Genomic DNA, 56,980 nt, shown 5'->3' on the forward strand with positions numbered 1-56,980 from the left:
ACGTGCTCGCCCTGCTGGCCCTCGAGGGCGCCATCGTGACGCTGCTGGGCGTGGTGCTCGGCATCGCGCTCGCGGTGCTCGGCATTGCCGGGTTGTCGCCCTGGCTGCAATCGCACTTCGGACTCGCGCTCTCGCTGTCCGGACCTACACTGAACGAATGGCTGTTGCTCGCGAGCCTGGTGGCGGCCGGATGGCTGGCCAGCCTGCTGCCGGGCATCCGGGCCTACCGGCTCTCGCTGGCCGATGGCCTCTCACCGAGGATATGAACATGACGCTGCGCCCTCTTCTTCTCACGCTGCTCGCCTTGGCGATGGCCGGCGGCGCACTCGCTGCCGGTCCCGCGCCGCAAGCCACCTCGCCGACCCAGCCGCTCGGCGGCAAGGCCGCCGAGGCCAAGGCCGTGCCGGGGCAGCCGCGCCTCATCAGCTGGGAAGAACTGGTGCCCAAGGACTGGGATCCGATGAAGGAGCTCAAGGGCATCGACCTGAGCAAGCTCGACGACAGCGACCCGCGCGCCAACGAGTTGCTCATGAAGCTGCAGGAAGTCTCCAACAACGCGCCGACCAACCCGGCGCTCAACGGGGTCGAGGTGAAGATCCCGGGCTTTATCGTGCCGCTCGAGGAGAACAAGGGGGAAGTCACCGAGTTCCTGCTGGTGCCCTACTTCGGCGCCTGCATCCACACGCCGCCGCCGCCGGCCAACCAGATCCTGCACGTGCGCCCGAAGCAGGGCGCCAAGTTCCGCGCCATGGACACGGTGTGGGTCACGGGCAAGCTCCAGACCGTGCGCAACGACTCGATGATGGGCGTGAGCGGCTACCAGGTCACGGCCGACAGCGTCACCAAGTACAGCGGCAGTCCGAAGCCGTAGGCGGTCTTCAGCGGCTGAAGAGCCGGTAGATCCGGTCGTAGAAGTCGGCCGGGAACCGCCAGTAGCGCGCGCCGCCGGGCGTCAGCTGCTCGTCGAGCCCGCGCCGCGGCGGCGGTGCGTTGAGCAGGAACTGCGCCAGCATGTCGCCGCTGACCCACGGATCGTCGTACCAGAACGCGTGAGAGCTCTCAGGCAAATTGGGGATGTCCTTCGGGTCCACCCGGATCAGGTCGAAGCGCAGCTTGCGCGACGCCTCCACCAGGAAGCGGGTCTGCTCCTCGTCCAGCTCGGTCACGTCGGGGCGGCCCGCGCGCGAGGCCCGGCCGACGATGGCCGCGAAGCGAAGCACCGAGTCGTTGAGGTTGGCCGCGATGCTCACGCGCTCGATGATGTCGATGTACCCGCCCAGTTCGTTCACGAAGCGACGGGTGTCGATGTCGGGCGCGGCGAAATAGATCTGCCCCAGCCGAAGCCGCTGCTGCAGTTGGGCCCGCGTCTCGCCGGGCCGCGGCGTGCCCAGGCGAACCAGCGCCGGGCTCAGGACCTGCGCCCCGGCGCTGTAGGCCAGCACGTCGATCTTCGAAGCCGTGGTGTTCTCGGCCAGCAGCTCGACCATCCGCGAGAAGGGCTCGACCGTGCTGGCCGCGTTGTTGACGTCAGTCAGGTAGCGCAGGATCGAACCCGCCGACGGCCACATGAAGACCAGCACCACCATGCGCCGCCCCGTGAAGTGGCGGAACTGCGCCGCCTGGGCCGCCGCGCGCGGCACCGTGTTGTTGGAGCCATGCACGTAGATCAGCAGTTCGCTGTTGGGGCTCGCGGCCAGGGCCTTGTTCACGAGCGCGAAGAAGGCCTGCGCCTCGGGTGAGTTCTTCACCTCTTCATCGGACTTGAGCACCGCCAACTGTTCGAGCCGCTCGAGCTGGACGATCGGCCGCTCGTCGGGATCGGCGCTGGTGGAGAGCCGGTGCAGGGTCTCCCAGTCGAGCGTCTCGTCGCCGACCCGGACGTGCGCCACGCCCATGCGCAGATCGTCGGTGGGCACGATGGTGTGCACGGGATCCGGATGCTCGATCAGCGCCAGCCGGTTGGTGGCGTACAGCACCGGGACCTCGGTGGTCTGCAGCTTCTCGCCGATCTTCTCGAAAGGATCGATGTCGCCGTTGCTGAAGCTCACGGGGGTGGGCATCAGGCGCACGGGGGCATAGCAGCCGGCCAGCAGGGCCGCCGTCAGCAGCGTGAAGAAGACCGAAGTGGCCCTGGTGATTCCGAATTCAAGGTTGCGCATGCGCCGGAAGTATAGGGAGCCGCCCACAGACCGCCCGGACGTGCCACCATGGCGTCCTCAAAAAGGAGACCGCCATGTCGGACCACGTCTACAAGCTTCTCGAACTCACCGGCTCCTCGCCGACCAGCAGCGACGACGCCGTGCGCCGCGCCATCGCCAAGGCCAGCGAATCGGTGCGCAACATCCAGTGGTTCCAGGTGACCGAGACCCGCGGCCACGTGGTCGACGGCAAGGTCGGCCACTGGCAGGTGACTCTGAAGATCGGTTTCACCCTGGAGAGCTGACCCAAGGCCGGCGCAGCCAGGCCCGTTGGTGAAACACCGCGGAACCGGCTTCGCCGGGCCGCAGGTGTTGCCCCCGGTAGGGGGTGGGCGCCCCGACACGCAGTGCGGGGCAACCTGGGGGCGAGCGTCAGTCCGGTGCCTGGATCACCCGATCGAACTCCTCGTCGGCCGGCACGTTGTCGGCGTCGAGTTCGCTGGCGTCGGTGAGGTCGATGCCGGTCTCTTCGGAGAGCTCGTCCGTGGCCTCGGCCTCGGACGAACCGAATTCCTCTTCCTCCTCGGGCAAGGCGTCATCGGACTCGTCGATCTCGGGTTCGTCTGCGGCTTCTCCGGAACGCAGAGGGGGGTCGGCGCTGCTCATGATCGGGCTCCTTGGCTGATGCTTCGCATGATGCACCCCCTTGGGCGGCCCTGCCGAATCAGCCTTGTCGGTGCAGGGGCAAAGCGCTCCCCCGGAAAGCCCCGGGTCTCCGTTCAGTGCTTGTGGTCCGAGGTCTCGTGCGCGTGGTCGGGGTCGGACCCGTCGTGCGCATGGTCGTGATCGGCATGCGCGAGCCGGCTCACCAAGGTGACCAGCAGGATCCCTGCCACCAGCCAGGCGATCTGCAGGGCCGTCTGGCGCGCGGGCAGCCGCTTCTGCAGTTGCGGAATCAGGTCGGCCAGGGCGACGTAGACGAAGCTGCTGGACGCCAGCACCAGGAAGTAGGGCAGCCAGCCATGGAGCTGGTCGACCAGCCACCAGCCGACCAGTCCGCCGAGCGCGGTCATGGTGCCGGCCAGCGACACCTTGACCAGGGCCGCGCGATGGTTGGGCGAACTCTGGCGCAGCACCACCAGGTCGCCGATGTGGTGGGGCACCTCGTGCGCCAGCACCGCGATCGCAGCCACCATCCCCAGGCGCAGGTCGGCGGTGAAGGCCGAGGCGATCAGGATGCCGTCGCCGAAGCAATGCACACTGTCGCCGGTGAGCACCGCCCAGCCGCCACCCCGTGACGAATGCGCATGCTCATGCTCATGCGCATGGCCGTGCGGATGCGCGTGGCCGTGCTCGTGCTCGTGCTCGTGCTCGTGCTCGTGTCCCTGATGATGCTCATGCCCGTGATGCCACAGCTCGGCCTTGTCGAGCAGGAAGAAGAAGACCAGCCCGAACAGCAGCACCCCGAACAGCACCCCCGGCTCGATGCGGCTCTCGAAGGCTTCGGGCAGCAGGTGCATGAAGGCGGTCGCCAGCAAGGCGCCGGCCGCCAGGCTCAGCAGATGCTGCGGGTTGACGCCGCCGGCGCCGCTGCGCACGCCCACGCGCAGCAGCAACGCGGCGATCCAGACACTTCCGATGCCCGCGACCAGGGTCGCGGCGATGATGGCTAACAAATTCATGACGGCTTCGCGCTTTGGAGGCAAAAACAAAAGCCGCCCATCGGACGGCTTTCGGCGGAACGCGGCTGACGGACGCGGCTAGGCCACGCCGTTGGCTTTGAACCAGGCCAGGGCGCGATTCCAGCCGTCCTCGGCGGCTCCCTTGACGTAGCTGGGCCGGTAGTCGGCATGAAAGGCATGGCCCGCTTCGGGGTACACGACGAACTGCGATGCCCGGGCCGCCGGGGTTCCGGTGGTCAGGGCAGCCTTCATCTTATCAACCGTGTCAAGGGGGATGCCCTGGTCCTTCCCGCCATAGAGGCCCAGCACCGGCGCCTGCAGCCCGGCAGCGACATCGACCGGATGCTTCGGCGTCCGCTCGCTCGCTTGTCCGACCAGGCGCCCGTACCAGGCCACGCCGGCCTTGACCTTGCCGGTCGCCGCATAGAGCCAGACGATGCGTCCGCCCCAGCAGAAGCCCGTGATGGCGGCATCGCTCACGTCGCCGCCATGGGCGGCCGCGTACTTGAGCGCGCCGTCGAGGTCGGCCAAGACCTGGGCGTCGGGCACCTTGCTGACGATGTCCGCCTGCAGCTTCGGAATGTCGGTGTAGCCCTTGGGGTCGCCCTGCCGCGCATAGAGTTCAGGCGCGATCGCCAGGTAGCCGGCCTGGGCGAAGCGGCGGCAGGTGTCGGCGACGTACTCGGTCACGCCGAAGATCTCCTGCACCACCAGCACCACGGACAGGCCGGTCTTGCCCGCCGGAGCCGCTGCGTAGGCCGGCACCTCGAAGCCGTTGACCGTGTACGTCACGGGCCCGGCGACGAGGCCGTCGGCCGAGGTCTTGACCACGGTCTGCGCCGCGATCGGCAGCGTCGCGGCGGCATAGCCGACGCCGATCGCGGCCTTGAGCGCGGTGCGCCGCGTGGCGCCGTGCGCGGTGCTGTCGCCGGGGCGCAGCGAATCGAATTCGGCTTGCTGATCGGATCCGGTCTGGTGATGGGGCATGCGGCGGACTCCTGTTGAATCGTCGGAGGAAAGGGGCTGCGCACGAGGCGCAGGCCGCACTGTATGCGAATCGGGGCCGGTCCGCCCACCGGCCGGCCCCGCGCGCGCAGCCGGCGGGCGCGGGCCCGCTTGCCCTGCCCCTCAGGTCGCGGGCTTGTCGCTCGGCGACTGGATGTTCTCGCGCAGCTGCGGGCTCATCGGCAGATTGAGCGGCACGCCCCGGGGCGGGATCGGCTGCATGAACCACTTGGTGTACATCTTCTCGAACTCGCCGCTCTTCATGAGGCCGATGAAGGTGTCGTCCACCAGCTTCTTGAAGGCCGGGTCGTCCTTGGCCAGCATGCAGCCGTAGGGCTCGACCTGCAGCGCGTCGCCGACCACCTCGAAGTCGCCCGGGTTCTTGGCGTTGGCGATCAGGCCGAACAGCAGGATGTCGTCCATCGCGAACGCCGCGGCGCGGTCGCCTTCGACCAGCAGGAAGGCGTCGGCGTGGTCCTTGCCGAGCACGATGTCCATGTCGAGGTTCTTCTCGGCGTTGTACTTGCGCATGACCAGGGCGTTGGTGGTGCCAGTGGTGCTGGCCACGGTCTTCTTCGCGAGGTCGGCGTAGTTCTTGATCTTCGAGGACTTCTTCACCAGCAGCCGGGTGCCGGTGTAGAAATGGTTGATCGCGAAGCTGACGTCCTTGGCGCGCGCCGTGTTGTTGGTGGTCGATCCGCACTCGAGATCGATGGTGCCGTTGGTGATCAGCGGAATGCGGTTCTGCGAGGTCACGGGCATCAGCGCAACCTCCAGGTTGGGCTTGTTGAGCTTCTTCTTGACCGCCTCGACCACCGCGTTGGACAGCTCGACCGAGAAGCCGATCGGCTTGTTCGGGCCGTCGAGGTAGCTGAAGGGCACGGAGGATTCGCGGTAGGCCAGCGTGATCTTGCCGGTCTCTGCGATCTTGGCCAGGGTGTCGGCGGCCTGGACGCCCGTGGCGGCCACGGCGAGGAGAACGGCAGCCATCGTTGCGGAGAGTTTCATGCGAGCCCTTTCGGCTGGTGGGAGGTGACGCAGTGTAGGAATCATTCACGCGCCGGTCACAATTCCTTTTGCACCGCCGCCCATGACCAAAAGTTATGGGCTGGCCATGCCATGTGCTTTGGCTATGGGCCGTCGTTCTTTTGGCATTTCCCGGCGCGGCGGCACCGGCCTAGAGTCGACCGATCCGAAACAGCGAGAGGAAGAGCGTCATGCACGTCTGCGTGCTGGGGGCCGGCATCGTGGGCCTGGCCACCGCCTGGCAACTGAACCGCCAGGGTCACCAGGTCAGCGTGATCGACCGCGCGGCGCCGGGCGGCGGCGCGAGCGGCGGCAATGGCGCGCAGCTGAGCTATTCGTATGTGCAGCCGCTGGCCGACCCGTCGATCTGGAAGCAGTTGCCCAAGCTGCTGCTCTCGCCCTCCTCCCCGCTCAAGCTGCGCCCGCAACTGGACCCGCTGCAGTGGCGCTGGGCCCTGGCCTTCCTGGCGGCCTGCAACGCCCGCACCTCGCGCGAGAGCACGGCCCGCCTGCTGGCGCTCGCGGCGCAGAGCCGCGCGGCCTTCGAGGCCATGCGCGCCGACGTCGCGCCGGATTGCGACTTCTCCGCCAGCGGCAAGCTGGTGCTCTACGCCGGCGCGGCGTCGCTGGCGGGCGCCCAACGGCAGCTCGAACTGCAGCGCGCGATGGGCAGCGAGCAGCGCCTGGTCACGGCCGACGAGTGCGTGGCCATCGAGCCGGCGCTGGCCAGCTACCGGGCGCAGATCGCCGGCGCCATCCACACGCCCAGCGAATGCGCGGCCGACTGCCTCAAGGTCTGCACGGAACTCGTTCGAGCGCTCGGTGAACGCGGCGTGCGCTTCATGTTCGACACCGAGATCCACGGATTCGACCTGCGCGGCGGCCGTGTGGCCGCAGTGCAGACCGCCGGAGGCGACATCGAGGCCGATGCCTTCGTGATGGCGCTCGGGACCGCCTCGCATCGGCTCGGGCGCCAACTCGGCGCCTATCTGCCGGTCTATCCACTGAAGGGCTACAGCATCACGGTCGACGTCGATCCGGCGCCGGGCGCGGCACCGCAGGTGAGCGTGACCGACAGCGCCCGCAAGGTGGTGTTCGCGCGCATCGGATCGCGCCTGCGGGTGGCCGGCATGGCCGAGCTGGTCGGGCATGACGCGAGCATTCCGGCGGCCCGTATCGAGACCCTGTCCGAGGCCACGCGCGCCGTGTTTCCGCAGGCCGGCCGGATGGAGGCGCTGCACCCCTGGACCGGCATGCGCCCGGCCACCCCCACCGGCGTGCCGATCGTCGGCCGGCTGGAGGGGGCGCCGTCCAACATGGTCTTCAACACCGGGCATGGGGCGCTGGGGTTCACGCTGGCGTTCGGGTCGGCGGAGCGGGTCGCGGAGGCGCTGGGGACGCTGGAGAGATAGGGTTTTCGGTCGTGCGACGGCGCGGGCGCTATGCCCCGGGCCGGCCGACGTCACGGGCCTTTGAACCCCCTGAGCCCGGCATGCGGTGCGGGACCGGCGATCCCCTCTGCGCCGCTGAGGAGCGCAGCTTCAGGCGGAAGAAGGGCCGCGCGTGTTTGAGCGAAGCGAGTTTGCGCGGACCCCGCCTGAAGCGAGCACCGCAAGGCAGCCCGAAGGGCCGGCGCAGTGGGGTCGACGGGCCCGCACCGCATGCCGGGCGTGCTTCCAAGGCACACGACACCCAACCGCATTCCGCACCAGCTAATTCATCCCCTCGATCGCCTCCCGCATGAACCGCGTGATGCTTCGCACCGCGACCGAATCCGGCCGCCCGGCGAAGCGCAGCGCGCGGATCGGCACTGGGATGTGCGGCTCCAGCGTCAGCACGTCGACCTTGTCCCGATCGGCCGAGCTCGCGGTGCAGCCGTCGACCAGCGCCACACCCAGCCCGTGATGTGCCATCGCCAGCGCCGCGTGGTAAGTCTGCACCGTCACCACCGCCTGGAAGCCCACACCGGCCTGCCGGCAGGCCTGGCTCAAGCTGGTGCCCACAGGGTCGCGGCTGTCGAGGCCGACCACCGGCAGCTTCGCGAGATCGTGCAGCGCCACCGAGCCGTTGCGCAGCAGCGGCTGCGGCAGCATGCCCTTGGGCGCGATGCAGACCATGCGGCTGTCGGCCAGGTCCTCCTGCGTCAGCGAGGGGTGAACCGCCGGGCTGAACGCGAAGCCCACATCGGCTTCCTGCAGCAACAGCGCCGACATGATCTGCGGCGAATGCAGCGACTCGACCGTCACCGCGATCGCCGGATGCTGCTCGCGAAATCGCTTGAGCGCGCGCGGCAGCACCTCGTAGCTCAGCGCCAGCACGCTCAGGATGCGCAGCTCGCCCGCCTCGCTGGCGGTGCGCAGGTTGGCGGCGAGCCGCTGCACCTCGTCGAGTTGCGCGAACAGCCGCTCGATGTGCGGATACAGCGTCAACGCCTCGGTGGTCGGCGCGAGCCGGCCCTTGGCGCGCTGGAACAGCGGGAAGCCGAGCTGGATCTCGGCATGCTGCAGGGTCCTGCTGACCGCCGGCTGCGTGATGTTGATCAGCCGCGCCGCGGCGCTCACGCTGCCGGTGAGCATGATCGCGTTGAAAACCTCGATGTGGCGCAGCCGCATGGGATCAGGCCTTGCGCCGGGCCACCCCAAGGAAGGCCTGCACCCCCTCGGAGGGCGGCGACCATACGAGGTGCGCAGCGTGGAGGCTTTTCACATCAGGGCGCCGCGCGTCCGACCTTGCCGCGCGAGATGTCCATGATCAACTGCGCCGAGAGGTACAGCCGCGGCTCGATCGAATCGATCAGCACGTACTCGGCATCGGCCGAATGGGCGCCGAATCCCTGCAGGCCGAAGCGCTCGACCACCGCCGCCTTGGTCTTCAATGCCGCGAAGGCGGCATCGGTGCCGCCGCCGGCGACCTTGTCGTCCGCGCCAAGCTCACGGCCCAGTTCCTTGTAGATCTGCTGCGCATGCAGCGCCAGCGCGCGCGAAGCGTCGGTGGCCTCGAGCGGCGGACGGCGGCGCTCGAACTTCATCTCGACCTTGGCCTGCGGCACCAGCTGCTTCTTGACGCGCTCCTGGATCTGCTGCTCGATACGGTCGTAGTCGCTGACCTTCAGCACCCGCACGTCGGCGCCGGCCGTGGCGCTGGCCGGGATCACGTTGCGGTTGCTGCCCGAGCGCGAGATGGTCCAGTTCATCTTGAGCCCGGTCGCCGGGTCGGACAGGTCGCGCATCTGCAGGATCTGGTGCGACAGCTCGTACAGCGCGTTCACGCCCTGCTCCGGCGACGAACCCGCATGCGAGGCCTTGCCCGTCACGTTGAGCGTGACCGAGGCGATGCCCGCGGTGGCCAGCGAGAGCTTGTCGCCGCTCACCGACGAGCCTTCGTACGACATCACCACGTCGTGCTCGCCGCCCAGCCGCGTGATCAGATTCCGGGCGCCGGGCGAGCTGATTTCTTCGTCGCCGTTGATCAGCACCGTGAGCGTGCCGTACTCCTTGAAGTCCATCGCCTTCAGCAGCGCCAGCGTGTGGGCGATCACCGCGATGCCCTGCTTGTCGTCGGCGATCCCCAGGCCGTAGGCCTTGTCGCCCTCGACGCGGAAGGGCTGCTTGTTCAGCATGCCGATCTGGTAGACCGTGTCCATGTGGGCGATCAGCATGATCTTCTTGCTGCCGGTGCCCTTGAAGGTGGCGCGCACGACCTTGCCGATCTTCTCGGGCGTGTCTTCCATGCGGTAGGCCTCGGCCGAGGGATCGATCAGCTCGACCTGGCCGCCGAGCGCGCGGAACTTGTCGGCGATCAGGTTGGCGATCTTGTCGAGGCCCTCGAGGTCGCGGCTGCCGGACTCGATCGAGACCAGCTGGTTCAGGGTCTCGAGCAAGGCGGGCTTCTCCTTGGCGGCCAGCGCGACGATGCGCTCGTCGGGGGCGGCGAAGGCGCTGCCCATCCAGGCAGCGCAGGCGGCGCAGAGAGCGAAGGTGGCGATTTTGGAGCGATTCATTCGATGCATGTCTTCCTTGGATGTGTTCAATGGGCTTTGTCCCAGTTGGGACCAAAGCCGATTTCCGCGAGCAGCGGAACCTTCAGGTCTGCCACGCCCGCCATGAGCCGCGGGATCTCGGTGCGGACCCACTCGACTTCCTCTTCGGGCACTTCGAACACCAGTTCGTCGTGCACCTGCATGATCATCTGGGTGCCGCGCTGCTCGGCGTCCAGCACCTGCTGCACCTTGACCATGCTGAGCTTGATCAGGTCGGCCGCGGTGCCCTGCATCGGCGCGTTGATCGCGGCCCGCTCGGCGCCGCCGCGGCGCGGACCATTGGGCGAGTTGATTTCGGGCAGGTAGAGCCGGCGGCCGAACACGGTCTCCACATAGCCCTTCTCCTTGGCCAGCGCCTTGGTCTCGTCCATGTAGACCTTCACGCCCGGGTAGCGCGCGAAATAGCGCTCGATGTAGGAAGCCGCGGCCTTGGTCTCGATGCCGAGGTTGCGTGCCAGGCCGAAGCTGCTCATGCCGTAGATCAATCCGAAGTTGATCACCTTCGCATAGCGGCGCTGCTCGCTCGACACCTGGTCGACCGGCACGCCGAAGACCTCGCCCGCGGTCGCGCGGTGCACGTCGATGCCCTCGGTGAAGGCCCGCAGCAGCGATTCGTCGCCGCTGATGTGGGCCATGATGCGCAGCTCGATCTGCGAGTAGTCCGAGCTTGCGATCACGCGGCCCGCAGGCGCCACGAAAGCCTCGCGCACGCGCCGGCCTTCGGGCGTGCGGATCGGGATGTTCTGCAGGTTCGGGTCGTTGCTCGACAGCCGCCCGGTCACCGCCACGGCCTGCGCATAGTGCGTGTGCACGCGGCCGCTGCGCGGGTTCGCGAGCAGGCCCAGCTTGTCGGTGTAGGTGCCCTTGAGCTTGGAGAGGCCGCGGTGTTCGAGGATCTTGGCCGGCAGCGGGAAATCCTCGGCCAGCTTCTCGAGCACCTCCTCGTCGGTGCTCGGCGCGCCGCTCGGCGTCTTCTTGATGACCGGCAGGCCGAGCTTGGTGAAGAACACCTCGCCGATCTGCTTCGGCGAGCCGAGGTTGAAAGGCTGGCCCGCGAGCTCGTAGGCCTCCTGCTCCAGCGCCATGATGCGCTTGCCGAGTTCGTTGCTCTGCGACGCCAGCGTGGGCGCGTCGATCAGCACGCCGTTGCGCTCGATCCGGTAGAGCGTCTCGCTGGAGGCGATCTCCAGCTCGTAGATGAAGCGCAGCTTCTCGTCGGCCTCGAGCTTCGGCCAGAGCACGCGATGCACGTCGAGCGTCTGGTCGGAGTCCTCGCAGGAATACTCGGCCGCCTTGTCGATCGCCACCTGGCTGAAGGAGATCTGGTGCGCGCCCTTGCCGCACAGGTCCTCGTAGTCGATGCCGCTGCGCCCCAGGTGCCGCTCGGCGAGACTCGCCAGGCCGTGGGGCTTGTGCACCTCGAGCACATAGCTCTGCAGCATGGTGTCGTGCGCATAGCCCCGCACCTCGATGCCGTGGTTGGCGAACACATGGCGGTCGTACTTGACGTGCTGGCCGAGCTTCTTCTTCGCGCCGTTTTCCAGCCAGGGCCGGAGCTTCTCGAGCACCTCGTCGCGCGGCAGCTGCACCGGCGCGTCGGGGTAGTTGTGGGCCACCGGGATGTAGGCCGCCTCGCCGGGCTTGACGCTGAAGCTCAGGCCGACGATCTCGGCGCGCATCTCGTCGAGCGAGGTAGTCTCGGTGTCGAGCGCGACCAGTTCGGCGGCCTCGATCTTCGCCAGCCAGGCGTCGAAGGCCTCCCAGGTCATGACCGTGTCGTAGGCCAGGTTGCTGACCTTCTCGGCGGCCTCCTGCGCCGGATCGCTGAACAGGTCGCCATTGGCATCGGCAGCCTTGCGCTTCTGGTTCTCCTTCTCGATCAGCTCGGGCGGCACCGCATGCGCCTCGAGCGTCTTCACGAGGCTCTTGAAGCCGTACTGCTCGTAGAAGTCCTTGAGCGCATCGGTCTGCTGCACGCCGATCGCGATCGCCTCCAGCGCCGGCAGGCCACCCACGTGTTCGCCGAGATCGCAGTCGGTGCGGATGGTGACCAGGCGCCGGCCCTGGGGCAGCCAGTCGAGCGCCTGGCGGAGGTTCTCGCCGGCCTGGCCCTTGACCTCGCCGGCACGCGCGATCAGGCCTTCGAGCGAGCCGTACTCGAGCAGCCACTTGGCGGCGGTCTTCGGGCCGACCTTCTGGACGCCGGGCACGTTGTCGACGGTATCGCCCACCAGCGTCTGATAGTCGATCATCAGCTTCGGCGGCACGCCGAATTCGGCCGTCACGCCCGCCACGTCGCGCTTCTTGCCGTTCATCGTGTCGATGATCGTGATGTGCTCGTCCACCAGCTGGCTCATGTCCTTGTCGCCGCTGGACACGATCACCTCGATGCCCTGGTCGGCGGCAGTCCGCGCCAGCGTCCCGATCACGTCGTCGGCCTCGACCCCGGGAACGCACAGCACCGGCCAGCCGAGCATCCGGACCACCTGGTGGATCGGCTCGACCTGGCTGCGCAGGTCGTCCGGCATCGGCGAGCGGTTGGCCTTGTAGTCCGGATACCAGTCGTCGCGGAAGGTCTTGCCGGGCGCGTCGAAGACGCAGGCCGCGTAGTCGGCCCGCACCTCGCGCCGCAGCGCCTGCATCATGTTGATCATTCCGCGGATGGCCCCGGTGGCCGGGCTGCTGTTGTCGCCCGGAACGGCGCGCAGATCGGGCATCGCGTGGAAGGCGCGATAGAGGTAGCTCGATCCGTCGACGAGCAGCAGCGTTTTCTTGTCGGTCATCGGGCCATTTTGCCGTGCCCCGCGGCCTCCCCCGGAAGGCGGAAAAGATCGGCACTTACTTCTATCTCCGGACCGGGCGCGGACCTACAATCCCACGCATGTCCTCCTCCATGCTCCTCGTTCGCCTCGCCACGATCGCGCTGGCCTGCGCCGCGCCCGTCGCTGTCGTTTTTGCGCAAAACCCGCAGCCGCCGGCCCCGGCGCCCGCCCAGGGACAGCAGGACCCGGACAAGGCGGCCGGCCGACAGAACCAGAAGATCGAGCGCATCCACACCGAGGACAGCGGCGCCACCATCGACGAACTGCGCGTCGGCGGCCAGACCCAGGACATCACGGTCAAGCCCAAGAACAACGCCCCGGCCTACCAGGTCATGCCCAACGCCGAAGAGCGCGTGCGCAACCAGGGCCAGTCCGACTCCAGCTCGGGCGAAGGCGGCTCGCGCGTCTGGTGGAACGTCTTCAAGTTCTGAGCGCGCAGTGGCGGTTTTCACGGAAGTCGGATTCGACGAAGCCGACGCGCTCGTCCAGCGCCTGGGTCTCGGCCCCCTGACCGCCCTCAAGGGCATCGAGGGCGGCATCGAGAACACCAACTACTTCGCCAGCACCGAGTCCGGCGAGTTCGTCCTGACCCTGTTCGAGCGCCTCGGCGCCGAGCAGTTGCCCTACTACCTCTGCCTGATGAAGCACCTGGCGGCGCGCGGCATCCCGGTGCCCGAGCCGGTGGCCGACCCGGCGGTCGCGCCGCCCAAGGGTCACGCGCTGTCGATTCCCGCCAGCGCCCCTTGCGAACTGCTTCACACGGTGGCCGGCAAGCCGGCGGCCGTGGTCCAGCGCCTGAAGGGCAAGAGCGAACTGGCGCCTTCGGCCGCCCATTGCGCCGAACTCGGCCGGATGCTGGCGCGCATGCACCTGGCGGCCCGCGACTACCCCCGCATCCAGCCCAACCTGCGCGGCCTGGAATGGTGGAACGACACCGCGCCGGTGGTGCTGCCCTACCTGGAGACGGCCCAGGCCGCGCTGCTGCGCAGCGAACTGGCCTACCAGAACCACGTGGCCGAATCCTCGGCCTATGCCGCGCTGCCGCGCGGGCCGGTGCATGCCGACCTGTTCCGCGACAACGCGATGTTCGACGCCCAGGCCAGCGCCGACGCGCCGCGCCTCACGGGTGTCTTCGATTTCTACTTCGCCGGCGCCGACAGCTGGCTGTTCGACCTCGCCGTGTGCCTGAACGACTGGGCCATCGACCTCGCCAGCGGTCGCCACGATGCCGCGCGGGCCGACGCCCTGCTGGCCGCCTACGGCACCGTGCGCCCCCTGACCGGCGCCGAGCGTGCGCTGCTGCCCGCCATGCTGCGGGCCGCGGCGCTGCGCTTCTGGATCTCGCGCCTGTGGGACTTCCACCTGCCGCGCGAGGCGAGCATTCTCAAGGCCCACGACCCGACCCATTTCGAGCGCGTGCTGCGGCAACGGGCTCACGCCTCCTTCGAATTTGCGTCCGGCGCCGATGCGCTGGCCGCCTGACCGGATCCGATGAAACTCAATCTCGTGCCGGCGCGTACCGGCGTGCTGTGGGTCCGTAGCGGGCTCAAGGCGTTCGCGAAGCAGCCGCTGGCCTTCATCTCCCTGTTCTTCTTCTTCATGGCGATGGTGTCGATCGCCTCGCAGGTGCCGTTGATCGGCGCCGCCATCGCCCTGATGCTGCTGCCGACCATGACGCTGGGCCTCATGGCGGCGGCGCAGCAGGCCTCCGGGCCCGAAAAACCGCCGGCCGGCACCGTGTTCCTGGCGGCCCTCAACGCGATTCGCGCCGACGTGCGGCCGATGGCGGTGCTGGGCGCGCTCTACGCCGCGCTGTTCCTGTTGGTCATGGCGATCTCGGCGCTGGCCGACGGCGGCCAATTCGCCCGCGTCTACCTGCTCGGCGGCCCGCTCACACGCGAACTGGCCGAATCGACCGAATTCCAGGTCGCGCTGTGGATCGCCATGGGCCTGTACCTGCCGCTGTCGCTGGCCTTCTGGCATGCGCCGGCGCTGGTCCACTGGCACCGCGTGCCGCCGGCCAAGAGCCTGTTCTTCAGCTTCGTGGCCTGCTTCAAGAATTTCGGCGCCCTGACCGTCTTCGGCCTGGCCTGGGTCGGCGTCTTCATCGGTGCCGGCATCGTGCTGAGCCTGGTCGCCAGCCTGCTGGTCGCAGTCGGCGTAATGGGCGCCGGCGAAGGCGCCGCGGCGATCGGCGGCGCCCTGATGATCGGCGGCGCGCTGGTGATGGCGGCGATGTTCTTCACCAGCACCTGGTTCACGTTCCGCGACAGTTTCACGGAATAGGCTCGCCCCCCAGGTTGGCTCACTGCGTGTAGCCGCCCACCCCCCTACCGGGGGGCAACACCGGCGGCCCGGCAAAGCCGGTTCCGCGGTGTTTCACCAACAACGGCCTGGCTGCGCCGGCCGTCAGGGGTCAGGGGATCAGACGGGGGTCAGTTTGGCCACCGACAGGGCCAGCCACTTGACGCCGTGGCGCGGGAAATTGACTTGCGCCCGCGCATCGTCGCCGCTGCCTTCCAACGCCGTCACCGTGCCTTCGCCGAACTTGTTGTGGAACACCTGCATGCCCGAGCGCAGGCCGTGCGACGGCGCGGCCTTCTGCGGCGGCACCGGCGGGCTGGCGAAGCTGTCGCGGCTGAAACCGCCCGAGCCGCCGCGCGTCGTGGCATAGCCTCCGCCGTAGCCGAAGGCCGACGGCGCGAAGCCCTGGTTCTTCGGCGTCAGCCACTTCAACGCGCCTTCGGGCAGCTCGTCGAAGAAGCGGCTCTTCAGGTTGTAGCGGGTCTGGCCATGCAGCATCCGGGTCTGCGAGTGGCTCATGTAGAGCCGCTGGCGCGCACGCGTGATGGCCACGTACATCAGCCGCCGTTCCTCCTCGAGGCTCTCGTTGTCGCTCATCGAGTTCTCGTGCGGGAACAAGCCTTCCTCCATGCCGGTGATGAAGACGCAGTCGAATTCGAGGCCCTTGGCGGCATGCACCGTCATCAGCTGCACCGCATCCTGGCCGGCCTGGGCCTGGTTGTCGCCCGATTCCAGCGCCGCATGGGTCAGGAAGGCGGCCAGCGGGCTCAGGGTTTCGCCGGTCTCGGCGTCGGGCGCCAGGGGTTCGTCGAGCAGCGGCCGGTTCGGGTCCAGGCCCTGGCTGGCGGGCGACTGGCGCAGTTCGTCGACCGGCAGCGCCACCGCGTCGCGGCCGAAGCCTTCCTGGGTGACGAAACTCTCGGCCGCGTTCACCAGTTCCTCCAGATTCTCGATCCGGTCGGCGCCTTCGCGGTCGGCCTTGTAGTGCTCGATCAGGCCGCTGTGGTCGAGCACCAGCTCGATGATCTGGCGCAGCGACTGCCCCTCGGTCTGCTCGCGCAGCACGTCGATCCTGGCGACGAAGGCCGACAGGTTGGCGCCGGCCTTGCCGCCGACCGCGTTCACGGCGTCGTGCATCGAGCGGCCGGCCGCACGCGCCGCGTCCTGCAATTGCTCGATGCTGCGCGCGCCGATGCCGCGCGGCGGGAAGTTGACGATGCGCAGGAAGCTGGTGTCGTCGTCCTTGTTCTCGAGCAGCCGCAGGTAGGCCAGCGCGTGCTTGATTTCGGCCCGCTCGAAGAAGCGCAGGCCGCCATACACGCGGTACGGCACCGAAGCGTTGAACAGCGCGGTCTCGATCACCCGGCTCTGCGCATTGCTGCGGTAGAGCACGGCCATCTCCTTGCGGTCGATGCCGTCGCGCACCAGCTGGCGCATCTCCTCGACCATCCACTGCGCCTCGGCGAAGTCGCTGGTCGACTCGTAGACCCGAACCGGCTCGCCGGGGCCCTGGTCGGTGCGCAGGCTCTTGCCCAGCCGCTTGGTGTTGTGGCTGATCAGCGCGTTGGCCGAGTCGAGGATGTTGCTGAAGCTGCGGTAGTTCTGCTCGAGCTTGATCTGGTGCGAGACGTCGAACTCGCGCACGAAGTCGGCCATGTTGCCCACCCGCGCGCCGCGGAAGGCATAGATGCTCTGGTCGTCGTCGCCGACCGCGATCACGCTGTTGTCGCTCGGCACGAAGCGGCCTTCGGTGGTCGTGCCCGCGAGCATCTTGATCCAGGCGTACTGCAGCCGGTTGGTGTCCTGGAACTCGTCGATCAGGATGTGGCGGAAGCGCCGCTGGTAGTGCGCGCGGACGGGATCGTTGTCGCGCAGCAGTTCGTAGCTGCGCAGCATCAGCTCGCCGAAATCGACCACGCCCTCGCGCTGGCACTGTTCTTCGTACAACTGGTAGAGCTCGACCTTCTTGCGGTCGTCGTCGCTGCGGACCTCGACGTCGCGCGGGCGCAGGCCGTCTTCCTTGGCGCCGGCGATGAACCACTGGGTCTGCTTGGCCGGGAAGCGCTCGTCGTCGACGTTGAACTGCTTCATCAGGCGCTTGATGGCCGAGAGCTGGTCCTGCGTGTCGAGGATCTGGAAGGTGGACGGCAGGTTGGCGAGCTTCCAGTGCGCACGCAGGAAGCGGTTGCACAGGCCGTGGAAGGTGCCGATCCACATGCCGCGCACATTGACCGGCAGCATCGCGCCCAGGCGCGTCATCATTTCCTTGGCGGCCTTGTTGGTGAAGGTGACGGCCAGGATGCCGCCCGGTGACACCTGGCCGGTCTGCAGCAGCCAGGCGATGCGGGTGGTCAGCACCCGGGTCTTGCCGGAACCGGCGCCAGCCAGGATGAGCGCATTGCCGGCCGGGAGCGTCACGGCGGCACGCTGCTCGGGGTTGAGATTCTGGAGCAGCGGCGAATCTGCGGCGGCCGCGAGGTCGGTGAACATCCGTCGATTGTAGAAAGCACTGCGTATGGGGGGTATATGAAGGGCCGTTGCCTCCTCTTCGGGCCGGGCGTGTAAAATCAGTCACCGGGCCCAAGTTTCTTGCGCCCGGTTTTTTGTGCGCGTTTTCCTTTCGCGAGAACGCCCGAATACCGGCCGGACCAAGCGCTCAATTCACCCTTACAGGAGCTTGGTTATGCAGATCTTCGATTACGACAACATTCTCTTGCTGCCGCGCAAATGCGTGGTGGAAAGCCGCTCGGAATGCGACGCCAGCGTCACGCTGGGCGGCCGCAGCTTCCGCATCCCGACGGTGCCGGCCAACATGAAGACCGTGGTCGACGAGACCATCTGCACCTGGCTGGCGAAGAACGGCTACTTCTACGTGATGCATCGCTTCGACCTCGACAACCTGAAGTTCGTCAAGGACATGCACGCCCAGGGCGTGTTCGCGTCGATCTCGCTCGGCGTCAAGAAGCCCGACTACGACACGGTCGACCAGATGGTCGCCGCCGGCCTGGAGCCCGAATACATCACGATCGACATCGCGCACGGCCACGCCGACAGCGTGAAGAACATGATCGGCTACCTCAAGAAGAAGCTGCCGAAGAGCTTCGTGATCGCCGGCAACGTCGGCACGCCCGAGGCCGTGATCGACCTGGAAAACTGGGGCGCCGACGCCACCAAGGTCGGCATCGGCCCGGGCAAGGTCTGCATCACCAAGCTCAAGACCGGGTTCGGTACCGGCGGCTGGCAGCTGTCGGCGCTCAAGTGGTGCGCGCGCGTCGCGACCAAGCCGATCATTGCCGACGGCGGCATCCGCGACCATGGCGACATCGCCAAGAGCATCCGCTTCGGCGCCTCGATGGTGATGATCGGCTCGCTGTTCGCGGGCCACGAGGAATCGCCGGGCCAGACGGTGGAGGTCGACGGCACGCTCTTCAAGGAGTACTACGGCTCGGCCAGCGACTTCAACAAGGGCGAGTACAAGCACGTCGAGGGCAAGCGCATCCTCGAGCCGATCAAGGGCAAGCTGGCCGACACGCTGGTCGAGATGGAGCAGGACATCCAGAGCTCGATCAGCTACGCGGGCGGCCGCAAGCTGATGGACATCCGCAAGGTCAACTACGTCATGCTGGGCGGCGACAACGCGGGCGAGCACTTGCTCATGTAAAGGCGAGGCCTCAGGCCTCCAACAGTTGCGCCGCCAGCCGGTGCAGCCGGTGTCCCGGGTCGGCCAGCGCATCCACGATGCTGAAATGGTTGCGCCCCGGCATCAGTTCGCACACCGGCACGGTCCGCGCGCCCCAGGCGTCGCGGATCAGCGCGTTCTGGCGCTTGAACTCCTCGCTCTCGTCGCCACCGGCGATCGCCCAGAGCCGGCCGCGCGCCGGCGCCGGCCACAGCGCCGGGCTCAGGCGCCGGGCGGCGTCGTCCGTCAGGCGCAATGCATCGGCGATGAAGGGCGCGTGCTGCAAGGGCCGCAGGTCGTGCACGCCCGAGATCGACAGCGCGTTGCGCACCAGTTGCACGGGAAGATCCGGCGCCACGGCCTTCCAGTCGCAACCCAGCAGCATCGCCGCCAGGTGGCCGCCCGCCGAATGGCCGGAAACCGTGATGCGCGAGGGGTCGCCGCCGTGCGCCGCGACGTGGCGCCAGGTCCATGCGAGCGCGCGCACCATCTGCAGCGCGATATCGTCGATGCCCACCGGCTGCTCGGCCGTGCCGGGGCACAGCGCGTAGTTCGGCAGCACCACGCAGACGCCGCGGTCGTTGAAGCTGCGCGCGATGAAGGAGTGCTGGCTCTTGTCGAGCGAGCGCCAGTAGCCGCCGTGGATGAACACCAGCACCGGAGCGTCCGGCACCGGCGCCGGGCAGACGTCGAGGGTCTCGCCCGCCCCGTCGCCGTAGCGCAGGTCGACGCGGCAAGCCAGCGCGGCGCGGGTCGCGGCGGATTCCGCCGCCCAGCGCTCGAAGTACGCCGGATGGTCCGGCACGCGCGCCCGGTTGTTGTACATGCGGTCCAGCCAGGACGGATCGGACGAAACCATCTGCTCATGCTCCGTGGGGTCGACGAGGCGCGCATCTTGACATGCCGGCGTGCAAGAATCGGCCGGTTCTGGTTAGAATTCGGATTGCGTTGGGGGGGTAGCTCAGCTGGGAGAGCGCCGCGTTCGCAATGCGGAGGTCGGGAGTTCGATCCTCCTCCTCTCCACCAACTTTCCAGCCTTCATGCGGGGTCCGGGGCCATTCGGCCCCCCTTGCCCCCGCATCGAACCTCATCACCGAAACAGCCGCGGATGCCGCGTCCCAAMGCGGCATCCSCACGCCTCAGGGCGCGCCCTGCCCCGGCTTCGCGAAGTCGCAGACCCCTTCGGGGAAGATGGCATTGAGCTTCTGGATCTCCGCCGGGGCGGGCTTCCAGGCGCCATAGGTGCCATCGGCGAGCGCCGCGTCCACCGACTTGAGCGCGCACTTGAAGATGCCGCCCTCGATCGGCCCGCCGGCCACGATGCGCGAGGTCCCGTACATCGGGAAGGCCTGGGTGCAGACGCCCTTGGCCTTGGTGTCGAGCACCCCGTCCCAGACCTCGGCGCCCTTGGCCATCAGCGCACCGCTCTTGTCGAAGCAGCTGTCCACCGCACGCTCGGGCCGGTTGTCGGCGACGCTGCGGGCCGGATTGGCGCGGATCTTCGTCATCCACTCGTCGATCACCTCGAGCGACATCGGCGTCTGGTTGAAGTCGGGGCCCGCGCCGCGCGTCTCGGTGAACCAGATCGCCTGGTGGTCGGAGCTGCCCATCTTGGCGCGGATGCGCTTGCGGATCGCGAAGGACTGGTGCACGTTGTGCATGTCCAGCTTCTCCTCGAGGTAGGGATGCCAGTCGATGGTCGGGATGTCGGTCTTCCCGGTGAAGACCAGGCCCGAGCGCTGCAGCGCCTTGATGGCGTCCAGGTCGCCATGCGTGCGCGGCGCGGGCACGTCGGGCGTGGCTGGGTTCCACTGGTTCATGTTGCGCGCACCCCAGGGGTCGAAGTAGCCGGGCACGGTGGCGGCCTTCTGCTGCTCCGCCGCGCTGGTGCCGTTGTATGGGAAACCCTCGCCCACCATCTCGCTCATCCGCTTCCAGCCGCCCACCTTGAGGTTCAGGTCCAGGAACTCGGCCGTGGAGATCTTGCCGTTCTTCATCGACTGCAGGCCGTACTGCACGCCGACGTTGTCCCAGGTCGAGCGCGGGTAGCCGTCGGCGCCGATGCCGTAGACGTTGCGCACGTCGTCGTAGTGGCTGAACGGAATGGGGCCGAATGCGGCCATGTCCATCCGCGCGGCGCCCTTGACCAGGATGTCGTCGGCATCGAACTTCGGGTTCATGGCGCCGGCCGTCAGGCCCATCCAGGCCTTGCGGCATTCCGTCGAACCGGTGGCCATCCTGACGTTCGGCAGATAGCCCTGGAGCCCGAAGAAGGGGTTGGCGACCCCCTCCTCCGCGTTCATGCCCACCAGCCAGGTTCGGTTCTTGATCGAGCTCGTCCACTTGCCGTTGGCCCGGTCCGTGACGTCCATGTAGTACTCGAGCAGTTCGCAATCTCCCACGTGCGGGATCTGGCCCACCATGTCGGGATAGGGCTGCTGCGCGATCGCCGCGTCGATCAGGCCCGGATGGTTCTGCGGATACAGGTACTGCTGGATGCCGCCGCCCGAGGCGCCGAGACCGACCGTGTAGAGCGGCACGCCGTAGCGCTTGATGAAGCCTTCCTTGGTCATCAGCGCGGTCTCGCCGCCGAGGATCATGTCGTAGTGCTCGCCCGTGCGGGTGCCGGTGGAATGGACCATGGCATAGCCCTTGCCGATCGCCTCGACCAGTCCGGCGCGAGTGTCCGGCCCGCCCTGGTAGTGGCCGAAGCCCACGCCGCCCTGGAAGTGATAGACCAGCCGCTTGTTCCACAGGCTCAGGTCGGGCCGCGTCGGGTCTTCGCCGAAGGGCGCGAGCATCACGTACTGGTAGATGAAGCGGTTGATCGTGCCGCGCTCCCAGCGCACGATGAAGTCGACTTCCCGTCCGTCGGTCAGCCGGGTCTTCGCGATGTTGGCCGGACGCGAGCCGTCGGTCGGCATCGGCAGGTAGTCCTTGTGGCTGGCGCCGCCGATGGGCAGGTAGTAGTAGCGCACATAGGATTCGATCGAACAGTTGCGGCTGTAGCCGATGGTGGCGCCGCCGCTGTCCTTGACCGCGTAGTACTTCGGGTCGCTGGTGTCAGGCAGCGGCTCCTTGCCCAGGTCGGTGAACACCGTGCAGACGAAGGGCTCCTGCTTGGGTCCCGCGAACATCGGGCCGGTGATCGGATGATTGGTCAGCGTGAGCGTGTCCAGCTTGCCGCGCGTCTTGTGGCGCAGTTCGAGCGTGTTCGCGCCGAGCACCAGCCCGGCGACCAGGCCTTCGAGCCGGTCCGCGCTCGAAGCGAGGCTGGGAGCGATCTTCGCGCCGTTGAGCCACAACTCGACCTGCTCGTGCTCCGCCTTAGGCGCGAACACGGCGATGCGGGCATCCCCGCCCGACACGTATTCGGGCTTGCTCGACAGCACCTGCAGCGAGATCTTCGACGGCACCGCCGTCGATGGAGGCGCCTCGGCGGAGGGCGACGGATTGGCCGCCGGGGGTGCGCTGGACGACGGGACGAAAGGCACTCCGCCCCCGCCGCCACCGCCGCAAGCGGCGATCACGATCGCGCCGGCCGCGCAGGCAGCGATCTGCTTCCATGAACTCATGCATGTCTCCTCGTTGCTCTTGTGGACCGGGCAGGGTCGCAAGCAAGCGCAAGCCCCCCCGGGTGCGGTCGATGCTAGGGAGCGGTGGAAAGACGCACAAGTCAGCGACCCGGGCGGACGCTGTCAGATTTCGATGACAAGGGTCGCGGGCGCGGGCTCGCCCTCGACCGTGTTTCAAGGCACAAGGCGCGGCCACTCGCCCAGACGAACCGCGGGCTGCGGCGCGTCCTGGTTCGCCAGGTCCACCCAGCCGCCGCCCAGCGCCTTGTACAGCGCCGCCGCCTGCAGCAGCACGTCGCCCTGGGATTTCGCCAGTTGCACCTGGGCATTGAACAGGCTGCGATCGGCATCGATCACTTCGAGGTAGCTGGTGTAGCCGCCTTCGAAGCGCTTGCGCGAGAGCCGCGCGTAGTTGACCAGCGCCCCGACCTGGATCTGCTGCGCGTCGAGTCCCTCGCGCGAGTTGGAGATGCCCGCGATCGCATCCGCAGCCTCGCTGAAGGCCGCTTGAACGGTCTTGCGGTATTGGGCGATCGCCGCGCGCTGCTCGGCCTCGGCGCGTTCCACCTGGCCCGCGATGGCGCCCGCCGTGAACAGCGGCAGGCTGATGTCGGCGCCATAGCTCCAGACCCGCGCCGGGCCGCCCCACAGGTCGGACAGCGACCGGCTCGCCTGCCCGAACGCGCCGGTCAGCGAAATGGTCGGGAAGTAAGCCGCCTTGGCCGCGCCGATGCGCGCGTTGGCGGCGACCAGTGTCTGCTCCGCCTGGAGGATGTCCGGGCGCCTGTCGAGCAGTTCGGAAGGCAGGCCCGCGGGCACGGCCGGCGCCACCAGCACGTCGATGCTGCGCCCGCGCGCGATCGGCCCCGGGTCGCGCCCGATCAGGATCGACAGCGCGTTCTCCTGCTCGGAGATGGCCTGCAGCAGCACCGGCACCGCGCGCAACGCGGTGGCGTATTCCGAACGGGCCTGGCTCACCTCGACCGCCGACACCACGCCGCCCTTGAAGCGGCGCTCGAACAGGTCGAGCGAATCCTTGCGCAGGCCCAGCGTGCTGCGCGCGACCTCGAGTTCGCGGTCCTGCTCGCGCAGCCGCACATAGCCCGTCGTGACCGCGGCCACCACCGACAGCACGGTGCCGCGGCGGAAGGCTTCGCTCGCCTGCAGCTCGGCGGTCGCAGCTTCGGTCAGCCGGCGCGTGCGACCGAAGAGATCGATCTCCCAGCTCGCGAGCAGCGTGGCCTGGGCCGCGTTGTAGGGGTTGACGGCGGGTACCGGGCTGATGGTCTTCTCGCTCGCCCGGGTGCGGCTGCCGCTGGCATCGGCGCCGATCTGCGGGAACAGCTGCGAACGCGTGGTGCCGAGCGCGCCGTAGAACTGCTCGACGCGCGAAGCGGCCACCACCAGGTCCAGGTTGTTGCGCAGGCCCTCGGCGATCAGCGCGTCGAGCTCGGCATCGCCGAACTGGCGCCACCAGGCGGTGTCGGGCAGCGCGAGTTCGGCGGGGGTCGGCGGCGCCGCTCCGCGGTATTGCGCCGGGATGCTGAGCTCCGGCCGCTTGTAGTCCGGCCCGAGCATGCAGCCGGCGAGCAGGGCCGCGAGCAAGGCCGCGGCGCCGGCGCGGCCGATGCGGGTCCGGTCAATGCGGGACATCGGTGGCACCTCCGGCTCCGGGCTCGGCGGGTCCGGCTGGGCGGGCGGACGCCTTCTTCCCCCACGACCGCTCGCTCAGCGTCTCGAAGCCCCAGAAGAACATCGGGATGAAGAAGATCGCGATCACTGTCGCGCCGAGCATGCCGCCGATCACGCCGGTGCCCAGCGACTGCCGGCTCGCCGCCGAGGCGCCGCTCGCGATCGCCAGCGGAATGCAGCCGAGGATGAAGGCCAGCGAGGTCATGATGATCGGGCGCAGCCTCAGCTTGGCCGCACCGACGGCCGCTTCGTAGGCCGACATGCCTTCCTTCTCGCGCAGCTCGACCGCGAACTCGAAGATCAGGATCGCGTTCTTGGCCGCCAGCGCGATCAGCACCGTGAGGCCGATCTGGAAGTAGACGTCGTTCTGGATGCCGCGCATCCAGATCGCGGCGATGGCACCGAACAGCGCGAAGGGCACCGCCAGCAGCACGCCGATGGGCAGCGTCCATTTCTCGTACTGCGCCGCCAGGATCAGGAACACCATCACCAGCGCGAAGGCGAACACCATGCCGGCGGTGGAGCCGGCCTTGCGTTCCTCGTACGACTGCCCCGACCAGGCATGCGAGAAGCCCTGCGGCAGCACCTCCCTGGCCACCGCCTCCATGGCGTCGAGCGCCTGGCCCGAGCTGTAGCCCTCGGCGGCATCGCCGGTGATCTTGGCGGCAGTGAAGTTGTTGAAGCGCGTGACGATGTCGGCACCGGTCACGTAGCGGGTCGTCGCCACGGACTTCAGCGGCACCATCTTGCCGTCGCGGTTGCGCACGAACATGTTCTGCAGGTCGTCCGGTTTGGCGCGGTAGTCCGGCTCGGCCTGCAGGATCACCTGGAACAACCGGCTGTTCTTCGGGAACTGGCTCACGTAGAGGGAACCGAAGAGGGTCTGCAGCGTCGAGTACACGTCCTGCACCGGCACGCCGAGGCTCTCGGCCTTGTCGCGATCGACGTCGACCAGCAACTGCCGGGAGCGGGTGTTGATGGTCGAGTTCACGCCGCGCAGCTCGGGCCGCTGGCGCGCCTTGGCAATGAATTCGCGCGTCACTTCTTCCAGGTGCTGCAGGCTGGCATCGCCTTCGCTCTGAAGCCAGAACTCGAAGCCGCCGGTGGTGCCCAGGCCCGGGATCGACGGCGGGTTCACCGGCACCATCACGCCTTCCTTGAAGGTCGCGAACTCCGCGCCGGCATCGCGGATCAGCGCATCCGCCCGGTCGCCCGGCGCCTGCCGCTGCGCGAAGCCCTTGAGCGAGACGAACAGCACGCCGGCGTTCGACTTGAGCTGCGAATCGATCAGGCTGAAGCCCGGCACGGTCGCCACCGACTTCACGGACGGCTGCTTGCTGAACCACTGCTGCGCGCGGTCGGAGGCGGCCTCGGTGCGGTCCAGGCTGGCCGCGTCGGGCATGATCACCGCGGTGAAGATGTAGCCCTGGTCCTCGACCGGCAGGAAGGTCGATGGCACTTTCTTGAAGAGCCCGAGCATGATGGCGATCATGCCGACGATCAGCAGCAGCGAGAAACCGACGCGCCGGATCGCCAGCCGCGTGGTCGAGGTGTAGCCCTCGGTGAGGCGCTCGAAGCGGCGGTTGAACCAGCCGAAGAAGCCCTTCTTCTCGTGCTCGCCGGGCTTGGGCGGCTTCAACAGGATGGCCGCCAGCGCCGGCGACAAGGTCAGCGCCACCAGGCCCGAGAACACCACCGACACCGCGATCGTGATGGCGAACTGCTTGTAGAGCTGCCCCGTGATGCCCGACAGGAAGGCCACCGGGATGAACACCGCGCACAGCACCAGCACGATCGCGACCACCGGCCCGCTGACTTCGTCCATCGCCTTCTTCGCAGCTTCCTTCGGGCCGAGGCCGAACTCGGCCATGTTGCGCTCGACGTTCTCGACCACCACGATCGCGTCGTCGACCACGATGCCGATCGCCAGCACCATGCCGAACAGGGTCAGCATGTTGACCGAGAAGCCCATCGCGGTCATGCCGATGAAGGCGCCGAGGATCGACACCGGCACCGCCAGGATCGGCACCAGCGTCGCGCGGAAGCTCTGCAGGAACAGGAACACCACCAGCACCACCAGCACCACGGCCTCGACGAAGGTATGGACCACCTCGTTGATCGACTCGCGCACGAAGTCGGTGGTGTCGAGCGCGATGTCGTAGTCCAGCCCTTCGGGGAAGGTGGGCTTGAGCTCGCCGAGCAGCTTCTTCACGTCGGTCGCCACCTGCAGCGCGTTGGCGCCGGGCTGCTGGTAGATCGCGATCAGGGTGGCCGTCTTGCCGTTGTACTTGGATCGGATCGAGTAGTCCTTCGAGCCCAGTTCGGCGCGGCCGATGTCCTTGACGCGGACGATCGCGCCGGTGCCCTGCTGGGCCCGCAGGATGATGTTGTCGAACTGCGAGGGCTCGGTCATGCGGCCCGAGGTGGTGACCGGAATGGTCTGCTGCACCGGCGTGGCGGTGGGCGAGGCGCCGAGCCGGCCGGCGGCGTACTGCTGGTTCTGTGCCGCGACGGCCGTCTGCACGTCGGTGGCCGTCAGGCCGAGGCCGGCCATGCGGTCGGGCTTGAGCCACAGCCGCATCGCGTAGTCGGGCGAGCCGAAGATCGAGCTCTGATTGGCGCCCGGCACCCGCTTGATCGCGTCCAGCACATTGATGTTGGTGTAGTTCGCGATGTAGGTCGGGTCGTGGCTGTTGTCGGGCGAATAGATCGCCACGATCATCATGAAGGCCTGCGACTTCTTGGCCACCGAGACGCCCTGGCTGCTGACCGCCGACGGCAGCGTGGGGAGCGCGAGGTTGACCCGGTTCTGCACGTCGACCTGGGCCAGCGACGGGTCGGTGCCGATCTCGAAGAAGACCGACAGCGTCATGTTGCCGGTCGAGCTCGAGGTCGAGTTCATGTACATCATGCGGTCGGCGCCGTTGACCTGCTGCTCGATCGGCGCGGCCACGTTCTGCGACACCACCTCCGCGCTGGCGCCCGGGTAGGTGGCGCTGACCGAGATCTGCGGCGGCGTGATGTCGGGGAACTGCGCGATCGGGAGGTTCAGCATGGCCACCGCGCCGGCCAGCACGATGACGATCGAGATGACCGACGCGAAGATCGGCCGGTCGATGAAGAAATGGGCAAACTTCATCGCGCCTCCGCCAGCACGACGTCGACCCGGCGTGCCAGCGCAGGCGAGTCGGCGCCCACCAGGTTCGAGGGCGCGTGCAGCGCGATGCGCTCGGGCGGCACGCCGGCGGCGACCAGCGCCTGGCGCACCGCTTGCGCCCGCTCCCTGGCCAGCGTCTTGTTGCGCGCCGCATCGCCGCTGGCATCGACGTAGCCTTGCAGGACCGCGCGCAGTTCGGGCCGCGACTTCAGCGTCGCGGCGACGCCCAGCAATCGCGCGTGGCCGGTCGCGTCGAGTGCCGTGCGGCCGCGCTCGAAGAACACCGAATCCTTGTCCGATGCGGCGGGCGCGGCGACGGGCGCGGCGGCCGCCGCCGCTGCGGGCGCCGGCTGCGCCGACACGGAGGGCAGCGCGGCCGAGACCGCGGTGGGGTGCGCCGCGCGCACGGGCAGCGGGGCGGCGGGCACCTCCTTCACGCGAACGATCATCCCGGGCGCGAGGCGCATGAAGCCGTCGACCACCACGCGCTCGCCGTCCTTCAAGCCGCTGCTCACGAGCCATTGGTCGCCGAGCCAGTCACCGGCCTCCACCGGCCGCTGGATCGCCTTGCCCTCGCCGTCGACCGTCCAGACGAACTGGCCGCGCGGCCCCTGCTGCACTGCGCGCTGCGGCACCACGATCGAATCCGGCCGCGTGAAGCCGAGCACGTTGACGCGCACGAATTGCCCGGGCCGCAACTGGCCCTTGGGATTGGGCAACTCCGCGCGCAGCAGGAAGGTGCCGGTCTCCTGGCTGAACGCCGCATCGGCGAAGGTGATGCGTCCGGTGGCCGGAAAGGTCGAGCCGTCGGCCAGCAGGAGTTCGACCGTGTAGTCGTCGCGCGGCGCCTTCACGAGCTTGCCCTTGGCGATCTCGTCCTGCAGGCGCAGCGACTCGTTCTCGGACAGGCTGAAGTTGACCCGCATCGGATCCAGCTTCGCGACATAGGTCAGCAGGCTGTTGGTCGCGTTGATGTAGGCACCGTCCTGGACCTTGGCGAAGGACGAGAGGCCGGCCACCGGCGATGTGATGGTCACGTAGCTGAGGTTGAGCTGCGCGTCGGTGACCTTGGCGGCCGCGGCCTCCACCGCGGCGGCGGCACCCTGCTCCTGCCCGGTGGCATCGTCGAGGTCCTTCACGGCCAGCGCCTCGTCGGCCACGAGCGGCTTGACGCGCGCCAGGTTCGCGCGTGCCGTGCTCAGGCGCGCCTGCTGCTGCGCCAGCTCGGCGCGGGCGGCTTTCAGGCTGGCCTCGAAGGGCTTGGCGTCCATCAGGAACATCACCTCGCCGGCCTTGACGTACGCGCCCTCGGTGTAGACCCGGCGCTCGAGGAAGCCGTTGACGCGGGCCCGGATCTCGACCTGCTGGGAGCTTTCGGTCTGGCCCACGAACTCGAAGGTCACCGGTACCGACTGGGTCTTCACGACCTGTGCCTCGACCTCGGGGGGCCTTGCCGCCGGCTTGTCCGCTTCCTTGCCGGAACAGGCGGCCAGCAGTGTCACGACCAGCAGTGCGGCGGGCAGAACCCTCGATCCGATCGACGTTCGGCGCATGGGGACCCCCTCAGGTCTTGGCGGTCGATGGGGCGGGCGCCTTGATCAGCATCTCGGCGCGTCCGGCAAGCATCAGCCAGGCTGGCAGGATAACCACGCACAGCAGCGGCAGCAACTCGATGCCCGGAATCATCACCGCGCCCATGAAGAGGCTCAGCCAGCCGTCGCGCGTGGCCACCAGCGTGAAGCCGAGCACCGAGCAGGCGATCGCCAGGGCCATGGGCACCATCGGAAACACCTGGTGCACCAGCAAGCCGAAAGCGACTCCCACGAAGACCAGCGGAAAGATCCGACCGCCCCGGAAGCCGCAGGTGGCGGAGACCAGGACCGCCACCAGCTTGATGACGACGATCATCGCCAGCCCGCCCGCGCTGTAGCTCGCGGCGCCGGTGGCGAGCGTCTTCATCTCGGCCAGCCCCTTGAACATGGTGATCGGGCCGCCGATGATCCCGAGGATGCCCAGCAGGAAACCGCCCAGCGTCAGCACCAGCACCGGGTGGCCCATCGAGAGGAAGAAGCGGTGGAACCGCGGATACAGCCACACGGCCACCATGCCGATCGCGATCGCCGCCAGCGCCACGAGCATGCCCAGCCCGATGTCGGGAATGGTGGGATGGAGGTAGGGCTCGATCGGCAGCGAAAAGTCCATCTCTTCGAACTGAGACATCGTGAGCGCTCCGGCGCCTGCGGCCACCAGCGGTGCGAAGAGTTCGTCCCAGATCGGCTTGTCCTTGTCGCCGCCGCCGACCATCTCGGAAAAAAGCAGCGCCGCGGCGACCGGCGTGCCGAACATCGCGCCGATGGTGCCGGCCGCCGCGAGCATCACCCAGCCCTTGGCCGGCACCTTGGGCATCAGCCGCGCGCCGACCGCCACCGTCAGGCCGACGATGATCGCGATGATCGGGTTCTCCGGCCCGAGGCTGACGCCGCCGGCCAGCGCCAGGATCAGCGCCAGCGCGAGGCTCGGCAGCACGCCGACCGCCGTGGGCGGGCCGAACAGCGAGACGGTCGCCGGGTCCGGGCCGGCGTGTCCGGGCAGAAAACGCACCACCAGGCCCACCGCCAGCCCGGTGAGCGTCAGCACGCCGAGGACCCACCACCACGCGGTGCCCGAAGCGCCGACCATCGGCGGCAGCGTCTGCCAGAGGAAGCGCTGAAGCAGATTGGCCGCGAGCACCACGACCAGCAGGATGAGGGCGGCCGCCATGCCGACGATGACCGCAGGTGCGGCCAGGGCGAGCATGGTGCGCGCGCGGGGATCGATCATGTGGTCTCCATCAGAAGGGCCCGGCATCGAAGACCATGCTGAAGATGGCCAGGAAGCCGACCAGCAGCAGCAGCAGCGCCACGGCCAGCGTCAGGGAAGGCGGAAACTGGCTCTCGGCATGGATGAGTCCCTGGCTCTTCAGCGTCTTGCGCTCGGCGCGCAGCCCGAGCATGAAGAAGCAGTGGTAGGCGATGCCCGAGATCAGCATGGCGATGCCGATGACGACCAGCGCCTCGCCGAAGCGGCGCGGCGCCAGGCTGCTCTTGAGCACCTGGGCGTCATGCAGCTTCTGGAACACCTGGAAGATCGTGAAGCCGAAGCCGATCAGCGACAGCGACGTCCGTATGACCGACATCAGCGTGCGCTCCGCGCTCATGCGCGTGCGCTGGAAGGACATCCCGGTTCGGCGGGACGACAGTTCGACCGATGCGCGGTCCGACTCCAGCCCGGGGTCGACCCATGATTTGTCATCTGGCATGCAATGCTCCCAGTTCTCGCAGCGCGACGAAGATGATGCTCACCGCCAGGGCCACCTGAAGCACTCCCAGCACCGCGCCGAGAATCTCGAGCACCATGGCGACAACCCCGCCCAGCATGCGTCGCGCATAGAGCATGGCGAGCAGGTTCAGCAGCATCACGCCGCCGAGCAACGCGAAGATGGTCAGCGTGCGCTCGATGCTGTGGCTGTTGGCCATCAGCACGATGAGCGCCGCGATCCCGTAGGGCGTGACCACCGTCGGAAAGGTGATCCGCATCGCCGCCGCGGCAGGCGATGCCGGCAACGCCTCCGGCGACGCGTGGCCGGGCTGGTATTGCGCCAGCACCATGCGCATGCCGATCACGAAGAAGATCAGGCCGCCTGCCAGCAGCAGCGCAGGCACCGGGATCGCCCAGTTCCGCAGGAGCAGTTTCCCGATCAGGGCACCCAGGACCACGGCAACCAGGGCAATGCCGAAGGTGCGCAGCGCGATCCCGCGCACCCCCTTCTCGTCGACTTCATGGGTGAGCCTGGCGAACGGCCCGATGATCTTGAGCGGTCCGAGCATGACGAACAGCAACGTGAAGATACCGCTCAGGCCGAGAAGCGAATTGGTTTCAAGCATGGGATGACCTCTTCATGTCGCCTACTTGTCGATCGGGAACACCTTGTTCCAGTCCTGCTTCATGTCGACCACGGTCCAGCCCCGGGCCTTCGCCTCGTCGAGCGCCTTGTCGAGCCGTCCGATGTGCGAAGCGCGGTCGTAGGCGTACTCGCGCTCGGCGTCGGTGTGATGGACCAGTCCCATGAAGCGCGGCCCGGCGCCGGCGGCGGTCCACTCGAGCATCTGCTGGTCGCCGTCGGAATTGCCGAAGGCGAGGATCGGGCGCCGGCCGATGAATCGCTGGATGCCCACCGGTTTGCCCGCGTGGTCGTCGACCAGGTCGATCTGCGCGAGCTTGAGCAGCACCGGCTTGCCGTCGCTGCCCATCTTGAAGGCCAGCTGCCCGGTCGAGCCGACCACCTGCTCCGGCGGAATGCCGTAGACCTTCTCGGTGAAGACGCGCATGAACTCGACGCCGCCGCCCGAGACGATGAAGGTCTTGAAGCCGTGCTCGCGCAGGTAGGCAAGCAATTCCAGCATCGGCTGGTAGACCAGTTCTTCATAAGGCCGCTGGAAGCGCGGATGGCGGGCCTTCGCGAGCCATTGCGCCACGGTGTCGGCGAACTGCTCGGTCGTCATGCCGGCATGGGTCGCGGCCATCACCTGCATCAGGCCTTTCTCGCCCGAAGCCGCGAAGGCCTTCATGTCGCCCTTCAGGATCGCATCGAAGGGCGGTGTGGTCTTCCACTCCGGATGCTTCGGCGCCAGCGCCTTCACGCGGTCGAGCGCGAAGGCGAACTGCACGTAGATCGGCTGTTCGATCCACAGCGTGCCGTCGTTGTCGAAGACCGCGATGCGCTCGGCCGGCGGCACGAAGGTCGGCGCGCCCGGCGTCGTCACGTCGGCCACGAACTTCAAGATCGCCTGCTTGGCCGCACCGTCGTTCCACGACGGCAGTCCCTGGGCCTGCGCGACCGCGGCCGCGACGAGCAGCATGGCCGCGGACAGGCAGCGCCGCAGCGTGCGCATGAAGGAGGTGCTTGTCATCGTCTGGCCTCTGTGAGTTGTCGGGTCTATCTGCGCCGGAAACCGCCACCGCCTCGGAAGCCGCCGCCACCGCCGCGAAACTCTCCGCCGCCGAATCCCCCGGCGTGGAAATCGCCGCCGAACGAACGGTCCATGTTCATCGAGGACTGGTGCAGTTCGCCCGCGCGCTGGGCACCGAAGTCGCGCGCGCTGCGCTCGCTGTCGAGTTGCGAGAAAGCGGGCTCGCCGCCTGCGGCGCGGCCCTCCCAGCCGCCCGTCGAGGCCTTCTGCCAGCCGTCGCCGGTGTTGCGGTAGACGTTGCCGTCCTTGCCGGCGTAGACGTCGTTGCCGACGTGGGCGACCGTGCCGCCGCCCTCCCCGGTGGCCCGCCCGTAGGTGGTCACCTGGCCGGTGTTGTGGTTGTAGACCGCGCCCCGGCCGCCCGACACCTCGTTGCCCGTGTAGGCATTGCCCGCCGTGCCGCGCGCGCCGACCGCGACGCTGCCGCCCGGCCCGACCGCCGCGCCACGCCCGCCCGCCGCATAGTTGCCGGTGTAGGCGTTGCCGATCGCGCCGCGCTGGCCCGCCGAGGCGATGCCGGTGCGCGAGTTGTACGAGGAGCCCACCTGCCCGGCCCAGGCGTTGCCGGTCCAGGCGTTGTAGCCGGCGCCCGCGCGCGACACGGTCGCGCGGTTGCCCCATTGGCTGTAGACGTTGCCGGTGTAGCCGGCCCAGCCGCCGGGCCCCCAGGCCACCGCGCCGCCGCGCGGGCCGAAGGCAGCCCCGCCCCACACCGGCCCGGCCCAGGGTCCCCAGTACGGATACGGGCCCCAGCCCCAGCCGGTGGCCACGGTCGCCGCGCCCCAGGCCCAGCCGAGCCCGAAGGCCACCGCCCAGCCGGTCCACGGCGTATACGCCACCGCCGCGCCATAGCCGTAGGTGACCGGCGGTCCGTACCAGACCGAGCCGATCCACGGGTTGTAGACGTAGCCCGTGCCGTACACCACCACGCCCGACACCGGGTCGACGATCGCGCCCATGTAGCCCGGCGAATAGCCGGCGTAGACCGTGTCGGGCGTGGTGTCGTAGATGCGCACGTAGGTCACGTAGTGCAGCGGCGAACTCGGCGGAATCGAATAGATCACCGCCGGCACCGATCGGGCGACCGCCCACGGGCCGCGCACCGAAGCGGCGCTGAACCAGACCCCGTTCTCGACCGCGTAGTAGGCGCCGTCGCCGACCCGGATGATCGCGGTCGGCGTGTTCTCGACGTAGGACAGCGAGGTGCCCGCGATCGGCTTGAACACCGGCGCGCCGTCGAAGCGCGGCGGCGTCAGCGAGGTGCCCGCCACCTTCACCGCGGCGGTCTGCGGCACCGTCGCCGCGATCGCGGCCTCGCGCGCCTGCGAGGTGCCGGCGACCGAGGCCTTGACGTTTTCCTTCGGGCTGTCGTCGGGGATCCGCGCGAACTCGGGCGGCAGGGCATTGGCCGGCACGAACTGCCACGGGCCGGCGGTGGAGGTCGAGCGGAACCAGCGCCCGGCGATCAGCACGTAGGTCAGGTTGTCCTGCATGTCCATGAAGATGTTGCCGGTGGTGTTCTCCACATAGAGCAGCGGCGCCCCGCTGACCGGCACCGGCCGCGCCGTGCCGTCGGTCACGATGAGCTCGGTCGGCGCGGTGGCCACGAAGACCATCGGCGTCTGGCTCTCGAGCCGCGGCGCCGGGCGATCGGGGGTGCTCTGGCCCGTGAGCGGGTCGATCTGGTGCGCATCCATGGCCGCCTTGAAGGCCCGGCCCAGTTCGTTCGACGGCGCGTGGAGCACCTTCCATGGCCCATTCAGCGCAACGGCCGTCATCCAGCCGTCGAACACCTTCAGGTAGTAGGTGCCCGAGCCGTCGCGCAGCAGCAGCGGCCGGGTGTTGAGGACGCGCTCGAAAGGCGTGCCTTGCAGCCGGCCATAGCGCGGCTCGCCGTCGACCGTGACCAGGATCGACGGCACGCTGGAGAACACGATGCGCGGCGGCTCGTTGGCCAGCGGCTTGCGCTCCTCGGGCTGCCGGGTCTGGACGATCGCCATGGCGGCCTCGAGCCGGTCCAGTGCGATGGTGCGCGAGCGGCCGCCGAGGTCGCGCGCGATCGCATCGCTCCAGGCCTGGGCCTGCGCCGCGGTCGAGGACGGGAAATCGACCTTGGCGAAGCGCACGCTGTCGAGGGTGACCAGGCGGCGCCCCTTGTCGGTCAGCGTGCGGGCCTCGAAGGTCACGATGCCGTAACGCGTTTGCGGCGGGTTGCTGCCGATCTCCACCTGCACCGCCGCGCGCCCGGCCAGCTTGACGCCGTCCCAGCTGTCGAGCTGCGGCTCGTACACACGCAGGCTCGCGTTGCCGGACTGGACGGTGCGCGGCCAGGGCAGTTCGCCACCGATGGCGGCGGCCGCCGTGGCGCCCGCGGTGGGCTGCGCCCCCGCCGGCACTGCCTGCGCCGCCAGCGCGGCGACCAGGAGGAAGGCGGCGCTGCCTGCGATTCGACTCATGAAGACTCCTCGTGATTCATTCGACACGGACCACCGCCGGCGGCGTCCAGCGGCCGTCCATCGCGGCGGGCTCGGGCCAGTAGGCGCGGATATAGAGCGAGAACGCGCTCGCGCCGTCGCTCGGCGCGGGCAGCCAGTTGCCTTCGTTCTCGGCGCCGGGGGACTGCGGCTGCACATGGATCGTCAACGAGCCGTCCTCGGCAAAGCGCAGCGACTTGCTCTTGGTGCCCACCGAATAGCGGCCGAGCGCATTGGGCTCGAAGAAGTGGTGCTCGTTGTAGAGCGTCAGCGACCAGAAGCCCTTCACCGGCGGCAGCGCCCCCGGCGCGAAGGTCAGCGCGTAGCGCCCGGCGCCGCACAGACGCGCACCGTCCCGGTCCAGGTCCTGGTAGAAGTACTGCGTCTCGTTGGGCTTGTTGACGAAGATGTTCGACTTCGCGACCGCCGTGCGCGTGAAGTAGTCGGTGCCGAAGCAGGCGCCGTTGGCGATCGTCGACCAGTGGTGCGGCAACTGCCGCCCGTAGTTGCGGAACTCGAACAGGGGCTCGACCAGTTCCCGGTCGGCCTCCGCCACCGCCTGCTCGAAGACCTCCCTGAGGTGCGCATCGTGGGCGGCCGCATCCACCACCGCCAGCACCTGCGCATAGCGCGCCGATTCGCCCGGCAGCGGCTTCGCATCGGCCAGCGCGGCAGGCAGGCTGTCGAGGAAGGTCTCGGGCGGCACCCATCGGGTTTCGCCGCCACCGCTGTCGGCCGCATTCGGCACCGCCGGCACCTGGCGCCAGTCGGTGAGCTTGACCCTGCCGTCGAACTGCGCCACGGGGTACAGGCCGATCCGGCCGATCACCGACTGCACCGCCTTCAGATCCTCGTCGGTGTCCTCGCGGAACACCCGCGGGATCACCACGCCGGTGCCGGTCTGCGAGGCGAACACCCGGCGGATGCCGGGCGGCACCGCGCCGACCCAGTTCGGCCCGACCAGCAGGTAGAAGCCGGCCTGGGTGCCGTACATGCTGCCCAGCTCGGCAATGCTGTCGGTGCGCGAATCCACCACCTGGACAACCCAGAAGCGGTCGCCGAAATCCGGCACCTGGAGCACCACCGGCGACTGGTCCAGCGCGACGATGCCGTTGCCGTACACCACGTCCTGGTTCGGACAGGCCACGGCGCGCTCGGCCGGATCGATGTAGTCGGTCAGCATGGTCAGGCTGTTGGCCGGCCCGACCGGCAGCACGCCGCCCAGCAGCATCGGATGCGGCAAGCCGCCGAACGCGACCCGGCGGTTGTGCACGTTGACGATCGGCCAGGCCCAGAAGAAGGCATCGCGCGCCACCATGCGCACGTAGTCGTCGCTGAGCTTGGTCTTGGTGTCGGGACCCGGGACTGACTGCGCCATGGTCATCTCCTGCAACGGGAAACACTCCACCCGACCTCGCTGGTAGCCCGGGCTCGCGCGGCCGCGATTGCGCCGATGCGCGTTGGCCCTGCTCATGGCAATACCCCCAGGTCAACCGCCGGCGGTCAAGTCGCGCCGCCCGCCGAAGCTTCCGCCATCTTCGACAGCGCGTCGTCGATCGTGAAGGTGTTGGGCTTCTGCACCGGGGGAAATTCCTTGAAGGTGGCCGCGAACTTGTCGGCGATCGCATAGGCACCGTAGAGGATGTACGCGTGGTACAGGAACCACTGGTAGTAGGAGTTCGACGTGAAGTCGGCACGCTCGAAGGGATCGGTCCGCAAGTTGAAGAGCTTCGGCAGCCGCAAGCGCACGAAGGGCTCCCCCCACACCCCCATGGTGCCGCTCAGGCGCTGCTCCATGAAGACCACCTTCCAGTTGTCGTAGCGGATGCCGAGGATGTCGCCGTCGTCGCTGATGTAGACGAACAGCTTGCGCGGGCTCTCCTTCTCCTTGCCCGTGATGTGCGACAGCAGGCTGACGCCATCGATGTGATTCTTGTACTTGCGTCCGATCGCGGTCACTCCCTTCTTGGCCTTCTCGACGATGTCGGGCTCGCCCGCCATCTCGAGGAAGGTCGGCAGCCAGTCGTGATGCTGAACAATGCCGTTGGACACCGTCCCGGCCGGGATTCGGCCCGGCCAGCGCACGACCATCGGAATGCGGAAGGCGCCTTCCCAGTTGGTGTTCTTCTCGCTGCGGAACGGCGTCATCGCGCCGTCGGGCCAGCTGTTCATGTGCGGCCCGTTGTCGGTCGAGTACATCACGAAGGTGTCCTCGGTGATGCCGAGCTCGTCGAGGTAATCGAGCATCTCGCCCACGTTCTTGTCGTGGTCGATCATCGTGTCGTGGTAGGGCGACTGCCAGCGCCCGGCCTGGCCCATGCTCTCCGGCTTGGTGTGCGTGACGAAGTGCATGTGCGTGAAGTTGAGCCAGACGAAGAAGGGCTTGCCGGCCTCGTGCTGCTTGCCGATGAACTTCTTGGCCTCGGCCGCGAAGTCGTCGTCGCAGGTCTCCATGCGCTTCGTGGTGAGCGGGCCGGTGTCCTCGATCTTCTGCTTGCCGACGCGGCCCCAGCGCGGCTCCTCGGTGGGATCGTCCTTGTCGGTCGCCCACGAATGGATCACGCCGCGCGGGCCGTTCATCTTCCTGAAGTTGGGGAAATCCTTCTCGGGGTAGTAGTCGTACATCTCCGGCTCCTCCTCGGCATTCAGGTGATAGAGGTTGCCGTAGAACTCGTCGAAACCGTGGTTGGTCGGCAGGTGCTCGTTGCGGTCGCCCAGGTGGTTCTTGCCGAACTGGCCGGTGGCGTAGCCCTGGTTCTTGAGCAGCGCCGCAATCGTGACCAGTTTGGTGTTCATGCCGATCGGCGCCGCCGGAATCCCGACCTTCGAAAGCCCGGTGCGGTAGACGCTCTGGCCTGTGATGAAGGACGAGCGGCCGGCGGTGCACGACTGCTCGCCATAGGAATCGGTGAACTCCATCCCTTCCTTCGCGATGCGGTCGATGTTCGGCGTCTGGTAGCCCATCAGGCCATGCGTGTAGCAACTGAGGTTGGCGATGCCGATGTCGTCGCCCCAGATCACGAGGATGTTGGGCTTCTTCGCGGCGGATTGCTTTGCAGCGGGCTTCTTGGTGGACGCCATGTCGGACTCCTGGTTGAGGCTCGGCACCCGCGCGCGGACGGTCATGTCGCGGCGCGGAACATGCCTACAGCATGCGCACGCCGGCGACAAAGCGCACTTGTCCTAAGGTGACGCGCGATTTGCCCCTTGGTGCAAGCCCGCCCCGGAGCCCCGGCCGGGCGTCGCTCAGGCGTCGAGCGTCAGGTGCTGGCCGTGCAGCGCCGCGGCCGCCGGCGAGGCCAGGAAGGCGACGGTGCGGGCCGCCACCGAGGTCGATACCCACTGGCTCGGGTTGACATCCGGCATGGCCTGGCGGTTGGCGGGCGTGTCGAGCACGCTGGGCGCGATGCTGTTGACGGTGATGCCGTGCGGCGCCAGTTCCGCGGCCGAGGCTTCGACCAGCCGCTGCAGCGCGCTCTTCGACGCGATGTAGGCCGCCATGGCCGCGGCGCCGCGCGCGGCCGTCTTGGCGGTCACGGCGACCACGCGGCCGGCCTTGCGCTCGATCATCGCGGGCACCAGCGCCTGCGTCACCGCCACGAAGGACCAGGCGTTCAGGTTCATCATGCGGTCCCAGGCCGCGCGGCCGAGCGCATGCACCGGCTCGCCCATCTCGAAGCCGCCGGCGATGTGCACCAGGGCATCGACCTGCCCGCCGAATGCGCCCAGAACCCGCTGCCCGGCCCCGGCCATCGCCTCCACCGAGGTCACGTCGGCTTCGAGCAACAGGTGCCGCGAGTTGTCGAGCCCGGGGAAGCTGCTGACGAGGTGCTCCAGCCGGTGGTCGATCAGCGCCACGCGGCCCCCCCGGTCGAGGAACAGCTGCACCACGGCACGCCCCAGCGCGCCGGCGGCGCCCGTGACGACCACTTGACCCGGGGAATCGACTTCATCCATTGGAGGCTCCTGGTTGGGGAAGGGATGGTAGCGCCGATGTCGCCCCCCGCGGCGCCCGGGCTGGCATCATCGACGCTTCGTTTGCAAAGGAGAACTGTCATGAAAGAAGTGGTTGTCGTCAGCGGCGTTCGCACCGCCATCGGAACATTCGGCGGAAGCCTCAAGGACGTGCCGCCCACCAAGCTCGCCGCCCTGGTCACCAAGGAAGCGCTGGCGCGCGCCAAGGTCGACGGCAAGGACGTCGAGAACGTGGTTTTCGGCCACGTCATCAACACCGAGCCGCGCGACATGTACATGGCCCGCGTGGCCGCGATCGAGGGCGGCTGCGCCCAGGAGACGCCCGCGCTGACGGTCAACCGCCTCTGCGGCTCGGGCCTGCAGGCCATCGTGAGCGCGGCCCAGAGCATCCAGCTCGGCGACGCCAAGGTGGCGGTCGGCGGCGGTGCCGAGAGCATGAGCCGGGCGCCCTTCGCCTCGCTCACCGCCCGCTGGGGCGCCCGCATGGGCGACAGCAAGATGGTCGACATGATGCTGGGCGCGCTGCACGACCCCTTCCAGACCATCCACATGGGCATCACGGCGGAAAACATCGCCAAGAAATGGGGCATCAGCCGCGAGACCCAGGACCAGACTGCGCTGACCAGCCACCAGCGCGCCCAGAAGGCGATCGAGGGCGGCTACTTCAAGACGCAGATCGTCCCGGTGCCGCTGGAGAGCCGCAAGGGCACCACCTACTTCGACACCGACGAGCACGTGCGCCACGACGCCAAGATCGAGGACATGAGCAAGCTGAAGCCCGCCTTCCTGAAGGAAAACGGCACCGTGACCGCGGGCAATGCCTCCGGCGTCAACGACGCGGCCGCGGCCGTGGTGCTGATGGAGAAGGAAGAAGCGGCGCGGCGCGGCCTGAAGCCGATGGCGCGCATCGTGGCCTATGCCTTCGCGGGCGTGGACCCGGCCTACATGGGCATCGGCCCGGTGCCGGCCTCGCGCAAGGCGCTCGAGAAGGCGGGCCTGAAGGCCTCCGACATGGACGTGGTCGAAGCCAATGAAGCCTTTGCGGCGCAGGCCTGCGCGGTGAGCCAGGACCTGGGCCTGGACCCGGCCAAGGTGAACCCCAACGGCTCCGGCATCTCGCTCGGCCACCCGGTCGGCGCGACCGGCGCGCTGATCACCGTCAAGGCGCTCTACGAGCTCGAACGCATCCAGGGCCGCTACGCCCTGGTGACCATGTGCATCGGCGGCGGCCAGGGCATCGCCTGCATTTTTGAGCGGATCTGACGGCCGCGCCAAAAGTTGTGGCTATAATCGTGAGATTGCCTGAATGACAGAAATGTCGATCAGGGGCTCTTAGCTCAGTTGGTAGAGCAGCGGACTCTTAATCCGTAGGTCGAGTGTTCGAGTCACTCAGGGCCCACCAGCAAACCCTTCACTGGTATAGAAACGGCGCTATCGAAACGATAGCGCCGTTTTCTTTTGGGCGTCTGAAACGCATGTCTCTGGGCGCCGCGCAACTCAGCAGCGATATGCCATTCGTGATATTGAGAATGCGCGCTCTGCGGCGTACAACTTTTGCGCCCGATGGGCCTTTGCGCCTGTTTGTTCAACCTCCTCAAGTGGGGGGCCTTGGCCCTGGTATCACCGCCCGTGGCGGGGCACGGAAAGATCATGAACAAACTTTGCGGAAAGGCTGTGCTTTGCTCCGCCGCGGCAGCGGCGGCGACGATGATGGGCGCTGCATGGGCACACCAGGAAGGTCGAATGACGGGTGGCGGAAGCTTTGTCTGCAGTGAACCGGGGCAACAAAAAGTGACGCATGGCTTCGAGTTGCACTGCAAGGGCGATCCGCCGGCCACGCTCGCAGAGCCAAACAATCTGGAAATCAACTTTTCCGGCGGCGACAATTTCCATCTCACCACTTTGACGAAGGCGGTGTGCACCGACACTGACGCGATCCAGCAACCCCCGAGTGCGAACTTCGACACCTTTGACGGAGCGGGAACCGGCACCTTCAACGGTCAGTCTGCAGAAATTGCATTCACCTTCACCGATGGCGGAGAGCCTGGCACCAAGGACACCGCGCTGGTCCTCATCAAGCTGACGGGGACGGGACAAACCGTGCTCAGCTGCAACACGGCGCCTCTGACCTTCGGCAATCAACAGGCGCACCGGGCGACCGGCAGCAAGCAGTAGCGACGGTTCGGCACCCCGAAGGGGCATCGTTGTGGCGAAAAAGAAGCAAGGAATGCGCAGGACGGCAGCAGGCATTTGTCTGGCAGCGCTGTCTGCGTTCTCGGGTGCATCGCTGTTTGCTGAAAAGGCGTCCTCGATCAAGGCACCCTTGATCGAGGAGCCAACGGGCAAGGATGTCGAGCGCGACGAGTCCGGCTCGGCGAGCCTCGGCGGAGCACTCTACAGCCCGTTCAGCCCCGCCTTTGAAGCGGTGCCGCAGCCACTCGATGCCAGCGCTGCGCCGACGCGGCAAGACGTGGACGAAGGGACGCCCGACCTGGTCGTGACGACCGTCGCCTCCTCCGTTGCTGCAGGGCTCCTCGTCGTTCTTGTTCGCGTCCTTGTTGCGAGTTAGGGATCAAGGGGGACGGGTCAGCGCAAGGTCTCGAGGTAGGCATTGACTGCCGTGCGCGCCTGCCGCGACAGCGCCTGCAAATCAGGCGCCCCCACGGCACTGATGTGGACATGCGAGACCAGCCCGTACATCACGGTCTGGCTGACGCGCGCCGCTTCCCGCATCGCACAGCCCGCCGGCAGGTCCGACGCCGCAGCCAACGCGTCGGCCCAGGCGTCGACGAAGCGCTCGTACATCTTGCGGTAGGCATCGGCGCCCGAGAGATGGCGTTCGAGCAGGTAGTGCGCGCCCCACTCTTCCGGCCGCTCGCGGTGGGCCTCGATCTGCGAGTCGATCAGCGCGTCGACGATCTCGCGCAGCGGGCGGCCTGCGTGCCGCGCGACGGCGTCCTGCATCGCCACCAGCAGCGCCTTGGAGCGCAGGTGCAGGCAGACGCGCGCCAGGTCCTCCTTGCTGGCGAAGTACTCGTAGAAGCTGCCGAGGCCGGTGCCGGCCACCATCACGATCTCGCGGATCGTGATGCCCGCGTAGCCGCGTTCGACCAAAAGCCGAACAAAGGCTTCCTGCAGGGCCTGCGAAGTCTGCAGCGCACGCGACTGGCGCGGCTTTCTCCTCGGGGGAGAAGTCGGGGAACGCTTGATCCTGGCCTCCTTGCACCGGAACCCGAACACCCGAAGCGTCGGTTGTTCCTAGAATTTTTCGAGCTGACAGGCTGCATTCTGCAGCGATGAACAGCAGCGCCGAAGCCTGGCGCAGAACCCAGAAAACGGGAGACAAGACGCTCATGAAAACCATCCTCCGCGCCGCTTCGGCCGCGCTCGTCCTGGCCGCCGCCACCGCCTCGGCACAGCCCGCCTCGACCGTGAAGATCGCCTCGCTGGACGCCATGTCCGGGCCGATGGCCGGCCTCGGCCTCAACGTGCTCAAGAGCTTCCAGTACACGGTGAAGATGGCCAACGACGAGAGCTGGGCCGGGCCCACCAAGTTCGAGATCGTGGCCTTCGACAACAAGCTGTCCGCACAGGAGGCGCTCAGCCTGCTCAATTCGATCGTGGCGCAAGACATCCGCTACGTGGTGCAGGGCGCCAGTTCCTCGGCCGTCGGCATCGCGCTGCTCGGCGCCATCGAGAAGCACAACAGCCGCAATCCGGGCAAGGAGATCGTGTATCTCAACTATGCCGCGCAGGCGCCCGTGATGACCAACGCGCAGTGCAGCTTCTGGCACTTCCGCACCGATGCCAATTCCGACATGAAGATCGAGGCCATGGCAGCGCACATCGCGAAGCAGCCCGGCGTGAAGAAGGTCTTTCTTCTGAACCCGAACTACGCCTACGGCCAGGAGGTCTCGAAGGCGGCGCGCGAGCTGCTGGCGAAGAAGCGCCCCGACATCGAGATCGTCGGCGACGACTTCCATCCGCTGGGCCAGGTCAAGGACTATTCGCCCTACATGGCGAAGATCAAGCGCGCCGGCGCCGACACGGTGATCACGGCCGATTTCGGCGCCGACCTGGCACTGATCGTGCGGGCCGCGCGGGATTCCGGCCTCGGCGTCGACTTCTACACGCTCAACGCCAACAACTTCGGCGTGCCCGGTGCCATGGGCGCGGCGGGCGAAGGCCGGGTCAAGCTGGTGTCGGCCTTCAGCCCCAACGACCCGGGCCTGTCGGGCAAGCCGCTGCTCGGCGGCTTCAAGCGCCAGGTCAACGAGGACTTCATCAACGGCCTGGGCCACAACGCGATCGTGATGCTGGCGCAGGCGATGCGCGAGACGAAATCGACCGATCCCGTGATCGTGGCCGCGAAGATGGAGGGCATGCGCTTCGAAGGCCTCAACGGCCCGGTCGAGATGCGCAAGTCCGACCACCAGGCCCAGCAGCCGATCTACGTGCTGAGCTGGGAAAAGGTCGACGGCAAGGCCGTGGTGCACGACCAGGAGAACACCGGCCTGGGCTGGAAGCAAGTCGCCGTGGTCGATGCCAAGGCGGCCGAGCAGCCCACCACCTGCCAGATGAAGCGCCCGGCGGGCGGCTGAGCCCGCGCCCCCGTTCACCTCCGAAAGGCACGCCATGACCGGCATCCATCCCGACAACCAGGTTCCCGAACTCAAGGACTACAACGTCTACACCAGCGACCCCGCGCTGCGCCGCGCGGTGGCGCGCGGCGGCGCCGGCTGGCGCGACGACGAGCTGGTGCGCCAGGGCGCGGAGTACGGCGCCGAGGCCACGCTGCGCGCCGCCGAGGACGCCAACCACCACGAGCCCGAGCTGCACACGCACTCGCGCACCGGCGAGCGCATCGACGCCGTCAGGTTCCATCCCGCGTGGCACACGATGATGAGGATCGCGCGGCGCAACGGCATCGCCAACCTGCCCCTCTTCGACGAGCGCCCCTCGGCCTGGACCGCCTACGGCGCCTCGCTCTACATGCACAGCCAGATCGAGTCGGGCTCGACCTGCCCGACCACCATGACCAAGGCCAGCATCCCGGTGATGCGGCTCAATGCGGCGCTGTTCGACGCTGCCGGCCCCAAGCTGGGCGCGACGGTGCACGACCCGCGCGACCAGCTCTTCACGCAGAAGGACTCGATGACGGTCGGCATGGGCATGACCGAGAAGCAGGGCGGCAGCGATGTACGCACCAACACCTCGGTCGCGGTACCTGCAGGCCAGGGCAGCTGGGGAGACGAGTTCCTGATCACCGGGCACAAGTGGTTCATGTCGGCGCCGATGTGCGACGGTCACCTGGTGCTCGCCAAGACCGCGGAGCGCGGCTCCACCTGCTTCTTCGTGCCGCGCTGGCGCCCGGACGGCAGCAAGAACCCGATCCACATCCAGCGCCTGAAGGACAAGGTCGGCAACCGCTCCAACTCGAGCAGCGAGGTCGAGTTCAAGGAGGCCTGGGGCGTGCGGGTGGGCGAAGAAGGCCGCGGCATCCCGACCATCATCGAGATGGCGACCTACACCCGGCTCGACTGCGCGCTCTCGAGCGCCGGCTTCATCCGCCAGGCCTTCGCGCAGGCGCTGCACTACACGCGCAACCGCCATGCCTTCGGCAAGGCGCTCGCAGACCAGCCCGTGATGACCGAGCTGCTCGGCGACATGGCGCTCGAGTCCGAGGCCGCGACCTTGCTGGCCATGGACCTGGCCTCGCACTTCGGGTCGACCGATCCGCTCGACGTCGCCTGGCGCCGCCTGATGACGCCGGCGGCCAAGTTCTGGAACTGCAAGCGCGCGGTGGCGCTGACCGGCGAAGCGATGGAAGTCTTCGGCGGCAACGGCTATGTGGAAGACGGTCCGATGGGACGCCTGTTCCGCGAGGCGCCGGTCAACTCGATCTGGGAAGGCTCGGGCAACGTGATGAGCCTGGACGTGCTGCGCGCCGTTTCGCGCAATCCGGACGATGCGCACCGCGTGCTCGACCATCTGCAGGAAGTCGCCTCGCAGGACGTCCGCCTGTGGGGCCAGTCGCAGTCCTTGCGCGATGCGATCGCGCTGCCGCCGGCCGAGCTCGAACGCCAGGCCCGCCGCTTCACGCAGCGCCTGGTACTCACCGCCCAGGCCTGCCTGATGCTGCAGCACGCCAGCGCCGAGGCCTCGGCGGCCTTCATCGGCAGCCGCTTCGACCCCGACTGGGGGCCGGTGACCGGCATCACCGCCGGCACCAGCGATCCCGGCGCGCTGCTGCGCGCGGCCTGGCAGTGAAGACGCGACCCGCATGACCGATTTCGTTTCGGTGCTGGACCAGCACGCCCGCGTGCAGCCGGCCCGGGAGTTCCTGCGGGCCGCGGGCCGCTCCTTCAGCTATGGGGAGTTCGCCGAGCTCAGCCGACGCGCCGCCACCGTGCTGCGCGGCCAGGGCATCGGCGCCGGCGACAAGGTGGCGCTGCTGTGCCTCAACACGCCGGGCTTTGCGATCGCGCTGTTCGGCGCCTGGCGTCTGGGCGCCGCCGTGGTGCCGATCAACCACAAGCTGCAGGCGCCCGAGATCGACTACGTGCTGCGCCACTCGGGCAGCAAGCTGTGCGTGGTGGACGGCGCATTGGCCCCGCTGGCGCAGAAGGTCGAGCATGCGCCGACATGGCTCTCGACCGACAGCGCCGGTGCCGGCCTGCCCTCCTTCGACGCGCTGCTCGAACGGGCCGCGCCGATGGCCGACGCCGCGCCGCCGCCCACCGACGCGCTGGCCGAAATCCTCTACACCTCCGGCACCACCGGCAAGCCCAAGGGCTGCCTGCACACCCACGCCAACGTGTTCCTCACGGCGCTCTGTGCGGCGGCCAGCACCTCGATCACGCGCCACGAACGCACCCTGATCGCCATGCCGGTGTGGCATTCGTCGCCGCTCAACAACTGGCTGCTCGGCACGCTGCTGATGGGCGGCAGCGCGGTGTTCCTGCGCGAGTACGCGCCCAAGGCCTTCCTCGACACGCTGGCGCAGGAGCGCATCACCTTCACCTTCGGTGCGCCGATCGCCTTCCTGGCTCCGCTCTCGGTGGTGCCGGACGTCAAGGCCTACGACTTCGGCGCGATGCGCATGTGGGCCTACGGCGGCGGACCGCTGGGCGCCGACATGGCGCGCAAGCTGGCCGACAGCTACGGCAGCGACCGCTTCGTGCAGGTCTACGGCATGACCGAATCGGGCCCGCTGGGCACGGTGCTCTATCCGGAGGAGGCGATCGCCAAGGCGGGCTCCATCGGTCGGGCCGGCGTGCCCGGCGTCGCGGTCGAGGTGCGCCGTACCGACGGGCAGCGCTGCAGCGCCGGCGAAGTCGGCGAGATCCACCTGCGTTCGCCCGCGATCATGAAGGGCTACCTCGACAACCCGGAGGCCTCCGCGGCCGCCTTCGACCCGCAGGGCTGGTACCGCACCGGCGACCTGGCGCGGATCGACGAGGACGGCTACCTCTTCATCGTCGACCGGCTGCGCGACATGATCGTCACCGGCGGCGAGAACGTCTACTCGAAGGAGGTCGAGGACGTGCTCGCGATGCATCCCGACCTGCAGGACGTGGCCGTCATCGGCCGTCCGCATCCGGAATGGGGCGAAACGGTGACGGCGCTGGTGGTGGCGCGCGCCGGACGGACGGTCGATGGCGATGCGCTGCGCAGCTTCCTCGAGCCGCAACTGGCGCGCTACAAGATTCCGCGCGCCTACGAATTCCGCGACGCGCTGCCGCGCACGGCAACCGGAAAGCTGCTCAAGCACCAACTGCGGTAAAAACGCTGTCGCCATGACCTACACCTCGACCGACTCCGCTCGCCCCGCCGCCGTTTTTGCGCGCGAGGGCGATATCTGGCGGCCCAGCGAACTGTCGCGCGGCCCGTGGGACCCGCGCGCCCAGCACGGCGGCGCCCCCAGCGCCCTGATGGCGCATGTGGCCGAAAGCGCCATGGCCGAACCCGGCTGGCAGCTCGCGCGCCTGAGCGTCGAACTGATCAAGCCGGTGCCGGTGGCGCCGCTGACCACGCGCTGCAGCGCGCAGCCCGCACGCTCGACCACGCGCCTGACGATCGACCTGCTCGCCGGCGAGACGCTGGTGGCGCGCGCCCATGCGCTGATGCTGCGCGGGCAGGCGCTGGGGCTGCCCGACGGCCTGCCCGGGCTGTCGCCGCCGCGCCTGCTGCCGCTGCCCGGTGACTGCAGCGAGCCGCTGCGCATCCCGGGCCTGCCGCCCGACGGCCTCTCGTTCTACGGCAGCGCCGTGGACACGCTCGCCGCCCAGGGCGATGTCTCGCGGCCCGGCCCGGGCGCGGCCTGGTTCCGGCTCGCGGTGCCGCTGGTGCTCGGCACGCCGAATTCGCCGGCCATGCGCGCCGCCGCCGCGGCCGACTTCGGCAACGGACTCAGCTGGGTGCTGCCGGCCGAACGCTACGTGTTCTCCAATGCCGACCTGAGCCTGCACCTGCATCGCCAGCCCGTGGGCGAATGGATCGGCCTGGCGTCGGAAACGCAGGCCGATGGCAGCGGTGCCGGCATCACGCTGTCGCGGCTCTACGACGAACAGGGCCCGATCGGCGTCGCCATCCAGACGCTGGTGCTGCGCGATCGCGGCGCCGCGTAGGTCTCCCGAAGCCCCTCTTCGGCAATGCCGAAACACGGGCGGCGGCGCCCGTGGCATCCTGTGCCGGCGATTCCGCAGGCAGTTCGAGGAGAGATCCCATGGTCGAAGGCAAAGTGGTTCTGGTCACCGGCGCGGGGGGTGGCATCGGCCGCGACATCGCGCTCGCCATGGCGCGCCACGGCGCGCGGGTGGTGGTCAACGACATCGGTGCCGCGGTCGACGGCGCCGGCCACAGCGCCGGGCCGGCGCAGCAGGTGGTCGACGAAATCCATGCGCTGGGCGGCGAGGCCGTGCCCAACGCCGACAGCGTGGCCGATGCCGCCGGTGCGGCGCGCATGGTCCAGTGCGCGGTCGACAACTTCGGCCGCATCGACGCCGTGGTCAACAACGCCGGCATCCTGCGCGACCGCTTCTTCCACAAGATGTCGGTCGACGAATGGGACGCGGTGATCAAGGTTCATCTCTACGGCAGCTACTACGTCAGCCGTGCCGCCGCGGCCTTCTTCAAGGAGCAGGCCTCGGGCGCGATGGTGCACATGACCTCCACCTCGGGCCTGATCGGCAACTTCGGCCAGGCCAACTATGCGGCCGCCAAGCTCGGCATCACGGCGCTGTCGAAGTCGATCGCGCTCGACATGCTCAAGTTCAACGTGCGCTCCAACTGCATCGCGCCCTTCGCCTGGAGCCGCATGATCGGCGCCATCCCGACCGACACCGAGGAACAGCGGGTGCGGGTCGCCAAGATCCAGCAGATGACGCCTTCGAAGATCGCGCCGCTGGCGGTCTACCTCGCCAGCGATGCGGCGCACGAGGTCAACGGCCAGATCTTCTCGGTGCGCAACAACGAGATCTCGCTGATCAGCCAGCCGCGCCCGGTACGCTCGATCCACCGCTCCGAGGGGTGGACGCCGCAGACCATCGCCGAGCACGCGATGCCGGCGATGCGGGCCAGCTTCTATCCGCTCGACCGCTCGGCCGACGTCTTCAGCTGGGACCCCATCTGATCCATCCAGGATTTCACGGGACAATCCGAGCGTGAACCTGCATTTCGACCTGTTCGACCTCAAGCTCTTCGCCTATGTGGCGGAGGCGCGCAGCCTGACGCGCGGCGCCGACAAGGCCTGCATCTCGCTCGCGGCCGCATCGACCCGCATCAAGCAGATGGAAGAAGCCATCGGCGGCAAGCTGCTGCACCGCACCGCGCAGGGCGTCAACATGACCGCGGCCGGCGAGGCCCTGCTCTACCACGCCAAGCGCGTGATGCAGCAGATGGAGCACCTGCGCATCGACATGCAGGACTTCGGCAAGGGCATCAAGGGCCATGTGCGGGTGTTCGCGAACACCACCTCGATCACCGAATACCTGCCCGAGAAGCTGGCCGGCTTCCTGACGCAGCATCCGGCGGTGCAGGTCGACCTGCGCGAGTACCTCAGCGAGGAAATCGTCCGCTCGGTGGCCGACGGCGGCGCCGACATCGGCATCCTGGCCGGCGACGTCCACACCGGCGACTTCGACGCCCGGCCCTTCGGCCGCAACCAGCTGGTGCTGGTGGTGCCGACGGCGCATCGCTTCGCCGAGGCGAGCGCGATGGCTTTCATCGACACGCTCGAGGAGCAGCACGTGGGCCTGCACCACGCCAGCGCGATCCACCGCTTCCTGCTGCGCAAGGCCGAGCTCGCGGGCCGCGGCTACGCGCCCCGGATCCAGGTCGGCAGCTTCGAGGCCATCTGCCTCATGATCGAGGCCGGGGTCGGCGTCGGCGTGCTGCCGGCCTCGTCGGCGCGCCGGCTGTCGCGCGCGCTGCGCATCACGACCGTGCCGCTCGCCGACGCCTGGGCCGAGCGGGAGCTCAAGATCGTCGCGCGCAACCGCGAGCAGCTGCCGGCCTCCGCGCGCGAACTGTTCGACTATTTGGCGCAGCCTTCCGAGGCCCCCCTGACGCACCCTGCATGTCCGCCGACCTGAAATCGCTGCGCCTGTTCGTGGCCGTGGCCGACCACGGCAGCATCAGCGAGGGCGCCAAGCGCTGCCACATCGCGCTGGCGGCCGCCAGCAAGCGCATCTCCGACCTGGAGGCGCGAGCCCGGCTGCCGCTGCTGGTGCGCCACGCGCGCGGCGTCACCCTGACCTCGGCGGGCCACGGCCTGCTGCTGCATGCGCGCGCCGTGCTGTCGGCCATGGACCGGCTCGGCGCCGAACTCGACGATTTCCAGAACGGCGTGGCGGGCGTGGTCAGCATCACGGCCAACGCCTCCGCCATCGCCCAGTTTCTGCCCACACAGATCGGCTCCTTCCTGCGGCTGCACCCGGTGCTCAAGATCGACCTGCAGGAGCGCGCCAGCACCGAGGTGACCAAGGCCGTGCTGGGCGGCCTGGCCGACATCGGCGTGATCGAGAGCCACACGCCGGCCGAGGGCCTCGAATGCCTGCCCTACCGCAGCGACGAACTGGCCGTGGTGGTGGCGCGCGACCACCCGCTGGCCCGGCGCCGGCGCATCGGCGTGGACGAGGTGCTGCGGCACGACCATATCGTGGTGCGCGAAGGCACGGCGCTGCATCGCGTGCTGCTGAGCGCCGCGCTCGAGGCGCAGGTGCCGCTCAAGGTCCGCATGCAGGTGGGCAGCTTCGACATGGTGTGCCGCATGGTCGAACAGGGCGTCGGCATCGGCGTGCTGCCCTTCGCGGCGATCCTGCCGCAGCTGCAGATCCTGCGGCTGCGCTGCCTTCGGCTCGACGCGCCCTGGGCGATTCGCCGGCACTTACTGTGCGTGCGGCGCGAGCAGGATCTGACGGCGGCTGCGCGCTCGGTGCTGGAGCACCTCCGAACCCCGGACCCGGCCTGACTGGCCTCGCCTGAGCCTTCGCCTTTCGCGAAGCCTCGCGCCCGCCACAAACGAATTGTTCTCCCCAGCCCGTGCGTCAAGAATCGCGGAGCCGAACAAGCAAAAGGAGACATTTCTTGAAGATCATCCGCGTCAGCGCCACGCCGCTGAACATCCCCGTCACCATCGACGTGCTGGGCCTCGACAGGCAGACCTCCCTGTCGCTCTGCCTGACCGAGATCGAGACCGACACCGGCCTCGTCGGCCACGGCATGACCGCCATCACCGAAGAGGAAATCATCGCCGCCGCGGTGCGCGAAGTGGCCGGCCCGGCGCTGATCGGCGAGGACCCGATGGCCACCGAGCGGCTCTGGGAAAAGCTCTACTGGCTGCTGTCGCCGCGCGGGCAGACCGGCTACGCCAGCCATGCCATCGCCGCGCTCGACATCGCGCTGTGGGACCTCAAGGCCAAAGCGCTCGGCCAGCCGCTGTGGCGCCTTCTGGGCGGCGCGCGCTCGCGGGTGCCGGTCTATGCGACTTTCGGCTTCGGCTTCTTCGAACGCGACGAGCTCGCCGCCGCCGCGAAGCTCTGGGTGTCGCAGGGCTTCCGGCGCCTCAAGATGACCGTCGGCGGCCATGCGCTCGCGCGACGCGACGAACCGCGGCCGATCGACGCGGTGATCGACGAGGATGTGCGCCGTGTCGCAGCGGTGCGCGAGGCGGTGGGCCCCGACGTGAAGCTCTATGTCGATGCCAACTGCGGCCTCGACCTGTTCCATGCGAGCGACCTGGCGCGGCGCATCGAGCCCTACGGCATCAGCTTCTTCGAGGAGCCGCTGACGCAGAACGACGTGCGCCAGATGGCGCAGCTGCGCGCGCGCACCACGATCCCGCTCGCCTGCGGGCAGAACGAAGGCCTGTCCTTCCGCTTCCGCGACCTGCTGGTGAACCAGGCGGCCGACGTGCTGCAGCCCAACGTGACCATCTCCGGCGGCTATTCGCAGTGCCTGAAGATCGCCGGCATGGCGCAGGCCTTCAACGTGCCGATCGACAACGGCGGCGCCTGGCCCTTCCACAACATGCACCTGCATGCGGGCGTCGCCAACGGCGGGATGGTCGAATACCACTACGTGGCGGTGAAGATGCTCGAGCAGATCTTCGACGGCCTGCCGGTGCCCGACCAGGGCTGGCTCACGCTGCCCGAGACGCCGGGGCTCGGATTCGCGCCCAATGCGGGCCGGGTGCGCGAACTGGCGAAGCTGCCAACATCGCACGGCAAGGGCAAAGCCTGAAGCGCCAGCACAGGCATCGGGTTAGAAAGAACAACGGAGACACGATGAAACAGAGACAACAAGCGATTCGACCGCCACGCCGGCAAGCCCTGCGCACGGCGACCCTGGCACTGGCCCTCGGCCTGACGGGCGCCTTCGGCGCGACCGCCGCCTGGGCCCAGAAGTACCCCGACAAGCCGATCCGCCTGGTGGTGGGCTACTCGGCGGGCGGCGGCGTCGACGCCGCGGCGCGGATCCTGAGCGCCCGCCTGCCGGCCGTGCTCGGCCAGCAGGTGGTGGTGGAGAACCGCGCCGGCGCCACCGGCATGATCGCGGCCGACCTGGTCGCCAAGGCCGCGCCCGACGGCTACACGCTGATGATGGGCGACAGCGCGATGCTGATCGCCAAGCTGCTGCAGCCGAAGATCGCGATCGATCCGCTGACGACCTTCAAGCCGGTGGCCGGCGCCTTCATCTCGCCGCTGATGATCGTCACGGGCAACGACTTCCCGGCCCGCACACCGGCCGAGCTGGTGACCGAACTCAAGAAGCATCCGGGGCGCTACTCCTTCGCAACCTCGGGTGTCGGCACCGTGCAGCACCTGGGCTTCGAGATGCTCAAGCAGGCCACCGGCAGCTTCGTGGTGCATGTGCCGTACCGTGGCGCCGCGCAGATCGTGCCCGACGTGGTCGGCGGGCAGGTGCCGATCGGCGTCGTCAGCGCCACGGCCGGCATGGCGCAGGCCAAGGCCGGCAAGCTGCGCGCGCTGGCGTTGATGAACAAGGCGCGGCTCGAAGCCGCGGAAGGCGTGGCGCCGCTGGCCGATGCGCTGCCGGGCTTCGACGTCGCGCCGCGCCTCTTCCTGCTGGCGCCGGCCGGCACGCCGGACGAGATCGTCGACAAGCTCTCGGCCGCGGTGAAGACCGTGCTCGACACCCCCGAGGCCGCCACCTCGGCCGCCGCGCAAGGAACCTTGCGGGCCTACGCCACGCCCGCGCAGCTGCGCAAGGAGATGGTCGACGAGAACGCGCGCTGGAAGCGCATCATCACCGAGCAGCGCATCGTGGCGGAAGGGAGCTGAGCATGGCGCAACCCCACCTGGGCCTGATCGTGCCGCCCGCCGCCGGCGCGGTGCCGGTGGACGGTCCGCTGCTGTATGGCGAGCGCATCCGCTTCAGCGCACGCGGGCTCGGGCTCGGCGAGATCTCGACGCGCGGCTACACCGAGGTGATCGATTCCGTGATCGAGAAGGCGGTCGAACTCGCCGCCCTCGGCGTCGGCGCCGTCTCGCTCATGGGCACCTCGCTGAGCTTCTTCCGCGGCGCCGCCTTCAACCGGCAGCTGCAGGCCGAAATGGCGCGCGCCACCGGCCTGCCCTGCAGCACGATGAGCGATGCGATCGTCGGCGGCCTGCGCAGCCTGGGTGTGCGGCGGGTCGCGGTGGCCACCGCCTACATCGACGAGGTCAACCTGCAGCTGCGGCGCTACCTCGAGGACAGCGACTTCGAGCCGCTGGCCTTGCAGGGGCTGTCGATCTCCGACGTGCAGGCGGTCGGCGCGGTGCCGACGCAGGTGCTGGTCGACCTGTGCACGATCGTCTTCGAGGCCAGCCCGGGCGCCGACGGCATCCTGATCTCGTGCGGCGGGCTGGTCACGCTCGACGCGGTGCGGGAGGTCGAGGCCCGCTTCGGTGTGCCAGTGGTGTCGAGCTCACCAGCGGGCTTCCGGGAGCTGGTGCGCAGCGCCGGGTTGGACCCGCGCTCGCCGGGAAACGGGCGGCTGTTCGCCTGAGCGCGGCGGATCAGCGGCCCGCGGCCGCGCGCAGCACTCCCTGCGCCTTGAGCACCACGGGCCGGTCCACCATCTTGCCGTCGACCGCCACCGGCGCACCGCCGCTGGCCGCGTCGGCCGCGATCACGCGCTGCGCCCAGTCGATCTGCGCCGGCGTCGGCGAGAAGCCCAGGTTGACGGTCGCCACCTGCTTCGGATGAATGCACAGCTTGCCGCCGAAGCCCAGGCGCCTGGCCTGCTGCGCGTCGGCCTCGATGCGCGCCGGATCGTCGATCGACGTGCTCACGCCATCCACCGGCGGCTGCAGACCGGCCAGGCGCGAGGCCAGCACGATCTGCGAGCGGAACAGCAGCAGTTCGATCCCCTCGCCTTCGATGTCGAGGTCGGCCTGGAAATCGATGGAGCCGAACACCAGCCGCTGGACCTGCGGCGCCGCGGCGATCGCGCCGAGCTGGTCGATGCCGCGYGCGGTCTCGATCAGCGGCCACAGGGCCGCGGCGGGCAGCGCGGCGGCGATCGCTCGCAGCACGGCCGCATCCTCGGCCTTCGGCAGCATCAGCGCAGCGACGCCCGCCTGCGCGCACAGCGCCAGGTCGGCGGCATGCCAGGGCGTCTCGGCCGCGTTGATGCGGACGCCGACGACCGGCCCTGCCCTGCCGCCGGCAGCCGTTGCGCGGGCCGCCAGCCAGGCACCGACCTGCGTGCGGCCCTCGTCCTTGCGATCGGGCGGCACCGCGTCCTCGAGGTCGAGCACGATCGCATCGGCACCGCTCTGGCAGGCCTTGTCGAAACGCGCGGGTTGATGGCCCGGCACGAACAGAAGACTGCGGACGACCGGGCGCATGTCAGCCCAAGAGGCGTTCGACACGCGGCACGGCGGCCAGGCCCCAGATGCGCTTGCACAGCGATTCGGCCTCCGATGGCGTGGCCGCCTCGCCGTACTGCGTGAGCCGCTTCATCTTGTCCTCGATCTCGGCGCGGCTCAGCGTGTTGCCGGGGTCGCCCTTGGGCTCGTCGACGCGGCCCGAGAAGTTGCGGCCGTCGGTGGTCGTGACGCTGACCTTGCCGATCCAGCGCGCGGGGTAGGCGGTGTCGACTTCACGGTCGAGTTCCATCATCACCTTGTCGCGCAAGGCCGCGACCTCGGGCGCGAGGTAGTCGCGATCGAACTCGGTGAGGCCCGCGCGGCCGTGCACCGCGATCAGGCCCAGCACCGTGCCCATCGAGAACTTGCCCTGGTGCACGGTGGTGGGCACCACCACGCGGCCCAGCACATCGATAGCCCCCTGGTGCACATGGGTCACGATGCGCGCGATGTCGCCGTGCTTCAGGCGGTTGTCCGTCATCACCTGCAGTAACGCATCGGCCGCCGGGTGCGTGTGGCGGCACGACGCGTGGTACTTGAACGAGGTCTCGGCCAGCGTCCAGCGGCTGCCCAGGCCATCAACCAGGCGCCGAGGATCGGCATCGGTCGACATGCCCACGCCCAGGCCCTGCGCGCCTTCGAGCACGCGCTGCGCACCGGTGAATCCATCCTTCGCGAGGTAGGCCGACATCAGGCCGCTGGCCGCCGCATGCGCGCAATGCAGCTGCTTCGAATCGGCCGCGTCGCGCAGGAACTCCCACACGCCGGCCGACTGCGTACCGGCCGAACCGAAGGCATGCGGCATCTGAACCGGCGTGAGGTCGAGCAGCCGCCCGACGGCGGCAGCGGCCGCCAGCGTGCCGGCAGTGGCCGTGGTGTGGAAGGTGCGGTAGTGCGAGCGGCCGAGGAACTCGCCGACACGGATGCCGACTTCGTAGCCCGCCACCACGGCAGTCAACAACTGCGCGCCGCTCGCACCCAGCGCCTGGGCGGTCGCGAGCGCCGGCGCGAAGACAACCGCCGCAGGGTGGAACACCGAGCCGTTGTGCACATCGTCCTGCTCGACGTAGTGAGAGGCCGCCGCGTTCACCAGCGCGGCGAAGACCGGCGAGGTGCCGCGGCGCGAGATCAGCACCTCGCTCGGGCCGTCGGCGGGGCCCATCGTCTCGGCGAAGCGCTGGATGCTGCGCACCGGACGCGCCGAGCGGGCCGCGAGCACGGAGCCGAGCCAGTCGAGCATCAGGTCCTCGGCGCGGCGCAGCACCGGGCCGGGAATCTGCGCGAACGAGAGTTCGGCGGCGAAGGTGGCGAGGGTCTGGCTGGGGTGGTTGTTCATGGCGGAAGTTCGACTTTTCAGGAGTTGAGTGCCGCTAGACGGCACCGTCGGCATGCAGCGCGGCGATGGCCGCCGCGTCGTACCCGACCTCGGCCAGGATTGCATCGGTGTGCTGGCCGAGCGTCGGCACCGCGTCCATGCGCGGATCCCACTCGCGCGGCATGCCGGGCGGCCAGAGCGCCGGAATCGGGCCGGCGCCGGTGCCTACCTCGGTCCAGCGGTCGCGCGCCTGGAGCTGCGGGTGATTCCAGACGTCGTGCATGGTGTTCGCCTGCGCGTTGGCGATCTGCGCCGCATCGAGGCGCTCGATGATCCCGGCCGCGGTGAAGGGCGCGAAGGCCTGCACGATGATCTCGCGCAGCGCCTCGCGCGAGGCCGTGCGCAGGGTGTTGGAAGCAAAGCGCGCATCGGTCGCGAGCTCGGGCTGCTCGAGCACCCTGGCGCAGAACACCTGCCATTCGCGCTCGTTCTGCAGGCCCAGCATCACCAGCTTGCCGTCGCCGGCCGGGAACGGCCCGTAGGGGTAGATGGTGGCGTGCGCGGCGCCCGCGCGCGGCGGCGGCGCCGCGCCCTCGAAGGCGTAGTACATCGGGAAGCTCATCCACTCGGCCATGCTTTCGAGCATCGAGACGTCGATGCGGCAGCCCTTGCCGGTCTTGCCGCGCTGCAGCAGCGCCGCCAGGATGTTGCTGTAGGCGTACATGCCGGCCGCGATGTCGGCGATCGAACAGCCGGCCTTGGCCATCTCGTCGGGCGTGCCGGTGACCGACAGGAAGCCCGATTCGCTCTGGATCAACAGGTCGTAGGCCTTCTTGTCGCGGTAGGGTCCGGGCGCCGCGGCATCGTCGCCGTAGCCCGAGATGTCGCAGACGACCAGGCCCGGGCGCGACGGTGCCAAGGCTTCGAAAGACAGGCCCAGCCGCGCCGCGGCGCCGGGCGCGAGGTTCTGCACCAGCACGTCGGCCTCGGCCACCAGGCGCTGCAGGACCTCCTGGCCCCTGGGGTGCTTCACGTCCAGGGTCAGGCTCTCTTTGGAGCGGTTGGTCCAGACGAAGTGCGAGGCCAGTCCGTGCACGCGTTGGTCGTAGGCGCGCGCGAAGTCGCCGCTGCCCGGCCGCTCGACCTTGATCACGCGGGCGCCGAGGTCGGCCAGCTGGCGCGTGCAGAACGGCGCCGCGATCGCGTGCTCGAGCGTGAGCACGGTGATGCCTTCGAGGGGTCGCATCAGAAGCTCCTGGGCAGCCCGAGCATGTGCTCGGCCACGTAGCTCAGGATCAGGTTGGTCGAGATCGGCGCCACCTGGTAGAGCCGGGTCTCGCGGAACTTGCGCTCGACGTCGTACTCGCAGGCGAAGCCGAAGCCGCCGTGGAACTGCAGGCAGGCATTGGCCGCTTCCCACGAGGCCTTGGCCGCCAGGTACTTCGCCATGTTGGCCTGGGCGCCGCAGGGCTCGTGCGCATCGAAGCGCCGGCAGGCCTCGTAGCGCATCAGGTCGGCGGCCTCGATCTCGATGAAGGCCTCGGCGATCGGGAACTGGACGCCCTGGTTCTGCCCGATCGGACGGCCGAACACGACGCGCTCCTTGGTGTAGGCCGTGACCTTGTCGATGAACCAGTAGCCGTCGCCGATGCATTCGGCCGCGATCAGCGTGCGCTCGGCGTTGAGGCCGTCGAGGATGTACTTGAAG

At 68.6% G+C, this 56,980-nt stretch carries 48 protein-coding genes and 2 tRNA genes (2 of these 50 cut by a window edge); 23 read left to right on the forward strand and 27 right to left on the reverse strand.

Annotated elements, in window-relative coordinates; genetic code table 11:
* Both AB4Z46_RS01640 and AB4Z46_RS01645 read left to right on the forward strand, forming a co-directional pair.
* Positions 1–266: the final stretch of an ABC transporter permease gene (locus AB4Z46_RS01640; RefSeq protein WP_442281725.1), read on the forward strand. The gene continues 997 nt to the left of window position 1, outside the view; the window shows 266 of its 1,263 coding nt (coding positions 998–1,263); the start codon falls outside the window, past its left edge; the stop codon is at positions 264–266.
* A gap of 2 nt (positions 267–268) precedes the next feature.
* Positions 269–871: a DUF3299 domain-containing protein gene (locus AB4Z46_RS01645; protein WP_442281726.1), complete on the forward strand. Its 603-nt coding sequence runs from the start codon at positions 269–271 to the stop codon at positions 869–871.
* A 7-nt stretch (positions 872–878) separates the two neighbouring features.
* On the opposite strand, the gene AB4Z46_RS01650 is transcribed toward AB4Z46_RS01645, so the two are convergent.
* Positions 879–2,159, reverse strand: coding sequence for an alpha/beta hydrolase (locus tag AB4Z46_RS01650; protein ID WP_442281727.1), 1,281 nt, complete (start codon positions 2,157–2,159; stop codon positions 879–881).
* A 74-nt stretch (positions 2,160–2,233) separates the two neighbouring features.
* Here AB4Z46_RS01650 and AB4Z46_RS01655 point away from each other — a divergent pair, with 74 nt between their 5' ends.
* Positions 2,234–2,443: a dodecin gene (locus tag AB4Z46_RS01655; RefSeq protein ID WP_442281728.1), complete on the forward strand. Its 210-nt coding sequence runs from the start codon at positions 2,234–2,236 to the stop codon at positions 2,441–2,443.
* 127 nt (positions 2,444–2,570) lie between these two features.
* Here the strand turns inward: AB4Z46_RS01655 and AB4Z46_RS01660 are convergent, their stop codons facing one another.
* From AB4Z46_RS01660 to AB4Z46_RS01675, 4 genes are all read right to left on the reverse strand, one after another.
* On the reverse strand, positions 2,571–2,804 hold the full coding sequence (locus tag AB4Z46_RS01660; RefSeq protein ID WP_442281729.1) for a hypothetical protein: 234 nt from the start codon (positions 2,802–2,804) through the stop codon (positions 2,571–2,573).
* Between the two features lie 113 nt (positions 2,805–2,917).
* Complete coding sequence (locus AB4Z46_RS01665) at positions 2,918–3,820, reverse strand: ZIP family metal transporter (RefSeq protein ID WP_442281730.1); 903 nt, start codon at positions 3,818–3,820, stop codon at positions 2,918–2,920.
* Between the two features lie 78 nt (positions 3,821–3,898).
* Positions 3,899–4,807: a dienelactone hydrolase family protein gene (locus AB4Z46_RS01670; protein ID WP_442281731.1), complete on the reverse strand. Its 909-nt coding sequence runs from the start codon at positions 4,805–4,807 to the stop codon at positions 3,899–3,901.
* A 141-nt stretch (positions 4,808–4,948) separates the two neighbouring features.
* Positions 4,949–5,833 carry a transporter substrate-binding domain-containing protein gene (locus AB4Z46_RS01675; RefSeq protein ID WP_442281732.1) on the reverse strand — a complete coding sequence of 295 codons (885 nt, stop codon included), beginning with the start codon at positions 5,831–5,833 and terminating at the stop codon, positions 4,949–4,951.
* Between the two features lie 209 nt (positions 5,834–6,042).
* Between AB4Z46_RS01675 and AB4Z46_RS01680 the strand changes: the two genes are divergently transcribed.
* Positions 6,043–7,263, forward strand: coding sequence for a D-amino acid dehydrogenase (locus tag AB4Z46_RS01680; protein WP_442281733.1), 1,221 nt, complete (start codon positions 6,043–6,045; stop codon positions 7,261–7,263).
* Positions 7,264–7,563: 300 nt separating this feature from the next.
* On the opposite strand, the gene AB4Z46_RS01685 is transcribed toward AB4Z46_RS01680, so the two are convergent.
* From AB4Z46_RS01685 to polA, 3 genes are all read right to left on the reverse strand, one after another.
* Positions 7,564–8,463: a LysR family transcriptional regulator gene (locus tag AB4Z46_RS01685; RefSeq protein WP_442281734.1), complete on the reverse strand. Its 900-nt coding sequence runs from the start codon at positions 8,461–8,463 to the stop codon at positions 7,564–7,566.
* Positions 8,464–8,558: 95 nt separating this feature from the next.
* Entirely contained in the window at positions 8,559–9,860 is a 1,302-nt protein-coding gene (locus AB4Z46_RS01690) for a M20/M25/M40 family metallo-hydrolase (RefSeq protein ID WP_442281883.1), read from the reverse strand.
* 17 nt (positions 9,861–9,877) lie between these two features.
* A complete protein-coding gene (gene polA, locus AB4Z46_RS01695) occupies positions 9,878–12,673 on the reverse strand; it encodes a DNA polymerase I (protein WP_442281735.1) in 2,796 nt (931 codons plus the stop codon).
* A 98-nt stretch (positions 12,674–12,771) separates the two neighbouring features.
* On the opposite strand from polA, the gene AB4Z46_RS01700 reads away from it, so the two are divergent.
* Genes AB4Z46_RS01700 through AB4Z46_RS01710 form a run of 3 tightly spaced genes read left to right on the forward strand, consistent with a single transcriptional unit; the run spans position 12,772 to position 14,998 of the window.
* The gene (locus AB4Z46_RS01700) at positions 12,772–13,143 is read left to right on the forward strand and encodes a hypothetical protein (RefSeq protein WP_442281736.1); all 372 of its coding nucleotides are present in this window, start codon (positions 12,772–12,774) and stop codon (positions 13,141–13,143) included.
* Positions 13,144–13,150: 7 nt separating this feature from the next.
* Positions 13,151–14,194 carry a homoserine kinase gene (locus AB4Z46_RS01705; RefSeq protein ID WP_442281737.1) on the forward strand — a complete coding sequence of 348 codons (1,044 nt, stop codon included), beginning with the start codon at positions 13,151–13,153 and terminating at the stop codon, positions 14,192–14,194.
* 9 nt (positions 14,195–14,203) lie between these two features.
* Positions 14,204–14,998 carry a BPSS1780 family membrane protein gene (locus tag AB4Z46_RS01710; RefSeq protein WP_442281738.1) on the forward strand — a complete coding sequence of 265 codons (795 nt, stop codon included), beginning with the start codon at positions 14,204–14,206 and terminating at the stop codon, positions 14,996–14,998.
* Between the two features lie 138 nt (positions 14,999–15,136).
* Here AB4Z46_RS01710 and AB4Z46_RS01715 read toward each other — a convergent pair whose 3' ends face one another.
* Positions 15,137–17,506 (reverse strand): UvrD-helicase domain-containing protein, encoded by a 2,370-nt coding sequence (locus AB4Z46_RS01715; protein ID WP_442281739.1) that lies wholly within the window; start codon positions 17,504–17,506, stop codon positions 15,137–15,139.
* A 193-nt stretch (positions 17,507–17,699) separates the two neighbouring features.
* Here AB4Z46_RS01715 and AB4Z46_RS01720 point away from each other — a divergent pair, with 193 nt between their 5' ends.
* The gene (locus AB4Z46_RS01720; RefSeq protein ID WP_442281740.1) at positions 17,700–18,677 is read left to right on the forward strand and encodes a GMP reductase; all 978 of its coding nucleotides are present in this window, start codon (positions 17,700–17,702) and stop codon (positions 18,675–18,677) included.
* A 10-nt stretch (positions 18,678–18,687) separates the two neighbouring features.
* On the opposite strand, the gene AB4Z46_RS01725 is transcribed toward AB4Z46_RS01720, so the two are convergent.
* Entirely contained in the window at positions 18,688–19,554 is an 867-nt protein-coding gene (locus AB4Z46_RS01725) for an alpha/beta hydrolase (protein WP_442281741.1), read from the reverse strand.
* Between the two features lie 91 nt (positions 19,555–19,645).
* Between AB4Z46_RS01725 and AB4Z46_RS01730 the strand changes: the two genes are divergently transcribed.
* Positions 19,646–19,721: transfer RNA gene (locus AB4Z46_RS01730), tRNA-Ala, on the forward strand.
* Between the two features lie 113 nt (positions 19,722–19,834).
* Here AB4Z46_RS01730 and AB4Z46_RS01735 read toward each other — a convergent pair.
* The 12 genes from AB4Z46_RS01735 to AB4Z46_RS01790 form a co-directional block, all read right to left on the reverse strand.
* A complete protein-coding gene (locus AB4Z46_RS01735; RefSeq protein WP_442281742.1) occupies positions 19,835–22,270 on the reverse strand; it encodes a DUF6351 family protein in 2,436 nt (811 codons plus the stop codon).
* A gap of 174 nt (positions 22,271–22,444) precedes the next feature.
* Positions 22,445–23,923 carry an efflux transporter outer membrane subunit gene (locus tag AB4Z46_RS01740; RefSeq protein WP_442281743.1) on the reverse strand — a complete coding sequence of 493 codons (1,479 nt, stop codon included), beginning with the start codon at positions 23,921–23,923 and terminating at the stop codon, positions 22,445–22,447.
* A complete protein-coding gene (locus AB4Z46_RS01745; RefSeq protein ID WP_442281744.1) occupies positions 23,910–27,101 on the reverse strand; it encodes an efflux RND transporter permease subunit in 3,192 nt (1,063 codons plus the stop codon). Before AB4Z46_RS01745 ends, AB4Z46_RS01740 begins: the two co-directional genes overlap by 14 nt.
* Positions 27,098–28,672 carry an efflux RND transporter periplasmic adaptor subunit gene (locus AB4Z46_RS01750; RefSeq protein ID WP_442281745.1) on the reverse strand — a complete coding sequence of 525 codons (1,575 nt, stop codon included), beginning with the start codon at positions 28,670–28,672 and terminating at the stop codon, positions 27,098–27,100. Before AB4Z46_RS01750 ends, AB4Z46_RS01745 begins: the two co-directional genes overlap by 4 nt.
* Before the next feature lie 10 nt (positions 28,673–28,682).
* Positions 28,683–29,939, reverse strand: a complete 1,257-nt coding sequence (locus AB4Z46_RS01755) for an ion channel protein (protein ID WP_442281746.1) — start codon at positions 29,937–29,939, stop codon at positions 28,683–28,685.
* A gap of 10 nt (positions 29,940–29,949) precedes the next feature.
* Entirely contained in the window at positions 29,950–30,417 is a 468-nt protein-coding gene (locus AB4Z46_RS01760) for a YidH family protein (RefSeq protein ID WP_442281747.1), read from the reverse strand.
* Positions 30,407–31,042 (reverse strand): MarC family protein, encoded by a 636-nt coding sequence (locus AB4Z46_RS01765; RefSeq protein ID WP_442281748.1) that lies wholly within the window; start codon positions 31,040–31,042, stop codon positions 30,407–30,409. The genes AB4Z46_RS01760 and AB4Z46_RS01765 overlap by 11 nt, the downstream gene beginning before the upstream one ends.
* Before the next feature lie 21 nt (positions 31,043–31,063).
* The gene (locus tag AB4Z46_RS01770) at positions 31,064–32,068 is read right to left on the reverse strand and encodes an HAD family hydrolase (RefSeq protein WP_442281749.1); all 1,005 of its coding nucleotides are present in this window, start codon (positions 32,066–32,068) and stop codon (positions 31,064–31,066) included.
* A gap of 26 nt (positions 32,069–32,094) precedes the next feature.
* The gene (locus AB4Z46_RS01775; protein ID WP_442281750.1) at positions 32,095–34,584 is read right to left on the reverse strand and encodes an autotransporter; all 2,490 of its coding nucleotides are present in this window, start codon (positions 34,582–34,584) and stop codon (positions 32,095–32,097) included.
* Between the two features lie 16 nt (positions 34,585–34,600).
* Positions 34,601–35,980 carry a DUF1254 domain-containing protein gene (locus tag AB4Z46_RS01780; RefSeq protein WP_442281751.1) on the reverse strand — a complete coding sequence of 460 codons (1,380 nt, stop codon included), beginning with the start codon at positions 35,978–35,980 and terminating at the stop codon, positions 34,601–34,603.
* Positions 35,981–36,105: 125 nt separating this feature from the next.
* Complete coding sequence (locus AB4Z46_RS01785) at positions 36,106–37,728, reverse strand: arylsulfatase (protein ID WP_442281752.1); 1,623 nt, start codon at positions 37,726–37,728, stop codon at positions 36,106–36,108.
* 120 nt (positions 37,729–37,848) lie between these two features.
* Positions 37,849–38,559, reverse strand: coding sequence for an SDR family NAD(P)-dependent oxidoreductase (locus AB4Z46_RS01790; protein WP_442281753.1), 711 nt, complete (start codon positions 38,557–38,559; stop codon positions 37,849–37,851).
* Positions 38,560–38,658: 99 nt separating this feature from the next.
* Here AB4Z46_RS01790 and bktB point away from each other — a divergent pair, with 99 nt between their 5' ends.
* The 4 genes from bktB (at position 38,659) to AB4Z46_RS01810 (ending at position 41,146) form a co-directional block, all read left to right on the forward strand.
* On the forward strand, positions 38,659–39,840 hold the full coding sequence (gene bktB / locus AB4Z46_RS01795; protein WP_442281754.1) for a beta-ketothiolase BktB: 1,182 nt from the start codon (positions 38,659–38,661) through the stop codon (positions 39,838–39,840).
* A gap of 63 nt (positions 39,841–39,903) precedes the next feature.
* A tRNA-Lys gene (locus AB4Z46_RS01800) sits at positions 39,904–39,979 on the forward strand.
* Positions 39,980–40,227: 248 nt separating this feature from the next.
* On the forward strand, positions 40,228–40,752 hold the full coding sequence (locus AB4Z46_RS01805) for a hypothetical protein (RefSeq protein WP_442281755.1): 525 nt from the start codon (positions 40,228–40,230) through the stop codon (positions 40,750–40,752).
* Between the two features lie 31 nt (positions 40,753–40,783).
* On the forward strand, positions 40,784–41,146 hold the full coding sequence (locus tag AB4Z46_RS01810) for a hypothetical protein (RefSeq protein WP_442281756.1): 363 nt from the start codon (positions 40,784–40,786) through the stop codon (positions 41,144–41,146).
* Between the two features lie 17 nt (positions 41,147–41,163).
* Here the strand turns inward: AB4Z46_RS01810 and AB4Z46_RS01815 are convergent, their stop codons facing one another.
* Complete coding sequence (locus AB4Z46_RS01815) at positions 41,164–41,691, reverse strand: TetR/AcrR family transcriptional regulator (RefSeq protein ID WP_442281757.1); 528 nt, start codon at positions 41,689–41,691, stop codon at positions 41,164–41,166.
* Positions 41,692–41,930: 239 nt separating this feature from the next.
* Between AB4Z46_RS01815 and AB4Z46_RS01820 the strand changes: the two genes are divergently transcribed.
* The 10 genes from AB4Z46_RS01820 to AB4Z46_RS01865 all read left to right on the forward strand — a co-directional run bounded on the left by AB4Z46_RS01820 (position 41,931) and on the right by AB4Z46_RS01865 (position 53,092).
* The gene (locus AB4Z46_RS01820; RefSeq protein ID WP_442281758.1) at positions 41,931–43,178 is read left to right on the forward strand and encodes a branched-chain amino acid ABC transporter substrate-binding protein; all 1,248 of its coding nucleotides are present in this window, start codon (positions 41,931–41,933) and stop codon (positions 43,176–43,178) included.
* A 34-nt stretch (positions 43,179–43,212) separates the two neighbouring features.
* Positions 43,213–44,847 (forward strand): acyl-CoA dehydrogenase family protein, encoded by a 1,635-nt coding sequence (locus AB4Z46_RS01825; RefSeq protein ID WP_442281759.1) that lies wholly within the window; start codon positions 43,213–43,215, stop codon positions 44,845–44,847.
* A gap of 13 nt (positions 44,848–44,860) precedes the next feature.
* The gene (locus tag AB4Z46_RS01830) at positions 44,861–46,363 is read left to right on the forward strand and encodes a class I adenylate-forming enzyme family protein (protein WP_442281760.1); all 1,503 of its coding nucleotides are present in this window, start codon (positions 44,861–44,863) and stop codon (positions 46,361–46,363) included.
* Positions 46,364–46,376: 13 nt separating this feature from the next.
* On the forward strand, positions 46,377–47,207 hold the full coding sequence (locus AB4Z46_RS01835; RefSeq protein WP_442281761.1) for a thioesterase family protein: 831 nt from the start codon (positions 46,377–46,379) through the stop codon (positions 47,205–47,207).
* Between the two features lie 98 nt (positions 47,208–47,305).
* Positions 47,306–48,211 carry an SDR family NAD(P)-dependent oxidoreductase gene (locus AB4Z46_RS01840; RefSeq protein WP_442281762.1) on the forward strand — a complete coding sequence of 302 codons (906 nt, stop codon included), beginning with the start codon at positions 47,306–47,308 and terminating at the stop codon, positions 48,209–48,211.
* 31 nt (positions 48,212–48,242) lie between these two features.
* Positions 48,243–49,172: a LysR family transcriptional regulator gene (locus AB4Z46_RS01845; RefSeq protein WP_442281763.1), complete on the forward strand. Its 930-nt coding sequence runs from the start codon at positions 48,243–48,245 to the stop codon at positions 49,170–49,172.
* A complete protein-coding gene (locus AB4Z46_RS01850) occupies positions 49,157–50,050 on the forward strand; it encodes a LysR family transcriptional regulator (RefSeq protein ID WP_442281764.1) in 894 nt (297 codons plus the stop codon). The genes AB4Z46_RS01845 and AB4Z46_RS01850 overlap by 16 nt, the downstream gene beginning before the upstream one ends.
* A gap of 116 nt (positions 50,051–50,166) precedes the next feature.
* Positions 50,167–51,321 (forward strand): mandelate racemase/muconate lactonizing enzyme family protein, encoded by a 1,155-nt coding sequence (locus AB4Z46_RS01855; protein WP_442281765.1) that lies wholly within the window; start codon positions 50,167–50,169, stop codon positions 51,319–51,321.
* A gap of 44 nt (positions 51,322–51,365) precedes the next feature.
* On the forward strand, positions 51,366–52,382 hold the full coding sequence (locus AB4Z46_RS01860) for a Bug family tripartite tricarboxylate transporter substrate binding protein (protein WP_442281766.1): 1,017 nt from the start codon (positions 51,366–51,368) through the stop codon (positions 52,380–52,382).
* 2 nt (positions 52,383–52,384) lie between these two features.
* Entirely contained in the window at positions 52,385–53,092 is a 708-nt protein-coding gene (locus AB4Z46_RS01865) for an arylmalonate decarboxylase (protein ID WP_442281767.1), read from the forward strand.
* A gap of 10 nt (positions 53,093–53,102) precedes the next feature.
* Here AB4Z46_RS01865 and AB4Z46_RS01870 read toward each other — a convergent pair whose 3' ends face one another.
* The 4 genes in view from AB4Z46_RS01870 to AB4Z46_RS01885 are tightly spaced (at most 34 nt apart) and all read right to left on the reverse strand, a layout consistent with a single transcriptional unit that may run on beyond the window.
* Positions 53,103–53,936, reverse strand: coding sequence for an HpcH/HpaI aldolase/citrate lyase family protein (locus AB4Z46_RS01870; protein ID WP_442281768.1), 834 nt, complete (start codon positions 53,934–53,936; stop codon positions 53,103–53,105).
* Position 53,937: 1 nt separating this feature from the next.
* Positions 53,938–55,293: an MmgE/PrpD family protein gene (locus AB4Z46_RS01875; protein WP_442281769.1), complete on the reverse strand. Its 1,356-nt coding sequence runs from the start codon at positions 55,291–55,293 to the stop codon at positions 53,938–53,940.
* A 34-nt stretch (positions 55,294–55,327) separates the two neighbouring features.
* The gene (locus AB4Z46_RS01880) at positions 55,328–56,518 is read right to left on the reverse strand and encodes a CaiB/BaiF CoA transferase family protein (RefSeq protein WP_442281770.1); all 1,191 of its coding nucleotides are present in this window, start codon (positions 56,516–56,518) and stop codon (positions 55,328–55,330) included.
* Positions 56,518–56,980: the 3' end of an acyl-CoA dehydrogenase family protein gene (locus AB4Z46_RS01885; protein ID WP_442281771.1), read on the reverse strand. The gene runs 698 nt beyond the window's last position; only the last 463 of its 1,161 coding nucleotides appear in the window; the start codon falls outside the window, past its right edge — the gene reads right to left on this strand; the stop codon is at positions 56,518–56,520. The genes AB4Z46_RS01880 and AB4Z46_RS01885 overlap by 1 nt, the downstream gene beginning before the upstream one ends.

Origin of the sequence: Variovorax sp. M-6 (assembly GCF_052114385.1) — a bacterium.
In the GTDB taxonomy this organism is placed as follows: domain Bacteria; phylum Pseudomonadota; class Gammaproteobacteria; order Burkholderiales; family Burkholderiaceae_C; genus Variovorax.

Coding starts and splice junctions, on each gene's coding strand:
- AB4Z46_RS01755 (WP_442281746.1), bottom strand. CDS start 29,939: ATGATCGATCCCCGCGCGCGCACCATGCTCGCCCTGGCCGCACCTGCG.
- AB4Z46_RS01740 (WP_442281743.1), bottom strand. CDS start 23,923: ATGTCCCGCATTGACCGGACCCGCATCGGCCGCGCCGGCGCCGCGGCC.
- AB4Z46_RS01720 (WP_442281740.1), top strand. CDS start 17,700: ATGCAGATCTTCGATTACGACAACATTCTCTTGCTGCCGCGCAAATGC.
- AB4Z46_RS01745 (WP_442281744.1), bottom strand. CDS start 27,101: ATGAAGTTTGCCCATTTCTTCATCGACCGGCCGATCTTCGCGTCGGTC.
- AB4Z46_RS01790 (WP_442281753.1), bottom strand. CDS start 38,559: ATGGATGAAGTCGATTCCCCGGGTCAAGTGGTCGTCACGGGCGCCGCC.
- AB4Z46_RS01710 (WP_442281738.1), top strand. CDS start 14,204: ATGAAACTCAATCTCGTGCCGGCGCGTACCGGCGTGCTGTGGGTCCGT.
- AB4Z46_RS01760 (WP_442281747.1), bottom strand. CDS start 30,417: ATGCCAGATGACAAATCATGGGTCGACCCCGGGCTGGAGTCGGACCGC.
- AB4Z46_RS01690 (WP_442281883.1), bottom strand. CDS start 9,860: ATGCATCGAATGAATCGCTCCAAAATCGCCACCTTCGCTCTCTGCGCC.
- AB4Z46_RS01880 (WP_442281770.1), bottom strand. CDS start 56,518: ATGCGACCCCTCGAAGGCATCACCGTGCTCACGCTCGAGCACGCGATC.
- AB4Z46_RS01715 (WP_442281739.1), bottom strand. CDS start 17,506: ATGTTCACCGACCTCGCGGCCGCCGCAGATTCGCCGCTGCTCCAGAAT.
- AB4Z46_RS01765 (WP_442281748.1), bottom strand. CDS start 31,042: ATGCTTGAAACCAATTCGCTTCTCGGCCTGAGCGGTATCTTCACGTTG.
- AB4Z46_RS01735 (WP_442281742.1), bottom strand. CDS start 22,270: ATGAGTTCATGGAAGCAGATCGCTGCCTGCGCGGCCGGCGCGATCGTG.
- AB4Z46_RS01685 (WP_442281734.1), bottom strand. CDS start 8,463: ATGCGGCTGCGCCACATCGAGGTTTTCAACGCGATCATGCTCACCGGC.
- AB4Z46_RS01655 (WP_442281728.1), top strand. CDS start 2,234: ATGTCGGACCACGTCTACAAGCTTCTCGAACTCACCGGCTCCTCGCCG.
- AB4Z46_RS01725 (WP_442281741.1), bottom strand. CDS start 19,554: ATGGTTTCGTCCGATCCGTCCTGGCTGGACCGCATGTACAACAACCGG.
- AB4Z46_RS01750 (WP_442281745.1), bottom strand. CDS start 28,672: ATGCGCCGAACGTCGATCGGATCGAGGGTTCTGCCCGCCGCACTGCTG.
- AB4Z46_RS01785 (WP_442281752.1), bottom strand. CDS start 37,728: ATGACCGTCCGCGCGCGGGTGCCGAGCCTCAACCAGGAGTCCGACATG.
- AB4Z46_RS01775 (WP_442281750.1), bottom strand. CDS start 34,584: ATGAGTCGAATCGCAGGCAGCGCCGCCTTCCTCCTGGTCGCCGCGCTG.
- bktB (WP_442281754.1), top strand. CDS start 38,659: ATGAAAGAAGTGGTTGTCGTCAGCGGCGTTCGCACCGCCATCGGAACA.
- AB4Z46_RS01660 (WP_442281729.1), bottom strand. CDS start 2,804: ATGAGCAGCGCCGACCCCCCTCTGCGTTCCGGAGAAGCCGCAGACGAA.
- AB4Z46_RS01830 (WP_442281760.1), top strand. CDS start 44,861: ATGACCGATTTCGTTTCGGTGCTGGACCAGCACGCCCGCGTGCAGCCG.
- AB4Z46_RS01825 (WP_442281759.1), top strand. CDS start 43,213: ATGACCGGCATCCATCCCGACAACCAGGTTCCCGAACTCAAGGACTAC.
- AB4Z46_RS01650 (WP_442281727.1), bottom strand. CDS start 2,159: ATGCGCAACCTTGAATTCGGAATCACCAGGGCCACTTCGGTCTTCTTC.
- AB4Z46_RS01865 (WP_442281767.1), top strand. CDS start 52,385: ATGGCGCAACCCCACCTGGGCCTGATCGTGCCGCCCGCCGCCGGCGCG.
- AB4Z46_RS01700 (WP_442281736.1), top strand. CDS start 12,772: ATGTCCTCCTCCATGCTCCTCGTTCGCCTCGCCACGATCGCGCTGGCC.
- AB4Z46_RS01680 (WP_442281733.1), top strand. CDS start 6,043: ATGCACGTCTGCGTGCTGGGGGCCGGCATCGTGGGCCTGGCCACCGCC.
- AB4Z46_RS01850 (WP_442281764.1), top strand. CDS start 49,157: ATGTCCGCCGACCTGAAATCGCTGCGCCTGTTCGTGGCCGTGGCCGAC.
- AB4Z46_RS01645 (WP_442281726.1), top strand. CDS start 269: ATGACGCTGCGCCCTCTTCTTCTCACGCTGCTCGCCTTGGCGATGGCC.
- AB4Z46_RS01820 (WP_442281758.1), top strand. CDS start 41,931: ATGAAAACCATCCTCCGCGCCGCTTCGGCCGCGCTCGTCCTGGCCGCC.
- polA (WP_442281735.1), bottom strand. CDS start 12,673: ATGACCGACAAGAAAACGCTGCTGCTCGTCGACGGATCGAGCTACCTC.
- AB4Z46_RS01670 (WP_442281731.1), bottom strand. CDS start 4,807: ATGCCCCATCACCAGACCGGATCCGATCAGCAAGCCGAATTCGATTCG.
- AB4Z46_RS01875 (WP_442281769.1), bottom strand. CDS start 55,293: ATGAACAACCACCCCAGCCAGACCCTCGCCACCTTCGCCGCCGAACTC.
- AB4Z46_RS01770 (WP_442281749.1), bottom strand. CDS start 32,068: ATGACAAGCACCTCCTTCATGCGCACGCTGCGGCGCTGCCTGTCCGCG.
- AB4Z46_RS01835 (WP_442281761.1), top strand. CDS start 46,377: ATGACCTACACCTCGACCGACTCCGCTCGCCCCGCCGCCGTTTTTGCG.
- AB4Z46_RS01860 (WP_442281766.1), top strand. CDS start 51,366: ATGAAACAGAGACAACAAGCGATTCGACCGCCACGCCGGCAAGCCCTG.
- AB4Z46_RS01665 (WP_442281730.1), bottom strand. CDS start 3,820: ATGAATTTGTTAGCCATCATCGCCGCGACCCTGGTCGCGGGCATCGGA.
- AB4Z46_RS01840 (WP_442281762.1), top strand. CDS start 47,306: ATGGTCGAAGGCAAAGTGGTTCTGGTCACCGGCGCGGGGGGTGGCATC.
- AB4Z46_RS01675 (WP_442281732.1), bottom strand. CDS start 5,833: ATGAAACTCTCCGCAACGATGGCTGCCGTTCTCCTCGCCGTGGCCGCC.
- AB4Z46_RS01780 (WP_442281751.1), bottom strand. CDS start 35,980: ATGGCGCAGTCAGTCCCGGGTCCCGACACCAAGACCAAGCTCAGCGAC.
- AB4Z46_RS01805 (WP_442281755.1), top strand. CDS start 40,228: ATGAACAAACTTTGCGGAAAGGCTGTGCTTTGCTCCGCCGCGGCAGCG.